Genomic DNA, 57,671 nt, shown 5'->3' with positions numbered 1-57,671 from the left:
CTTCCGCCGCCAGGCAGGGTCAGCCACCACGCGGGCGGGGCTTTTCGCCCAGCCATTGGCATCGGGAATATCGAGGTTGCCGCCGTTCATCGCACCCCAAACCTTGAACAACGCGTCCTTGACCAACGCGCCTTTCATCACGGCGATGGAACGAGCCCTCCTCGTTCCGTCACCGCATTTCCTCGGCCGGCGTCACACCCATGGTCAGGAGGCCCGATGCGATGACGGTTGCCGTCGCCTGCACCAGTGCGAGACGCGCCTTCGTTGCCTCCGGCGCATCGGCCTGGATGAAGCGAAGCTCCGTCTCGTCGCGCCCCCTGTTCCACAACGCGTGGAACGCCGCGGCAACATCATACAGGTGGAATGCGAGTCGGTGCGGTTCACAGGCGAGTGCGGCCTGCTCAATCACGCGCGGCCAGGCGATCAGCGCGCGGACCAGCGTGAGCTCCGCCTCGTCCTCCAGCACATCGAGAGACGCCTTCGCCAATGACGCTGGGTGCACGTCGAACTGTTCGCCTGCATGGCGAAGCACCGAACGGCAGCGCGCATGCGCGTACTGCACGTAGAAGACGGGGTTGTCCTTCGTCTGCTCGCGCACGCGGTCGAGGTCGAACTCCATCTGCGCATCGGAGCGGCGCGTCAGCATGATGAAGCGCACCACGTCGCGCCCAACCTCGTCGATCAGGTCGCGCAGCGTCACGAACGTTCCCGCGCGCTTGGACATGCGCATCGGCTCGCCGCCCTTCAGCAGGTGCACGATCTGGCAGAGCAGCACCTGGAACGAGGCGCCCTCGTCGAGCGCCTTCACGGCCGCGGCCATGCGCTTCACGTAGCCGCCGTGATCGGCCCCCCACACCTGCACGATGCGGCGATAGCCGCGCGCGAGCTTGTCGGCGTGGTTGCCGATGTCGTTGGCAAAATAGGTGAAGCTGCCGTCGCTTTTCCGCAGCGGGCGGTCGATGTCGTCGCCGAAGGCAGTGGAGCGGAACAGCGTCTGCGGCCGGGGTTCCCAGTCGTCCGGCTTCTGGCCCTTCGGCGGCTCGAGCACGCCCGTGTAGATCTGCCCCTTGCCCTCGAGCAGGCGCAGCGTCTCCTGCACGCGCTCGGCGGCGATCAGCGCGGCCTCGGAAACGAACACGTCGTGCCGCACGCCGAGTGCCGCGAGATCCTCGCGGATCGCCTCCATCATCGCCGCCACCGTCTCGGTGCGCACGGCCTCCAGCCAGACGGAAGGATCGGCCGGCATCGCGCCACCGGCGGCGAGCGAGAGGCCGTGCCGGTCGGCCAGCATCTGCCCGACGGGGACGAGATACTCGCCCTTGTACTGCAACCCGCCGGGCACGCGCGCCTCGAACGCCTCATCCATGACCGGCGACCCGATCGCCTGGAGGTAGCGCCAGTAGGCAGCCCAGGCGAGAGCGTGCACCTGCGCGCCCGCATCGTTCACATAGTATTCGCGCGTCACCGCGAAGCCTGCCTTGGCGAGAAGGCCCGCGAGCGCATCGCCCACCACCGCACCGCGGCAATGGCCGATATGCATCGGCCCCGTCGGGTTGGCCGAGACGTATTCGACATTCACCGGCTCGTTCGCGCCGACCGTGCTGGTGCCATAGTCGGTGCCCGCGTGCAGGATGTCGGCGAGCCTGGCGCGCAGGAAGGCGGGCTTGAGCGCGATGTTGACGAAGCCCGGCCCCGCCACGGCTGCGCGCGCCACGTCGGGGTGTTCGGCGAGTGCGGCGGCAAGCTGTTCGCCGAAGGCCCGCGGGTTAAGCTTGAGCGGCTTGGCGAGCACCATAGCGGCATTGGTGGCGATGTCCCCATGGCTCGCGTCGCGCGGCGGCTCGACGCCGAGGGCGGCGATCAGAGCGGGCGGGGCATCGGGAACCAGGCGGCCGACGGCCTCGCGCACGACATCGCGGAACTGGGAGAAGATGTTCATCGGAACTCCGGTGATGCGGCGCTCTGTATCGCCGGCGCAGTCAGAGCGGGCTCTCAGGCTGTTGTCGTCGCGCTGAGGTCGAACAGCCGCCGGTGCTCGTCAAGCGCGAATCGGTCCGTCATGCCGGCGATGTAGTCGCACACCAGGGACGCGGTGCGCGCATCGCCGGGCGCGCCGGCCTCCTCCTGCCACTCCGTCGGCAGGCAGTTCGGCTCGGCGAGCAGGCCCGCGAACAGCTCCCGCACCACCCGCTTGGCCTTCGATGTCATCCGGTTGACGCGGAAATGCCGGTACATGCGCGCGAACAGGAAGGCCTTGATCGTGGCATTGGCGGCGGCCCCGGCGGCCGAGAAGGCGACCACGGGGGCGCCGAGCCGGCGGATCGCCTCCGCACTCGCCGGGGCCGCCGCATCGAGGCGCCGGGCGCTCTCGGCGACAAGATCGGCCACCATGCGGTTGATGAGACGGCGGATCGTCTCATGGTGCAGGCGGTCGGCGCCAAGGCCCGGATAGGCCCTCTCCGCCTCGCCAATCGCCTCGCCCACCAGCGGCAGGTGGCGGAGATCGGCCAGCGTGAACAGGCCGGCGCGAAGCCCGTCATCGAGGTCGTGGTTGGTGTAGGCGACGTCGTCGGCGAGTGCGGCGACCTGCGCCTCGGCGGAGGCATGGCCCGCGAGGTCGAGGTCGAACCGCGCCGCGAACGCTGCCACATAGGGCGGCGGGTCGGTCACCGGCCCGTTGTGCTTGGCGAGCCCCTCGAGCGTCTCCCACGCCAGGTTCAGCCCGTCGAACGCGCCGTAGCGGCGTTCGAGCAGGGTGACGACCTTCAGCGCTTGGGCATTGTGGTCGAACCCGCCGAACCCGGCCATGGCGGCATTCAGCGCCTCCTCGCCCGCATGGCCGAAGGGCGGGTGGCCGAGATCGTGGGCGAGTGCCAAGGCCTCCGCGAGGTCCTCGTTCAGACTGAGGCGCCGTGCGACGGAGCGTGCGATCTGCGCCACTTCGAGCGAATGCGTCAGCCGCGTGCGGTAATGGTCGCCCTCATGAACGACAAAGACCTGCGTCTTGTGCTTCAGCCGCCGGAAGGCGGTGGAATGCACGATGCGGTCACGATCACGCTGGAACGGGCCCCTGCCCTCGCTTTCCGGTTCGGGCACGAGGCGGCCGCGCGTGCGGCCAGGCGGCACGGCATAGGGGGCGAGCGGGTGCGGATATGGGGCCGAGTCGGGCATTCCGGCGAGCCTGCGCCCGGCACAGCCCGGCCCGCAACCGGTCTCGTTTGACATCGACCATCCGGATCACGATGTTTCGGGGGAAGAGAGGTCGCCCCATGGACGCTGCCACCATCCCGGATGTGAGCCTGTCGCCCCAGGCCGCGAGGCGTATAGCCGAGATCGTCGCGCATGAGGGCAACCCTGCGCTGATGCTCAGGCTCACCGTCTCGGGTGGCGGGTGCTCGGGCTTCCAGTACGCCTTCTCACTCGACGCCGCGGTGAACGAGGATGATCGCGTGTTCGATGGCGGCCCCGCGAAGCTGGTGGTCGACGAGACGTCGCTCGGCCTGCTCGCCGGGGCCGAGATCCACTATGACGATGGGCTGATGGCGGCGCATTTCACCGTGCGCAACCCGAACGCCACGGCAAGCTGCGGATGTGGGACGTCGTTCGCGGTCGGATGACGGCCGCCATCTTCCAGGACTACGCCCCTCGTTCATGGTTCCAGAGGACGACCCTCCGATCGGTTGATCACCGTCGTCTGGCATGTGCCATGGGGATCGTCCTGCCTTCATGGTGTCACGACTGGAACGTTTTGCGCTAACCTGCACGCGGGCGCACCACGTGGAAGTGCAGAGATGCGTTACCCAGCCAGTTCAGTCAGTGTCATCATGCCGGTTCACAACGCCATTCCTCAATATTTTGAACAAGCCGTTGAATCTGTTCTCAATCAAGGTGAAAAAGTCGTCGAGATTATTATTGTAAATGACCATACGACGTCAGCAGAAACAATATCTGCCATGAATTCCATCGCGTCACTGCCCAAGGTGAGGATCCTGGATCTGCTGCAGGGGAGCGGTGTTTCGGCCGGGCGGAATTTCGGCATCGAAGCCGCGCGCGGTGACCTGATCGGATTCTGCGACTCCGATGATCTGTGGCTGCCGGGTTGGGTCGAGAGTGCCACCGCGGCACTCGATGATGACAGGACTGCGCACTGGGTTCTCGGACGTCATTTTCACCTGCTTCCAGATGGCACGCGCACCGAAGCGCCGTCTCTCGCGGCGGCATCCGGCCTGTCATTTTCCTCGCAAGGCCGCGTGCTTCACACCGCGCCGCGACTGACCCGCACGCTGATCTCGCAATTCACGTGTCACATCAGCGCAACCATCGTGCGCCGTGACCTCATTCAGAAGGTCGGCAGTTTTCCGACCAACCTCCTGTACCTCGAGGATGTGCTGGCATGGGTCAGGATGTCGCAACTCTCTCCGCTCATCGAGATCGACCGCTTCGTGTCGGTCTATCGCCGCGGCATTCCAAGCGCGTCGACCTCGTGGCGCGCGCTCACGGCCCAGGCGATCAGCGGCTGGGATGTCGCACGCCATGACCCGACGCTCCGCGATTTTCGGAAGGAACTGCGCTGGACCAGCTACAGCGCGCGCAAGACGCTTGCGTTGAAGAACCTCTACTATGGCAACCGGATGCAGGCACTCCGCTTCGCGGCAGCGGCGCTGGTGCTCGATCCCCGGGAAATCGGCGAGTTCATGCTGTTCCTGACGCTCATGCGTTCTGACAAGGCAATGCTGCGCCGGCGCGGAGGACGCTACAGCCAATCGATCGATGATACCGCAACGATCGCGGCACAACTCGGCATCCGGTGACAGGGCGTCGGGGAAGCAGTGCTGCGGGCCGGCGCCACGCCGAAGCTTCGCGCAATTCCAAGCGCCTTTGGATCGCCTCGCTAGGACAGGTGAGCGGAGATTGCCCTAACGCCTGTTCGTCATGAAGCTGCCGGAACAACCGGCGCTCTCCCACTCACCCCAGCCGACACGCCAGCGAAGCTGGCCGGTGAGAACGATGCCGTCGGCCCCGCCGATGCGCATTTCGAAACTCCCCTCTGGCGAGACGCTGCCCGTCACCTCGCGCACGCCGCTGCCGCCCGTGAACCGGCCGGCGATCCGCCCCTCCGTGATGCTGTACTCGCCGGCGAAGCCCGTTCCGCATGGACCGGAGGCCGTGCGAACATCGATCGCCCAGCCGCCATCGAACGGGCCGCGCGCGTGGAAGCCCCCTTGCGCGAGCGCTTCGCCGCCCCCCACAACAGCCGTGGCAAGCATCGCCACTCCGGCAAGAATCCAACGCTTCACGACCATGTTCCGATAACGTCTCCGCCAACGCCACCGTAAGGGAGCCCCATGCGCATCGCCACCTGGAACGTGAACTCCGTGCGCGCGCGGCAGGCCCACCTGCTCACCTGGCTTGGGAACGCCGGCGCGCCCGATGTCGTCATGCTGCAGGAGCTCAAGACCGAGGCGCCGGGCTTTCCCGCTCTCGAGGTTCGCGCCGCCGGCTACCACGCGCTGGTGGCGGGGCAGAAGAGCTACAACGGTGTCGCCATCCTCTCGCGGCACGAGCCGGTTGAGCGGCTGCGCGCGCTCCCGGGCGAGGCGGAGGATACGCAGGCCCGCTACCTGGAGGCCGAGATCGGCGATGTCATCGTCGCCTGCGTCTACTGCCCGAACGGCAACCCGATCGGCACCGAGAAATTCGCCTACAAGCTGCGCTGGATGGAGCGGCTCGCCGCCCGCGCCGAGGCGCTGCTGGCGACGGAGCGGCCCGTCGTGATCGCCGGTGACTGGAACATCTGCCCCACGGCTGCGGATGTGTGGGACGAGCGCGCGATGGCAGCCGATGCCCTCTGCCAGCCCGAGAGCCGGGCTGCCTGGCGGCGGATGCTCTGGCAGGGCTGGTCGGATGCCTGGCGCACCCTCAATCCCCTGCCCGCCCGCGGATATACGTACTGGGACTATCAGGCAGGCGCCTGGCCGCGCGACAACGGCCTGCGCATCGATGCGCTGCTGCTGAGCCCCGCCGCCGCCGAACGCCTGGCGGATGCGGGCGTGGACCGCATCCCGCGCGGGTGGGACAGCCCGTCAGACCACACGCCCGCCTGGTGCCGGTTGGAGAACGCTGCATGAACGAGATGATCTTCCACATGATCGCGGGCGGGCCGAAGCCTGTCGCGCCGTTCAGCCACGCGGTCGAGGCTGGCGGCTTCGTGTTCGTCACCGGCCAGATGCCTGACAGCCCAGAAGCGCCGGGCGTGCTGCCCGAAGGCGTGGAGGCACAGACGCGCGCGGTGATGCGCAACCTCTCCCTCGTTCTCGGCGGCATCGGGCTCGATCTTTCGCGCACGGTGATGGCGCGCATCTACCTGACGGAGTTCGACCGCGACTATGCCGCGCTGAACGCGATCTGGCCCTCGTTCTTCGCGCCCGGCCGCCTTCCCGCCCGCACCACCGTGGGCGTGACGGGGCTTGCCTACGGCGCGCTCGTGGAAGTCGATCTGGTCGCAAAACGCGGGTAGGCACCCACACACGAACGGGTCGAGTACGGTGATCGTCAGCCGCGCCGTGTCGGGGTTGGGCACACCGTCGAACGCGACATCGACGAACGTCTCGACCTCGCCCGTGAAGCCCGGCTGCGGCGTGAAGGCGATCGCGCCATCGGCGAAGATGTCGAGCACGCCCTTGCCCGCGATCTCATGGCGGCCGACGTCGTTCTCCGTCACGCTCTGGTCGCGGCCGCCGAGATCATTGGCGAACAGGCCATCGGCGGCATCGCGCACAAGCGTCTGGCCGGCACTGACGGTGAAAGCATCGTCGATCGCGTCAGGCGCAGGGATGAACAGCCCGAGATTGAGCGGCGTGATCTCCACGTCAGCAAGGGCGAGGACCGGAAGGTCATCCAGCACCAGGCCGGGAGGGACGTTCCGTACGGCGATCGTCAGCGTCGTCGTCGAGAAGCCGCCGAACCCGTCGCTGATGGTGTAGGTGAACGTGTCGGTGCCGGTGAAGCCGGACTTCGGCGTGTAGGTGAAGGTGTCGAAGGCGGTGTTGTCCACCCGGCCGCCCTGGGCAGTGTCAGCGAAGAACTGCGTGACGATGATGTCATCGCCGTCAGCGTCCGTGTCATTCGCAGTCAGGCCCGCGCCGGTGAACACGGCCTGCTGCCCGGGGCGGATCGTGATGGCCGGATCGGCCACCGCCACGGGGTCGGTGTTCACCACGTTGATCGTCAGCGTCGTCGTCGAGAAGCCGCCGAACCCGTCGCTGATGGTATAGGTGAACGTGTCGGTGCCGGTGAAGTTGGCCGGCGGGGTGTAGGTGAAGGTATCGAACGCGGTGTTCGAGACGCTGCCGTCCTGGGCGGTGTCGGCGAAGAACTGCGTGACGATGATGTCATCGCCGTCAGCGTCCGTGTCATTCGCAGTCAGGCCCGCGCCGGTGAACACGGCCTGCTGGCCGGGGCGCATCGTGATGGCCGGATCGGCCACAGCGACCGGGTCGCTGTTCACGACGCTGATCGTGAGCGTCGCATTGGCCAAACCGCCGCGCCCATCGGTCACGACATAGCTGAACGTATCGTTGCCGAGGAAGTTCGAGCGTGGCGTGTAGGTGAAGGTGTCGAAGGCGGTGTTGTCCACCCGGCCGCCCTGGGCGGTATCGGCGAAGAACTGCGTGACCTGGAGCGCATCGCCATTTGGATCGGTGTCGTTGGCGATGAGGCCTGCACCGGTGAACGCCGCCTGCTGGCCGGGGCGGATCACGATCGGCGCATCGGCCACGAACACGGGATTGCCGTTGGTGACCTCGATGAACACCGTCGCGGTCGCGAAGCCGCCGAACCCGTCGCGGATGCTGTAGAGGAAGCTGTCGGTCCTGACGAAGCCGGTGTTCGGCGTGTAGACGAATGACCCGTCTGGCCGCCCGACGGTCAGCGTCCCATTGTCAGGCCTGTCGATGATCGCAGCGACGGACAGGCGGTCGCCATCCGCGTCGGTATCGTTCGCGAGGAAGCCTTGCGCGACCGGGACGGTGAGGGTCTGCCCGGGCCCTGTTTCATAGCGGTCATCGACCGCCACCGGTGCAGCGTTGGTCACCGTGATGAACACCGTCGCGGTCGCGAAGCCGCCGAACCCGTCACGGATGCTGTAGAGGAAGCTGTCGGTCCCGACGAAGCCGGTGTTCGGCGTGTAGACGAATGACCCGTCTGGCCGCCCGACGGTCAGCGTCCCATTGTCAGGCCTGTCGATGATCGCAGCGACGGACAGGCGGTCGCCATCCGCGTCGGTGTCGTTCGCAAGGAAACCCTGGCCCACGGGCACGGTGAGCGTTTGGCCAGGGCGCATCGCGTAGGAATCGTTCACCGCCACCGGTGCGGTGTTGACGACCGTGATCGTCACCGTCGCTGTGTCGGTGCCGCCGAACCCGTCCGACACCCGGTAGGTGAACCGGTCGGTGCCGGTGAAGCCGGCATTCGGTGTGTAGTTGAACGAGCCGTCGACGAAGGCCTGGAGCACGCCGTTGTTCACGGTGTCGGTGACCGTGATCACCGTGAGCGGATCGCCATCCGCATCCGTGTCGTTGCGGAGGACGCCAAGCGCAGTGGAGACCTCGAGCGTCTGGCCCGGGCGCGCCGTGTAGAGATCGGCCACCGCATCGGGTGCTGCGTTGACGACCGTGATCGTCACCGTCGCTGTGTCGGTGCCGCCGAACCCGTCCGACACCCGGTAGGTGAACCGGTCGGTGCCGGTGAAGCCGGCATTCGGTGTGTAGTTGAACGAGCCGTCGACGAAGGCCTGGAGCACGCCGTTGTCGACCTGGTCGTTGATCGTGATCACCGTGAGCGGATCGCCATCGGCATCCGTGTCATTGGCCAGCAGGCCATGCGCAACGGAGACCTCGAGCGTCTTGCCCGGGCGCACCGTGTAGAGATCGGCCACCGCATCGGGCGCGGCGTTGACGACCGTGATCGTCACCGTCGCTGTGTCGGTGCCGCCGAACCCGTCCGACACCCGGTAGGTGAACTGGTCGGTGCCCGTGAACCCGGCATTCGGCGTGTAGGAGAAGGCGCCCGTTGTCAGCAGCGAGAGCGTGCCGTTGTTCACGGTGTCGGTGATCCGCGCGACGCTGAGCGCATCGCCATCCGCATCCGTGTCGTTGGCCAGCACGCCAAGCCCGGCAGAGACCGTCAGCACCTGGCCCGGCCGCGTCGCGTAGGCGTCGTCCGCCGCCAGGGGGGCCGCATTGGCAACCGTGATCGTGACCGTCGCCTCGTCGAAGCCGCCCAACCCGTCGCGGATGCGATAGGTGAACTGGTCAGTGCCCGTGAACCCGGCATTCGGCGTGTAGGAGAAGGCGCCCGTTGTCAGCAGCGAGAGCGTGCCGTTGTTCACGGTGTCGGTGATCCGCGCGACGCTGAGCGCATCGCCATCCGCATCCGTGTCGTTGGCCAGCACGCCAAGCCCGGCAGAGACCGTCAGCACCTGGCCGGCCCGCACGACATAGGCATCGTCCGCCGCGATGGGGTCACGATTGAGCGGGATGAGAATGAGATCCGCCCCAACGGCGAACTTGATCACCTCGACGTTGCGGATACGGTCCGTTCCATCGTTGCCGTCGCGGGCATCGATGTCGACGATCGTCGTCCACTCGCCGTCCGTCGTGATGCGATAGCCGGCCTGGATGCCGCGGAGCACGAACACGTCGCGCCCCTCCCCGCCATCGATCGCATCGTTCGAGCCCCAGCCGAACACCTGGTCATTGCCCGCGCCCGTGGCGATGTCGGTGTCGGTGAACTGGCCGAGATAGCGGCCGGAGACGGCGTTGATCGCGCTCTCGCGGATGCGCACAACATCGTCGCCGCTATCGGTGCGGATGCGGAACGCGTTCGTCCAGTCCTTCGAGTTGCTGTCGATGCCGATCTCGACGGTGAAGTCGCCGTCACCGGTCAGCAGGACCTCGCCACGCTTGGCGGCCTCGAGCACGACCGTGAGCGGCCCGGCGGATTGCAGCGCGACGAACACGTCGACCCAGTTGCGGATCTCGAGCCGCTCACCGACGAACTCGGTGACGGACACGTTCTTGATCGTGTTCCAGACGAGAGCCATCGACAGCAGGGCGCGGAGCCCCGTCGGGTCCCAGTCCACCGAGACGGCGCTGCCGCCTGGCCTGCCCACCTTGGGGCCGCCGGCGAACGTCACCTCGCTCAGCGTCAGGTCGCCGGTAGAGGTGAAGCTGCCGCCCGGCCCCGCCGCGAGCGGGCCCGTTGCCGTTGTTGCCGCCACCGCAGCGTCGCGCCAGAGATTGGTGTGCGCCGCTGACGAGGCAGGCGCCCAGCCCGGCGATTCGGAGGTGCGGGTGAGCGAGAATGTCAGCTTCGACATGACATGCCCTCTGGAGTTCGGCCGGCCGGCACGAGCATGCCCAACGCGTGACCTTCGTCTCAAATTTCGATGAAGGCGCCTATCATGTCTACCACGCAATGGTTGTGCTTCTAGGGCGAACTACCCGTCACTCATACAACTGTAACGATTGTTCGTCCGGCCCCGGAACACCCCGCCATCGCAACGATCATGTCGTTGCGATGGCGTTGCCCAGTCGCCCGGAACCAGCTGGCTCAGAGATCGACGTAGACGTGCCCCTCTGCCGCAGCTCCCTTGTGCGTCACCGCCCCCTCATGCGCGGGGCCGACGAGCTGGGCGTATTTCCAGAGCGCGCCCGAGCCGTAGATCGTCTCGCGCGGCTTCCACGCGGCACGGCGTGCGGCAAGCTCGGCATCCGGCACCAGCACGTCGAGCGTGCCGGCCCCGGCATCGATCACGATGCGGTCGCCGTTCTGCAGCAGCCCGATCGTCCCGCCCACCGCCGCCTCGGGCGTCACGTGGCCGATGCAGAAGCCGCGCGTCGCGCCTGAGAACCTGCCATCGGTGATCAGCGCGACCTTGTCGCCCATCCCCTGGCCGTAGATGGCCGAGGTGGTCGAGAGCATCTCGCGCATGCCGGGCCCGCCCTTCGGCCCCTCGTAGCGGATGATGATCACGTCGCCCTCCTGGTACGCGCGCTCGCGCACCGCGGCGAAGGCATCCTCCTCGCAGTCGAAGCAAAGCGCCCGGCCCTCGAAGCGGAGGTTCTTCATCCCCGCGATCTTCACGATCGCGCCGTCGGTCGCGAGATTGCCCTTGAGGCCGACGACGCCGCCCGTCTTGGAGATCGGGTTGGAGACCGGGCGCACCACGTCCTGGTCGGTCGGGAACACGATGTCGGCGTGGTTCTCGGCGAGCGTCTTGCCCGTCACGGTCAGGCAATCGCCGTGCAGCAGGCCGGCATCGAGCAGCGCCTTGATGATCACCGGCACGCCGCCGATGCGGTGCACGTCATAGGCGATGTAGCGGCCGCCGGGCTTCAGGTCGGCGATATGCGGGGTGTCGCGCATGATCTTCGCCACGTCCTCGAGCGTGAAGCGGATGCCCACCTCGTTGGCCATCGCCGGCAGGTGCAGCACCGCGTTGGTCGAGCCGCCCGTCGCCCCCACCACCATCGCGGCGTTCTCGAGCGCCTTGCGCGTCACGATGTCGCGCGGGCGGATGTTGCGGCGGATCAGGTCCACCACCGCCTGGCCGGACTTCACGGCCCAGGCATCACGCTCCTCGAACGGCGCCGGCGAGCCGGCAGAGCCTGGCAGCGCGAGGCCGATCACCTCGGATACGCACGCCATGGTGTTGGCGGTGAACTGACCGCCGCAGGCCCCAGCGCCGGGGCAGGCCACGCGCTCGAGCTCATCGAGCTCCTCATCCGTCATGTTGCCCGCTGCGTGCTGGCCGACCGCCTCGAACACGTCGAGCACCGTCACGTCACGGCCCTTGTAGTTGCCGGGCATGATCGAGCCGCCATACATGAACACCGACGGCACGTTGAGCCGCAGCATCGCCATCATCACGCCGGGCAGCGACTTGTCGCAGCCGGCGAGGCCGACCAGCGCGTCATAGCCGTGCCCGCGGACGGTGAGCTCGATCGAATCGGCGATCACCTCGCGCGAGGCGAGCGAGGACTTCATCCCCTGGTGGCCCATGGCGATGCCGTCGGTCACGGTGATGGTGCAGAACTCGCGCGGCGTCGCACCCGCTTCCGACACGCCGCGCTTGACGCTCTGCGCCTGGCGCGACAGCGCGATGTTGCAGGGGGCCGCCTCGTTCCAGCAGGTGGCGACGCCGACGAAGGGTGCGGCGATCTCCTCCTGGGTCAGCCCCATGGCGTAGTAGTAGCTGCGATGCGGCGCACGGCCGGGCCCCACCGTGGAATGACGGCTGGGCAGGCGCGACTTGTCGAACGTGCGCGACGGGTTCTGTTCGGACACCTTGGCGATCCCCCTCGGAATGGACTGGCCGCGCAGCCTAGAGCACGTTCCGATCGATTGAAATCAATCGATCGGAAGGTCGTGCTCCAGAATCATGAAGGGACAGAGCAGCCTAGCCCGTCCTGATGGAACCGGAACCGGTTCCATCAGGTCGGACGCTGCTCTCGCGGTGCCGCGGCTTAGTCCACCCCGAAGTAAGGGGTCGTCTGTTTCAGGCGGCGCGGCGGCGCCGGCTGCGCGCAATGCCGAGGCCGAACAGACCGGCGCCGAGCAGCGCGAGGCTCGCGGGTTCCGGAACGCCCGTCACCGGCGGCTGGATCACGGGCAGGTTGTCGACGATCTGGAACCCGGACCAGTTGACTTCCTGCTGGGTGATGCGGCCGCCGGGGTCCACCTCGTTGGGTTGCGGGATCAGCGACCCGCTGATCCTGCCGTTGGCATCCGCGACCACGTCATCGAAATAGGCGGTGCCGCTGGTGCCCGCGACGACCTGGCTCGACGCGCCATCGACCTGCATCGTGAAGGTGCGGTTTCTCACATCGCTGCCATAGACGAAGAAGTCATAGGCAGCGCCGGCCATCAGCCCGGTGATCGAGAACGACAGCGTCGTCGCCGGGTTATTGCCGAGGATCGTGTCACCGGAGTTGAAGAACAGATAGTCCTTCCGCAGCGCATCCGGGCTTGGGCTGTTGACGCCGCTGAACCCCTTCACGGTGCCCGTCAGCGACAGGCCAACGCCGGTGGTCGCGCCGGTGCTGTCGCGCAGGCTCGAGAAGGTCGGGTTGACCACCGCGGGCGTGTTGAACTCGGGCAGCCCGATCGCGTTCCACACATTGGCCGCGCCGAAGCGGGCATTGGCCGCTGTCGCTGATGCTTCCGCGCCGGAAAAGGCCGGGCTTGGCCCCTCCGGAACGTTGAACAGCGTAGCGAGGGCCGTTGTCGTCGTCCCGAAATCGACGCTGACGAGTGCCGCGCTGGCCGGTCCGGCCGAGAGGCCGAGCGTTCCTGCGATCACGAAGGTGCAGAGCGCGCGTGCCCGCGGGCGCCGCGAGGCGGTCATGCTGATGTCCACGAAAGCTCCCCCTGTCCTATTGCGTGAGGATCGCGTGATCGTGAGACTGCATGCAATAACAAAAATGAGAGTCGCGGATCTGTCGCAATCGCGCGACATCGCCCGCACGGCTCAGCCGGCAATGCGCGCGAGCGCTGCCTCCAGCCGTGCCGCCGTCGCTGCCGCCGCGGCGCGCTTCTCGCGCGTCTCCTCCACCACCTCCTCGGCGGCGCGCGAGACGAAGCCCGGGTTGCCGAGCTTGGCGTCGAGACGCTTGATCTCGTCCTGCTGCTTGGCGATCTCGCGGCCAAGGCGCGCACGTTCCGCCGCGAGGTCGATCACGCCCTCGAGCGGCAGGACGATCGTCGCCTCGTCCACCACGCCCTGGGCGGCGCCCTTCGGCACCTCGCCTGCCAGCGGCGTCACGTCCGACAGGCGCGCAAGCCGCAGTACCGCGTCCTTCCACCGCTCGAGCCGCGCAACCGTGGCGGCATGCGCGTCCTTCAGGTGGAGCAGGACCTCCTTGCCCGGCGGAACGCCCATCTCGGCGCGGATCACCCGCACCTCCGACACCAGCCGCAGCACCCAGCCGACCTCTGCCTCTGCCTCCGGGTCGCGCGGCAGGGCGGCGGCGTCGGGCCACGCCTCGGTCATCAGCGTGCGCGCGCCCTCGCAGGACCCGGGACCGCGATCGGCCAGCGCATGCCAGATCTCCTCCGTCAGGAAAGGCTGGATGGGGTGCAGAAGGGCAAGCACCGTGTCGAGAACGAACGCTGCGGTGGCGCGCGTCTCGTCCTTCTCCGCCCCATCAGGGCCGGAGAGAGAGGCCTTGGAGAGCTCGAGATACCAGTCGCAGAAATTTCCCCAGACGAATTGGTAGAGCCCAGCCGTGTAGACGTCGAAGCGATACTCCTCGAGCGCGCGGGTGGCCGCCGCCGCGGCTTCCGCCAGCGCGCCGATGATCCAGCGGTTCAGCGTCCCCTTCGCAGCACCTGGCTCCCAGCCGGCGACGGGAACGCAGCCGTTCATCTGGCAGAACCGCGCGGCGTTCCAGAGCTTGGTGCCGAAATTGCGATAGCCCTCGATGCGGTCATCCGACAGCTTGATGTCGCGACCCTGGCTTTCCATCGCCGCCAGCGTGAAGCGCAGCGCATCGGCCCCGAACCGCTCGACGAGGTCGAGCGGGTCGATCACGTTCCCTTTCGACTTCGACATCTTCTGCCCCGCCTTGTCGCGCACGAGCCCGTGCACGTAGACGGTGCGGAACGGCACCTCGCCCATGAAGTGCAGCCCCATCATCATCATCCGCGCGACCCAGAAGAAGATGATGTCGAAGCCGGTGACGAGCACGTCGCCCGGATAGTAGCGCGCGACCTCTTGCGTCTTCTCCGGCCAGCCGAGCGTCGAGAACGGCCAGAGGGCGGAGGAGAACCAGGTGTCGAGCACGTCGGCGTCGCGAACGAGCTCGACCTCGTGGCCGTACTTCGCCGCCGCGGCCTGCTTGGCCTCGGCCTCGCTCTCGGCCACGAAGATCTCGCCGTCGGGCGCGTACCAGGCGGGGATCTGGTGGCCCCACCAGAGCTGGCGCGAGACGCACCACGGCTCGATGTCGCGCATCCAGGCGAAGAACGTGTTCTCCCACTGCCGCGGCACGAACACCGTCTGCCCGCTCTCCACCGCCCTGATCGCGGGTTCGGCGAGTGTCTTGGCGTCGACGAACCACTGGTCGGTCAGGTACGGCTCGATCACCACGCCGGAACGATCGCCGTGCGGAACCATGTGGGTGTGCGGCTCCGCCTTCTCGAGCGCGCCCGCCGCCTCAAGATCGGCGACGATCGCCTTCCGCGCGGCGAAGCGGTCGAGCCCGCGATAGGCCGCCGGGACCTCGGCGATGTCGAGAAGTTTCGCGTCCGCATCGAAGATGTTGAGCACGGCGAGCGCATGCCGGCGGCCCACCTCGAAATCGTTGAAGTCGTGCGCAGGCGTGATCTTCACCGCGCCCGTCCCCTTCTCCGGGTCGGAATACGCGTCCGCAACGATCGGGATGCGTCGGCCCGAGAGCGGCAGGATCGCCTCGCGCCCGACGAGGTGCTTGTAGCGATCGTCATCGGGGTGAACCGCAACACCGGTGTCGCCCAGCATCGTCTCCGGCCGCGTCGTCGCCACCGTGATGGTGGCCCCGTCATCACCCGTGATGGCGTAGCGGATGTGCCAGAGAGAGCCCTTCACCTCGCGGTTCTCGACCTCGAGGTCGGAGATCGCGGAGTGGAACTTCGGGTCCCAGTTCACCAGGCGCTTGGCGCGGTAGAGCAGACCTTGGGCGTGCAGCGTGACGAAAACCTTCGTCACCGCCGCGGAAAGGCCCTCATCCATCGTGAAGCGCTCGCGCGGCCAATCGAGGCTCGCTCCCATGCGCCGCAACTGCCGCGTGATCGTCCCGCCCGACTGGCCCTTCCAGTCCCACACCCGCTTGATGAAGGCGTCGCGGCCAAGTTCCTGCGTGCGGATGCCTTCGGCGGCGAGCATGCGGTCGACCACCATCTGGGTCGCGATGCCGGCATGGTCGGTGCCCGGCATCCAGAGCGCATCGTCGCCCTTCATCCGCCGCCAGCGGATCAGCACGTCCTGCAGCGTGTTGTTGAGGGCGTGGCCCATGTGGAGGCTGCCGGTGACGTTGGGCGGCGGGATGACGATCGTATAGGGCCGCGCGTTGCTCTCGGGCTTCGCGCCGAACAGGCCCGAGCGTTCCCAGCGCGCATAGAGCCGCGCCTCGACATCGGCATGGGGGAAGTTCTTGTCCAGCATCGACGTGGCCAATGATCCTAGGGGTTCGGGTCTGTTCTGGATTGGGCGAGGCGTGGGGGTGCGTCAAGCACCGATGCCGCACGGCGTCTGACAGGTCAGCGCAGATCAGCCCCGCACCAGTCGATCGGCGGCGTTCAGCCGCGGGCCACGCGCTCGAGCTCCGCCTTCACCAGGCGCTCGACCAGCGGCGGCAGGTTGGCATCGAGCCAGCCCTTGAGCAGGGAGCGAAGCTCCTCCCGCACGATCGCCTCGAGCGTCACGGCACCGTTGCCCAGCAGGACGTCGGGCATCAGCGCGCGCGCATCCGCATCGGTGCCGCGGGAGGCGGCGCGGAGGGCCGCGAAGGATGCAGCAGCCGCGGCAGCAACCGCACCACCGACGAGCCCATCGCCCTCCGGAGATGGCGCCGCGGCCATCGGCATCGGCGGCGCCAAGGGAGCGGGCGCAGGGGTTGGTTGCGGGGCCGGCGCATCGAACAGCGCATCGATGTCAGCCGTGCTCATCGGCCCTGGCAAACCAGGCGACGGGGGGGCCATGGGGGGCTCCTGCTGCGGTGCGGCCGACGGGGCCGAACCGGGCGCGTCGAACAGCGCATCGATGTCGGCGGTGCTCATCTGCGGAGTGGGCGCCGGGGCACTCGCCGTCGGCGCCAGCATCTGTTCGGTCAGGTCAAGGACCTCCTCGGCCTGCGGTGCCGCGCCCGGCGGGGGCGGCCCACCCGCGCCACCATCCTCCGCCAGGATCCGCCGGATCGAGGCGAGGATGTCCTCCATCGACCCGTCGGAAGCGGGGTTTTCGCCGTCGCCGGTGTTCGGCGTGTCAGGAGGAGGTGTCATCGCGCAGAAAGAGGCTGTGTCCTTTGCGGGGGAACATCGGTGCCGACCCAGCGGTCGCGCACGGCGTTGTAGTAGTCAAGCGGATCGTAGATCTGGACCGGCAGCGCGAGGTCGCGCGCCGTGAGGCGGCCCGCGGCTGCGGTGAGCCCGTAGGAGGCGACAAGGAAGTCGCGCGTCGTGCGCACCAGCGCCACGCGGCTGTCGAGCAGTTCCTGCTCGGCGTTCAGCACGTCGAGCGTGGTGCGGCTGCCGACCAGCGCCTCGCGCTGCACGCCATCGAGCGCGATCTCGTTCGCGCGGATCTGTGCGCTGCGCGCATTCACCTCGGCACGCGCGGATTCGAGCGTTTCCCAGGCCCGGCGGGCATTCTCGACCACCTGGCGGCGCACTTCGTCGAAGGCATCGCGCGCCTGCTGTGCCTGCTGCTTGGCCTGGCGCACCCGCGCATGCTCCTGCCCGCCCTGGTAGAGCGGCACGGAGAGGGTTGCCAGCAGCTGGCTGCCGGTCGAGCGCGTGTCGCGCAACGAGCTGTCATCGTTGCGGAAGGTGCTGCCCTGCAGCGCCGCCGAGGGAAGCAGCTCGCCGAACAGCAGGTCGACGTTGGCAAGCGCCGCCTGCTCATCGAACCGGGCGCGGATCAGGTTCGGGTTGTTGTTCTCGGCCAGCCGCGCTGCCTCATCGGCGTTGTTCACGACGGCTCGGATGCCGGGCGGCGGCGTCAGCGAGCGCGGCGCCTCGCCGATCAGGCGCTGGAACACGGCGCGCGCGACCTGGAGGTCGCCATCGGCGCGCGCACGCTCCGACCGCGCCCGCTCGAGCCGTGCCTCCGCCTGGGCAACGTCGGTGCGCGTGATCTCGCCGACGCGGAACCTGTCGCGGGCGGCCTGCAACTGCCGCTCGAGCACGCGGACGTTGTTGATCGTCAGCCGCAGCACTTCCTGGTCGCGGATGACATTGGCATACGCCGTGCCAGCCTCGAGCAGCACGGTCTGTTCCGTGGCGAGCAGGTTGGCCCGTTCCGCCAGCACCTGACTCTCCGACCGGCGCGTCGCAGCGACCGTGCGGCCACCGCGGTAGAGCGGCTGACTGATCGTCGCACTGCCCGACAGCGGGTTGCGCTCGGCGTCATTGCGGGCGCGGATACCGTTGTTGCTCGCCCCGGTCTGGGTGCCGTCGGCATAGCCCGCCTGGCCCTGCAGCGTCACCGTCGGCCGCCAGCCGGACAGCGCCTGGGGAACGTTCTCGTCCGTCGCCCGCAGCCTCGCGCGGGCGGCCTGCAGCGTCGGGTTGTTGGCGTAGGCGAGCGCGAGCGCCTCGCGGATCGTCTGCGCCCCCGCCGGCATGGCAGGCAGCAGCATCGCACCGGCCAGCAGCATCGCCCTCAGCGTCGGGCCGAGGCGGCATGACACCCCCAGCCGTCCCCGTGCCGCTGGGGCCGCCGTCACGTGATCGACCTCTGTCGCGCCCATCGTGTGTTCCTGCTCCGGCACTCGGTTCAATGGCATTGCAGCAGCTTCGGCGATGGACCTGATTCTGCGGGCCATCGCGTGGTTCCGCAAGGTTCTAGTAGGTCGGGACGGAGGGATCGACCTCGCGCGACCATGCGTCGATCCCGCCGGCGAGATTCACCGCGTTCGCCATCCCCCGCCCCCGCAGCCACGACATCACGCGGAAGCTGCGCGCGCCATGATGGCAGAGGATCACGAGCGGCACGTCGCGCGGGAATTCCTCCAGCCGCGCCGGAACCTCGCCCATCGGCACCGTGATCGCGCCCGCCAGCGCGGCAACGTCGACCTCCCACGGCTCGCGCACGTCAAGCACCGCATGCGCCTTGCCGTCCGCACGCCACGCGGCGAGCGTTTCCGCCGCGATCTCGGGCGGGAGTGCTGCCGTGGCTTCGCTGTCGGGTGTCATGCGCGCCTAGAACACGAACGCCGGCGCGCGCCGGAACTCGGGCAGCGCAGGCGTGCCGGCATCGAACAGCGGAACCTCCGTCACCGTGCCGCCAAGCCGCACGCGCCGCACCGCAAGGCCGAGCACGAAGCGGCGCGCCGCCGCCATCACCGTCACGAGCCGCCCACCCTCGGCCAACTGCGCCTCGATCGCGGCCGGCACATGCTCGACCGCGCCCTCGATCAGGATCACGTCATAGGGCGCGGCCGCCGCCCACCCCTCGGTGACCGGGCCTGACACGACCGTCACGCCCGGAAGCCGCGGCGCGAGCGAGCCCGCCATCACCCCCGGCGCCTCGAGCGCGACCACGCTCGCACCGCTGCGGGCGAGCACCAGCGCGCCATAGCCAGCCCCGGCAGCGACGACGAGCACGCGCGTGCCCTCCCCCACCTCGGCGGCCTGCACCAGGCGGGCGAACACCATCGGCTCCATAAGCCACCGCCCGGGCCCAACCGGAACATCCTCGTCGGCATAGGCAAGGGCAACCCGCTCCGGCGGCAGGAACGCCTCGCGCGGCACCTCGCCCATCGCGGCCAGCAGGGCAGCGTCGGTCACCTTGTTCGGCCTGAGTTGGCCGTCCAACATGTTCAGGCGGGCCTGGGCGAAGTCCATGAAACGATTGCGATCCTTGGGCGGGGCTCGCGCCCCTTATAGGCCCTCTTGTCGCGGCGCAACAAGCGCGACCATGGCAGCCCGCGCCTGACCACGGCCGCGTGTGGCCGCGCGGCGACAGGGCGCGGCGCACCGGAGCGACTCACCCGTTACGCGAAGCGAATAAGTGTTTACAGGATTCTCAACCATGCATAGCGTTTCCATGGTCAAAAAAGCGGGGGGAGGGATCGGTGAAAACACGGACGTTGGCAGGTGCTGTGCTCGCACTCGGGCTCTCGGGCTCCATTGCAAACGCAGCGCCGATCATTCAGGACCTCCAGAACGCCAGGGTGCAGATATTCGGTTTCTTCGCCCCGGTCGGACAAACGTTCACCGCTGAAGATCCTCGCGTGTCGGTCGGCTTCTTTGTCAGCGATCTGAACGCCTTCGCTGCTCCCACCGACCTCGACCTCGTGATCACGCTGTACGAGGGTGCCGGGACAGGAGGCACCCAACTCGGATCCGGGAGCATCACGGGCCTCTCCGCGGATTTCCGTGGGTTCGTCGATGTCGCCTTCCCGTCGACGGTGCTGTCGGTTGGCGCGGTCTACACGGCGATCATCAGCAACGACACGATCCGCTGGGCGCTGTCGTATAGCCGGGACAACCCCTACGCAGGCGGCACATCGATCTTTGCCGGCTCTCCCGTGGCGGTAAGCGACGCGACGTTCCGAGTGCTGCCACTCGAGGTTGCCGTCCCCGAGCCCGCCTCCCTCGCCTTGCTCGGCTTCGGCCTCGCGGGCCTCCTTGCCGCCAGGAAACGGCGCCGAACCCCGGCTTGACCCGCACCGGGCGCGGCCCTAACAGACGCGTGCCGCGCTGCTGCGGCCCGGTGGCAGAGTGGCCATGCAGGGGACTGCAAATCCCCGTACGTCGGTTCGATTCCGGCCCGGGCCTCCAGCGGCTCCGCCGCTTCCGTCCCAGGCCGCGCGGTTCGATTCCGGCCCGGGCCTCCAGCGGCCGCGGGGCGACAGCCATGAGATCGGCGGGCTGCGGCGCCTCCACCTGATCTCGAGAGGCAGCAAAGCTGCATCGCAAACACAGTCGCTTGATCCCACCGGGCGGGTGCGGTAGACCGCGCCGTCGTCCGATCCCCGATAGCTCAGTTGGTAGAGCAGCGGACTGTTAATCCGCGTGTCGCTGGTTCGAGTCCAGCTCGGGGAGCCAGTTTCGAGAGGGCCGCTGCGGCACACCGTGCCGCGCGGCCCTCTTCGTTTCCGGTTCCGTCATGCGCCCACGCCGTGTTTCATCGGCACGCAACTTGATCGCGGGCCGCATTGGGCGCATGCTGCGATGCAGCAAACATGACAGTATCTCTGACCTACAGGCCATCGCCTCTCGGGCGCATGCTGGCACCCACCTCCATCGCCGTGATCGGCGATCCAGGCTCCGATGCCCCCGCCAGGCAGATCCTGCAAAATCTGCTCTCTGGCGGCTTCAGCGGACCAATCCTGCCGGTCTCGGCCGGGATTGCCGCCGCCGGCGGCGTCCTCGCCTACCCCGACATCGCCGCGCTGCCGCTCGCACCCGACCTGGCCGTCGTCGCCGGCGACGCAGGCTTCACGGCAACGTCCCTTGCCGCGCTGGCCGCCCGTGGCGCCGGTGGGGCCATCGTGACAGGCGCTCTCCCGCCGGGGCCACCACCGCTGCGCTGCATCGGCGCGGCATCGTATGGGCTGATCGTTCCAGCCCTCGGCCTCAACGCCTCATTCTGTCCCCGCATGCCGGCCCAGGGCGGCATCGCCCTCGTCTGCCAGACCGCCGGCTTCGCCCGCGCCGTGCTCGACCATGCCGCCAGCGAAGGGCTCGGGTTCAGCCACGTCGTGGCGCTCGGGCAGAACGACGATCTCGGCTTCACCGCCATCCTCGACGCCCTCTCGCGCGACGGCGCGACGCGCACCGTGCTGCTTGAGGTCGGGCGCATCAAGGACCGCCGCGGCTTCCTCTCCGCCGCGCGCGCCGTCGCGCGCAACCGCGCCGTCATCGCCGTCCGCACCATGGCGGACCCGGAGGTGGACGATGAGGCGGAGGTCTCGGTCGGCGCCGACCTGGTGTTCGCCGCGGCCCTCAGGCGTGCCGGCATCGTCGATGTCTCGGGCCTCGAGGAGATGCTCGAGGCAGCCGCCACGCTGTCACGACCGCGGCGGATGCAGGGCGATCGCGTTCTCGTCGTGTCCGCCGCAGGGTCCCTCGGCACGCTCGCCGCCCGCGCCGTGCAGGCGGCCGGCGCGCGGCTGGCCACCCCCGACGCGGCGGAGGCGACGTCCCTCTCCCTTCTCCTGCCGGGTCCCTGCGAAGGCCCCGCTCTGGTGGTGCCTGAAAGCATGCCGCCGAACCGGCTGGCGGAGCTCGTCGCGGCGGCCCAGGGCATGACGGGACTTGCCGATGCCATCCTCGCCGTGCACGCACCAGGCCCGACGGCAGAACAACTCGATCTCACCGCCGAGGCCCTGGCGGCAGCCGGCTCGACGACCGCGACCCTTCCCATCATCGCCGCGTGGGCGGGTGGCGCGTCGGCAGAAGCCGGCAGGGCGCGGCTGCTCGCCGCCGGGCTTCCCGCCTTCCCGTCGATCGAGGCGGCCGCGCGCGCGATCGGCATCCTCGTGCGTGAACGCCGCACCCGCGAGGCGGCGCGCGAGTTGCCGCCCCGCACCGTGCTCGCCATCGCGCCGGATCGCGAGACGGTGCGCCGCATCCTCGCCCGCGCCCGCCGCACCGGCCGGGCGACGTTGACGGAGGACGAGGCCGCCTCGGTGCTCAACGCCTACGGCATCCCGACCGCGCCCACGCGCGTCGCGGCCGACCCGGAGAGTGCGGCGCTCGCGGCCGAGACGCTCGGCTTTCCCGCGGTGCTGAAGATCCGCTCGGCCGACCTGGCGCACAAGACATCGGTCGGCGGTGTCGTGCTCGACCTCGACAGTGCCGATGCCGTGCGCCGCGCCGCTTTCGCGATGGAGGGCCGCGTCGCACGCCGCGCGCCCACCGCGCGCCGAGAGGGGTTCCTGGTGCAGCGGCAGATCACCCGCGGGGCAGGCCATGAGCTGGCGCTGCGCGTCGTGCGCGATCCCCTGTTCGGGCCCGCGATCGGCTTCGGCCAGGGCGGCACGGCGGCCGCGCTCGCCGGCGACATCGCCGCCGACCTGCCACCCTTGAACCGCACGCTGGCCGAGGCGCTGGTCGCGCGCACGCGCATCGGCCGGCTGCTCGCCGGCTGGCGCGACACGCCGGAGGCTGATCGCGAGGCGGTGTACGAGACGCTGGTGCGCCTGTCTCAGCTCGCGGTCGATTTCCCCGACATCGCGGCGATCGACGTGAACCCGCTCATCGCCGGATTTGCCGGGGTGATGGCGCTCGATGCCTGGATCAGGATCGACCCCGCACCCGGAAGCGGGACGGGCCATCTCGCGATCGCCCCATACCCGGCCGAGCGTGTGCGGACCGTGTCGTTGCGTGACGGCTCCACGGTCACGCTGCGGCCGATCAGGCCCGAGGATGCCGACGCGCATGAAGCGTTCTTCGCGCGCCTGACGCCCGAGGACGTGCGGCTTCGCTTCTTCGCGCCGATCAAGGCGCTGACGCCGGAGCAGGTCGCGCGGATGACGCAGCTCGACTACGACCGCGAGATGGCGATCATCGCCACGCGCGGCGATGGGCCGGCGGCCCAGACCATGGGCGTGGTGCGGCTCATCCGGATCGGCGATGGAACCGAAGCCGAGTTCGCCATCGTCGTCGAGGGCAGTGCCAAGGGAACCGGGCTTGCGGGCCAGCTCATGCAGGCGGGGCTGGCCTGGGCGCGCGAGGGCGGCATCAGAACCGTCGCCGGCGACGTGCTGGCCGAGAATGCGGCGATGCTCGCCTTCGTCCGCCGCCAGGGCTTCACCGTGACGCGAAGCGCTGATGATCCGGAGCTGATGGTCGCGCGGATCGACCTGGCAGGTTGAGGCGAGAGGGCGTCGGCCGCGCCCGGGCCTCCCTCACCCTGCCCCCCTCCCCCAAGGGGCGAGAGGACGCGCTTCAGCCGGCGCGGGCGGCGGCGACGAGTTCGCGCACCTTGGCGGCGGCCGCGCCGCCCTTCAGCGCATCGCGCCACAGCGTCTCGGCCACCTTCTGGTGCATCGCCAGCGCCTCGTCGGCCCCGGTGATCATCGCGACCCCGATCTGCGCCGTCGGGTGAGCCTCAAGCCGGAATGGGTTGATCGCGAGATAGGCACGCTCGCGGTTGCGGAGGATCTTGAAGTTGCCGTTGGGCTCGCCGCCGGTCATCAGGCCGAGTTGCACGCCCATCGGCTCGGTTTCCATCAGGCTGGCGATGTTCTCGCACTCCAAGGCCGCGACCGCACGGGCCTGCGCGCGCATGCGCTCTGACATCGGCACGGCACCGCCGACGCCGAGATCAAGGAAGCGGCGCACCGAGGCGATGGTCATGATCGCGATGATCGAGGGGCGGCGCTGCTGGTACACGCGCTTGCGTGCGCCGAGCACGGCCAGGACCTGCTCGCTCTGCGCGCGCCAGGCGGAACGGTCGCTGCCGGCGGCGTCGGCTGCCTCGGCATAGACCTCGGCCAGCGTCTGGTCGAACGGGTCGGACGTGATCAGGTAGCTGTAGGGGCCATAGGCCTGGAGGATCTGGTCGGTCGTCTCCTCGATGACGCGGACGCGATCGAGATAGCCGGCAGCCCGCGAGAGATACTCGACGCCGATGCCGAGCAGGCTCAGCGGCGAGATCTTGAGAAGCTCGGCGAGCCGCTTGATGGTATCGAGCTTGATGACCTCGCCCTTCTCGTAGCGATAGAGCGCGGCACGCGAGACACCCAACCGGGCGGCGATTTCCTCCGCACGCAATCCGCTCTCAAGGCGATACTGCCGCAACTGCTGGCCGATTTCGGTGAACCGCATTTCAACCCTCCCACGATGCTGGCCGAGGGCGCTCTCCCTGGCAGGCCTAGCCTCGTCTCACCCCTCGACGACCCCGCGCCGTCTCATAACCTGTGACAGATCATGATAGGGCTAGACCTACGCTCCAGGCTTTCCGAATTCAAGCGTCATGTTCCATGGCATGGGCAGAAACCAGATTCTGGCGAGTCGCGACCCGACGTGGAACAAAAAAGCCGCCATGCAATGGCATGGCGGCCTTTCGGTTCTACACAGACAAAAATCTGCGGAGGCGCGATTCGGGGGCCTGCTGCGCGCAGACCGACGTCGCCCGTATCAGCCTTCTGCGACGGGGTGGGACGCGAGCCCCTCGAGGGCCTTCACGAGGGCCGAGTGATCAAGATCGGCCCCGCCGGCGGCGGAGACGGCGCTGAACATCTGCTGGGCGAGCGCCGTGCTCGGCAGCGCGACGCCCAGGTCCTTCGCGGCACCGAGGGCAAGGGCAAGGTCCTTCTGGTGCAGGCGGATGCGGAAGCCGGGCGCGAAGGTGCGCTTGATCATCCGCTCGGCATGCACCTCGAGAATGCGCGAGTTCGCGAAGCCGCCCATCAACGCCTGCCGCACCTTCGCAGGATCGGCACCCGCTTTTGCCGCAAAGACAAGCGCTTCGGCGACGGCCTGGATGTTGAGCGCAACGATGATCTGGTTGGCGACCTTGGTCGTCTGCCCCGCCCCGTTCTCGGTGCCGACGAGGGTGATGTTCTTGCCCATCGCCTCGAACAGCGGCTTGGCGCGCTCGAACGCCGCTTCCGGACCGCCGATCATGATCGTCAGCGCCGCGTTCTTGGCGCCGACCTCGCCGCCGGACACTGGCGCGTCGAGATAGTCGCAGCCAAGGTCGTTGATGCGCTTGGCGAAGGCCTTGGTCGCTGTCGGGCTGATCGAGGACATGTCGATCACGAGCTTGCCCTTGGACAGGCCCTCGGCGACGCCCCCGGCACCGAACAGCACGCCCTCGACATCAGGCGTGTCGGGAACGATGAGGATCACGACGTCGGCCGCCGTGGCCACCGCCTTCGCATCCGCCAGCACGGTCGCGGCCGCGCGGATCTCGGCGGTGAGGCTGCCGCGCTCGGGCACGAACAGCTCGTTGCCCGCGTTCTTCAGGTTGAGCGCCATCGGGCGCCCCATGATCCCCAGTCCGATGAACCCGACCTTCATGACCCTCTCGTTCTCCCTGTTTTTCAGCGTGTCAGCTCAGCCCTTGAACGGCGCGTACCAGCCAAGCCCGGCCTCGGTGTCGCCCTTCGGCTTGTACTCGCAGCCGATCCAGCCGTCGAAGCCGAGGCGGTCGATCTCGGCGAACAGGAACGACCAGTTGATCTCCCCCGTCCCCGGCTCGTTGCGGCCCGGGTTGTCGGCCAGCTGCATGTGCCCGATCAGCGGCAGGTGCTCGGCGATGGCGCGCGCGAGGTCACCCTGCATGATCTGGCGGTGGTAGATGTCGAACTGGATCTTGAGGTTTGGCACGCCGACATCGGCGATCACCGCGGCGGCTTCCTCGGTTCGGTTGAGGTAGAAGCCGGGGATGTCGCGGGTGTTGATCGGCTCGATCACGATGTCGACCTTGCCCTTCGCGGCCATCGCGGTCGCTGCCGCCAGGTTCTCGCGATAGGTCACGGCCATCGCCGACCGGTCAGCCCCCTCGGGAACGAGGCCGGCCATGGCATGCACGCGCGGGCAGCCGAGTGCCGCCGCGTAGTCGAGCGCCTTGGCGACACCGTCGCGGAACTCCTGCTCGCGGCCAGGCAGGGCGGCCATGCCGCGCTCGCCCTTCGCCCAGTCTCCCGGCACGGTGTTGAACAGCACCACCGAGACGCCGGCGGCGCGCGCGGCGGCGGTCACCTCGGCGGGGGTGTAGTCGTACGGGAAGAGGAACTCGACCGCGCGGAACCCGGCAGCCGCGGCACGCCCGAACCGGTCGAGGAACGGGGCGTCGGTGAACATCATGGAGAGGTTGGCGGCGAATTTTGGCATCGTAACCCCCGGACGTGAGCGGTGTTGGTTTGGCTGGCGAGCGACGGTCAGGCCCGCTCGGCGCCGTAATACAGCATCGTGGTGTGTCGCGCTTCGGCGAAGAAGAGCCAACGTTCGACCAGCGCGCCCACCAGCGCGGCGGCCGCGGCGGCCGTGCCGAGCACCACGGTCATGCCCCCTGCCGATCCTTGACTCGAGAGGCCGATCCCGAGCGCAACGGCCCAGGCAGGCCCGACGAAGCCGGCGACCAGCACGATGCGCCTCAACGCCTCGGCATGCTTGCGCGCGACGCTGAACCCCATCTCGCGCATCAGGTAGTTCCGCCCGGTGTGGGGCGGCTCGAACAGCCGCACGCGCCCGATCGCGCCGAGGCCGGTGGCCGTCTCGGGCGTACTCGCAGCCGAGGTCTCGTCGATCAGCCGCCAATAGGCGCGCTTCTGGATGAACGCAGCCGCGAGTGCCGCGATCGCCCCCGCCCCCGCAACCGCGCTTGCCGGCGAGCCGAACGCAGCGAGGATGGCATGCGCGAGCGCGAGGCCCGTCGCAGCGCCCAGCAGCAGATAGCCCGGCACCGTGAGCCGGTTATGCCAGGCGCTGATGGGCTTGAGCGAACGGTAGATCATCGCAGTGCAGATGATCGTCGCCACCGCGCCGGCCGCCGCGAGAAGGCCAAGCACGGCGATCAGCCAGCCCGGCGCGTCGAACAGCACGAAAACCGCCGCGAGCAGGATGGCAGGGACGTAGGTGGCCACAGCCGCCACCGCCTCGCGCGACAGCCAGGATGAGCGCCATTGGCTGAACGCCCGCCAGGCACGCTCCGGATGCCCGAGATGCAGCGTGGACGACAACAGCCCGGCCGTGATGAGCGCGAGCGCGAGCCCGAAGCCGACGAGGCCGAGCCCAGCATTGGGCACGATCAGCCCGAAAGCGGCCAGCAGCGCCAGCGCGGCGAGCAGGCCGTAGCCCGCGCCGGAGGCAACGGTGAAGACGATGACGGAGGCGGAAGGGTGCATCGTTGCCTCAGCGCGACAGCACGCGATCGACCCAGCCGAGGAAGCCGGGCAGCCCGCCCTCCTCCACCCGGGCCACAGGGGCCGGTGCCGGGGCCTCGCGCGGCCGCGGCGGCAGGTACTTGTTCACCGGGCGATAGCCGAGCTCCGGCATCAGGTCGAACCCCCCGCGCGCGGCAACGAGCTGCGAGACGGCACTCGCAGGGTCACCAAGGTCGCCATAGTGCCGGGCATGCGACGGGCAGGTGCTGACACAGGCGGGAACACGGTCGATCTCCGGGATGTTCTGGTTCTCGATGCGGTCGACGCAGAGCGTGCATTTCTTCATCACGCCCTCGTCCTCGTCATACTCCCGCGCACCGTAGGGGCAGGCCCAGGAGCAGAGCTTGCAGCCGATGCAGGTGTCGGGGTTCACGAGGACGATCCCGTCCTCCGCCCGCTTGTAGGACGCCCCGGTCGGGCAGACCGTGACGCAGGCCGGCTCGTCGCAGTGCAGGCAGGATTTCGGGAAATGCACGGTGCGGCCCGCAGGCCCATCGCCGGCCTCGAAGCTGTGGATGCGGTTGAACCACACCCCCGTCGGGTCGGCGCCGTAGGGATCGGTGTCGGTCAGCGGCGCGGAATGGCCGCCGGCGTTCCACTCCTTGCAGGCGACGGCGCAGGCATGGCAGCCGACGCAGGTGTCGAGGTCGATCACGAGGCCGAGGCGCTTGCCCGAGGGGCTTGAGGGAAGGCACGTCATCGCCGCTTCTCCCGATTCTCGGGGCTTCGCCCGAATGCGGCGCCGAACCGCAGCGGACCCTTCGGCGCGGCAACGCCCGGCGGCGATGGCAGGGTCGCGAAGGCAGGCTCCGTCGCGTCCGGCGCGATCGTTGCCTTCTCGAGCCGAACCCTCAGGTCGTACCACGCTGCCTGGCCCGTTACCGGGTCGGCGTTCAGGTGGCCGCCGCCGCCATCGGCCTCTGGCAGATGCTCGCTGATCAGGTGGTTGAGCAGGAACCCCCGCATGGCTTCCGGCGCGCGCGGGTCGAGCGCCCAGGCCCCTGCCCGCTTGCCGATGGCGTTCCACGTCCAGACCGTGTTCGCCTCCACGCCCTCCATCAGCCGCACCTGCACCGTGATTCGCCCATGATGGCTCGTCACGTGCACCCAATCGTCATCGGCGATGCCGAGAGCGAGGCCGGTGCCACGGTTCACGTAGAGCCTGTTCTCGCCATGGATCTGCCTGAGCCAGGCGTTCTGGCTGCCCCAGGAGTGGTACATCGCCGCCGGCCGCTGCGTGACGGCGTTCAACGGGAACGCCGCATCGGGCACCGCCGTCCCCTCGAAGGGCAGGTACCAGACCGGCAGCGGATCGAGGCAGGCGATGATGCGGGCGCGGAGATGGTCCGGCGGCTGCTTCTGCCCATGGCCCATCGCCGCTAGCCTGAATCGCTGCAATGGCTCGACATAGAGTTGCAGCACGATCGGCTCGGGCTTGGCCATGAACCCCATCGCGACCGCATGGTCGAGATAGGCCTTGTTGGCGAATTTCATGAACAGCGCATCCTCGGGCAGATGCATCTTCCAGAAGCCGCCATTGGAGATGTAGCGCGCAAGCTGGCCCTGGTTCGGCTCTCCCTTGCCCGCCTTCGACCCATCCGCCCCGCGCCAGCCGGCGAGCGGCCCGACGCCGGGCGCACGCTCATGGTTGGTGATGTAGTCGGCATAGCCGCCGGGGAATTTCGGCGAGCCATCCTCCTTCACGAGGCCCGGCAGGCCGAGCCGCGCGCCGAGGTCGAGCAGCACGTCCTGGAACGGCCGGACGTCACGGTCCGGCTTGACGACCGGGTGGCGCATTGCATCGCCCGGCCCCTCGGCGTTGCCGATGGGACGGTCGAGCAACGAGATGGCGTCGTATCGTTCCAGGTACGTCGTATCCGGCAGTACGAGGTCGGCGTAGGAGACGGTCTCGGACGCATAGGCATCGGCGTAGATGATGCGCGGGATCTTGTAGCTGCCGTCGGGGTGCGTGTCGGTCAGCATCCGGATCGTGCCGGCGCTGTTCATGGCCGAGTTCCAGGCCATGTTGGCCATGTACATGAACAGCAGCTCGACCGGGTACGGATCGCCCGCCCAGGCGTTGCGGATGACGAGATGCATCAGCCCGTGCGCGGCAACGGGCGCATCCCACGAATAGGCCTTGTCAAGGCGAAGCGCGCGGCCCGCCTCGTCGATCAGCAGGTCGTCTGGCCCCATGGGGAAGCCCAACGGCGGGCGCGGCAGCGGCGTGTTCGGCCCCGTCTCGCCGAGCTTGCCGCCGGGCCGGATCGGCGGCGGGGTGGGGCGCGGATACGGCGACTTGTAGCGCCAGGTTCCCGGCCCATCGATCGCGCCGACCAGCATCTGGAGCAGGTGCAGCGCGCGGCAGGTCTGGAACCCGTTGGCGTGCGCGCTGATGCCCCGCATCGCGTGGAAGGAGACGGGCCGGCCCGTGAAGCGCTCATGCCGCACGCCGCGCCAATCCGTCCACGGCGTCTCGACCGTGATCGTCTCCTCGAACGCGACCCTGGCGATGCGAGCGGCGATTGCGCGGATACGCTCCGCCGGGATGCCGGTGACAGTGGCCGCCGCATCGGCGCTGTACTTCTCGTCGAGATAGGTCTCGGCCAGCAGCACGAACACCGGCTTGGCGCGGCGGCCATCAGCGAGCGCCACGCTGGCGGTGAGCGAGGGCGCGACGCCTGGCGCATCCCATGGGTGAAGCGTGCCCGTGGCATCGGCGACCAACGGCTTGCCCGCCGCGTCACGCGCGAACAGGCCATGGTCGGCCTCGCCCGGCGCGTCGACCAGCAGCCAGGGCGCGTTGGTGTAGGCGGCGAGAAAGTCGAGGTCGATGTGCCGCCCGCGCAGCATCTCGTGCACGAGTGCCAGGACGAAGGCGCCATCGGTTCCGGGCCGCACCGGCACCCACTCGTTCGCCACCGCCGAGTAGCCGGTGCGCACGGGGTTGACGCTGATGAAATGCCCGCCGTTCTCCTTCAGCGTCGAGAGCCCGATCTTGATCGGGTTGCTGTCATGGTCCTCGGCCACGCCGAACATCAGGAACAGCTTCGCACGGGCGAAATCCGCCTCGCCGAATTCCCAGAAACTGCCGCCCAGCGTGTAGAGGCCGGCCGCCGCCATGTTCACCGAGCAGAACCCGCCATGGGCCGCGTAGTTCGGCGTGCCATAGGCCTGCGCCCACCAGCCGGTGAGCGCCTGGCTCTGGTCACGCCCGGTGAAGAAGGCGAGCTTCCGCGGATCGTTCGCGCGCACCTCGGCGAGCCAGCCGCCGGCGATGGCCAGCGCCTCGTCCCACTCGATCTCCTCGAACTGGCCAGAGCCGCGGGGGCCGACGCGCTTGAGCGGCTTCCGCAGCCGTGCCGGCGAGAGGTGCTGCATGATCCCTGCGCTGCCCTTGGCGCACAGAACGCCGCGGTTCACCGGGTGGTCGCGGTTGCCCTCGATGTAGCGGACCTGGCCGTCCTTCAGGTGAACGCGGATGCCGCAGCGGCAGGCGCACATGTAGCAGGTGGTGCACTTCACCTCGTCCGACACGGCGGGCGAGGGGTCGAGTGTTTCCATGTGACATTCCGCTCCAACGTTGCGCGGACGCTAAGCGGCGCGCCCCTCGACGTCAAACCGCACCCATCTGGCCAGACAGCGGGGCGGGGATTAGGGTCGCTCGCCCACGGAGGAGCATGCATGACCTGGAACCCGACCTTCAGCACACGGCCCGAGATCCTCGGCACGTTCGGCGTCGTCGCCTCGACGCACTGGCTCGCCTCGGCCACCGGCATGGGCGTGCTGGAGCGTGACGGCAACGCGTTCGACGCAGCCGTCGCCGCCGCCTTCGTGCTCCAGGTCGCCGAGCCTCACCTGAACGGCCCCTTGGGCGACGTACCGCTGATCCTGCACAGCGCGAAGGAGGGGCGCCAGCGCGTGATCTGCGGCCAGGGCCCCGCCCCTGCCGCTGCGACGATCGCCAAGATCCGCGACGACCTCGGCCATGAGCTCGTCCCCGGCACCGGCCTGCTGCCCGCCGTCGTTCCTGGCGCCTTCGATGCCTGGATGCTTATGCTGCGCAATCATGGCACGATAAGCCTGCGCGAGGCGCTCAGCCCTGCCATCGGCTACGCGCAGAACGGCGTGCCGCTCGTTCCCCGCATCTCCGCCACGATCGGCACGATGCAGCCGCTGTTCGCCACCGAGTGGACATCCTCCGCCGCGGTGTTCCTGCCGGGGGGCAACGTGCCCGAGCCGGGAACGCTGTTCCGCAATGCGGCCCTTGCCGCGACCTACCAGCGCATCATCGTCGAGGGGGAGGCGGCGGGCTCGAACCGCGAGGTGCAGATCGATGCCGCGCGGCGCGCCTGGTACCGCGGCTTCGTCGCCGAGGCGATCGATCGGTTCTGCCGCACGACCGTGGTGCTCGACGTCTCCGGCCGCCGCCACCGCGGGCTGCTGACGGGCGAGGACATGGCGCGCTGGCAGGCCTCCTACGAGGAGCCGCTGGCGTACGACTATCACGGCGTCACCGTGCTCAAGTGCGGCGTGTGGAGCCAGGGCCCTGCCTACCTGCAGACGCTCGCGCTGCTGAAGGGCTTCGACCTCGACGCAACGACGCCAACCGACCCGCAGTTCCTCCACCGCATCATCGAGGCACAGAAGCTCGCCTTCGCCGATCGCGAGGCCTGGTACGGCGACCCTGATTTCGTCGACGTTCCGATCGCGCATCTGTTGTCGGACGCGTACAACGACGCGCGTCGCGCGCTGATCGGCGACACCGCCTCGCTCGCGCTCCGCCCCGGCGACGTGCCGGGCCGCAACACGCCCTGGATCGACCATGGGGCGAAGGACCGCAACGCAGCGAGCTACGGCTCCAACACCGGCGCTGGCGAGCCCACCGTCGCGCGGTTGGGCGCCGTCGGCGGCGATACTTGCCATGTCGACGTGATCGACCGTCACGGCAACATGGTCTCGGCGACGCCCTCCGGCGGGTGGCTGCAGTCGAGCCCCGTGATCCCCGCGCTGGGCTTCCCGCTTGGCACGCGCGGGCAGATGTTCTGGCTGCGCGAGGACGTGCCGAACGGGCTCGCGCCGGGCAAGCGGCCGCGTACCACCCTCTCCCCCTCCTTCGCGTTGAAGGACGGTCGCCCCTGGATGGCCTATGGCACGCCCGGCGGCGAGCAGCAGGACCAGTGGTCGCTCGCCTTCCTGCTGCGCATGATCCACCACAAGCTCGACATCCAGCAGGCGATCGACGCGCCAGGCTTCCACACCGAGCATTGGCCCTCGAGCTTCTGGCCGCGCCCCGCGCGCCCCGGCCGCGTCGTGATCGAGGAGCGGTTCGGCGAGGAGGTGGCCGGCGCGCTGTCGGCCCGCGGCCATCTCGTCGAGGTCGGCGGGCCGTGGAGCGAGGGCAGGCTTTCGGGCGCGCGCAGCGAGAATGGGCTGATGAAGGCAGGGGCGAACCCGCGCGGCATGCAGGGCTACGCTGTCGGGCGCTAGTGTGAGCACGCCGGGAGATCGCGCAGCGCTGACGCCGCGCGATCTATTCCTGCTGTTCCTCACCATCTCGGTGCAGAGCTTCGGCGGCACGCTGCCGTTTACGCGGCGCGAGCTGATCGAGCGCAGGCGCATCCTCACCGAAGCCGAGTTCGCCGAGATGCTGGCCCTCGGCCAGATCCTGCCGGGGCCGAACGTGATCAACATGTCGGCAGCCCTCGGTGACCGCAACGCGGGTCCCCGCGGTGCCGCGGCGGCGGTGGCCGGCATGGTGGTCGTGCCCGTGCTGATCGTGATGGCGCTCGCCACCGCCGTCGGCACCGTCACGCACCTTGCCGCCGTGCAGGGCGCGCTGCTTGGCATGGCTTCTGCAGCTGCCGGCCTGCTGCTCGGCACGGCCTGGCGGATGGGAACGCCGATGCGTCGCAGCCTGCCCGCGCTCGCGGTGTTTGCCGCCGTGTTCGGCGCGGTGGCGTTGCTGCGCCTGCCGCTCGCCCTCGTGCTCGCGCTGGCCATCCCCGCCTCGCTCGCGCTCCACGGCGTGTTCCGGAGGCGCTGAGCCATGCTGTCGCTCATCCTCCAGCTGATGGCCGTCTCGCTCGGCCTCTCGTTGCTCTCGGTCGGCGGCGCGATCGCGGTCATTCCCGAGGTGTATCGGCTCGCCGTCGAGGTGAACGGCTGGATGTCCCCTGCCCGCTTCGCCGAGCTCTACGCGATCAGCCAGTTCGCCCCGGGCCCCAACGCGATGGTCCTTGCCCTGATGGGGTGGGAGGCGGTTGGCGGCGGCTTCGGCGGCTGGGTGGCGGGGCTTGCCGCGATGGGCGCCTTCGTCGGCCCGACCAGCGTGATCTCGGTGCTCGCCTTCCGCTCATGGGCGGCACGCATCTCGCCTGCGAAACAGATCCTGATCCGCGCGGCGCTTCTGCCACTCTCGGTCGCGCTGGTGGCATCATCCGGCGTGCTGATCACGGCAAGCCTCGGCGTCAGCCCGCTGGTGCTCGTCGTGGTCGCGGCCGTCGCGGTGGCATCCGCCGTGACGAAGGCGCACCCGCTGCTGCTGATGGCAGGCGGTGCGGCGGCCGGCGCCCTTACCAGCCTCGTGGCGTGAGCCTCACCGCTTCTTCGCCTTCGTCGCTTTGCCGGCACGGCCACGCGCGGTCGCTGCCGGCTTGGCCTTCGGCTTCTCGCCCTTCGCGGGCTTGGCCTGGTAGCCGGCGGCCTTGCGCATCGCGGTGATCGTCGTGCGCGTGGTGATCTGGTCTGGATTCATGCGGAGCTCGACCAGTGCAGGCTTGCCGGAGCCGAGCGCGCGGCGCACCGCGGGGCCGAACTCGGCGGTGTCCTGCACCACCTCGCCATGCCCGCCATAGGCCTCGATGAACTTGGCGAAATCGGGGTTCGTCAGCGCGGTGCCCGAGACGCGGCCAGGATAGTCACGCTCCTGGTGCATGCGGATCGTGCCGTACATCTGGTTGTTGAACACCATGATCAGCGGATTGACGCCGTGGTGGAAGGCTGTGGCGATCTCCTGCCCGTTCATCAGGAATCCGCCATCACCCACCATGCCGATGACGGTCCGTTCCGGAAACATGACCTTTGCCGCGATCGCCGCAGGCACCGAGTAGCCCATCGCGCCGCAGCAGGGCCCGATCAGCCGCTGCCCAGCGCCGTAGTTGATGAAGCGAACGCCCCAGGCGCTGAAATTGCCGGCATCGGTCGTGACGATCGCATCGTCCGGCAGCATGCCGGCGAGTTCCTTCATCGCAGCGGCGAGGTTGAGCCGCCCTTCGTAGGCCGGCACCTCGCCTGACCATTTCATGCGGTTGGCGCGAAGCTCGGCTGCCCAGTCGCGCCAGCGCGGCTCAAGCGTGACGGTCGCGCGCGCGGCTGCCGCGAAGGCGTTGAGGTCGGACTGGATCGGCAGATCGGCCTGGTACACGCGGCCGACCTCGCCGCCATCCGGCATCACGTGCACCAGCGGCACATCGAGTTTCGGGGCTGCAAACAGCGAGTAGCCCTGCGTCACCGGCTCGCCCATGCGCGAGCCGATGGCGATCACGAGGTCGGCCTCCTTGGCCTTGGCGAACAACGCGGGATCGCCACCATTGCCGAGATCGCCCACGAAGTTCGGCAGCGTGTTGTCGAGGAGCCCCTGGCGGCGGAACCCCACCGCCGCGGGAAGGCCGTTCTCCACGAGCCACGCGGCGAGGTCGGAGCGCCCCTCCGCCGTCCAGTGCGCGCCCTGGCCGAGGATGACGAGCGGCCGGCGCGCACGGCCAAGCATGCGCTTGAGCTCGGTCATCGCAGCAGGGTCGGGCAGGATGCGCGGCACGGTGTGGCGGCGGCCGTCCACCACATCCGCCATGTCGGTCTGCATGTCCTCGGGGATCGCCACGACGACGGGGCCTGGGCGTCCCGACACGGCCACCTGGAATGCATGGTGGATGAGCTCGGGAATGCGCGCGGCATCCTCGATCTGCGTCACCCACTTCGCCATGCCGCCGAAGAAGTTGCGGTAGTCGACCTCCTGGAACGCATCGCGATCCGTGTCGCCGCGTGGGATCTGGCCGACGATGAGCACGAGCGGCGTGCTGTCCTGCTGCGCAATGTGGATGCCGATCGAGCCATGGCACGCACCAGGGCCGCGCGTGACGATCGCGACCCCGGGCCGGCCGGTCAGCTTGCCGTGCGCCTCGGCCATGTTCACCGCAGCACCCTCGAAGCGGCAGGTGATCGTTCTGATCTGCGAGCGGTTCTCGTAGAGCCCGTCGAGCAGGCCGAGGAAACTCTCGCCCGCGACCTGGAACACGTGTGTCACGCCCTGCGTCTTCAGCGCGTCGGCGAGGATGCGGCCGCCGGTGCGCGCCCCGGTCTTCCCCGCAGCACCGCGGCCCCCCTCGGCAGGCTTGGCTTCGAGATGCGCCATCGTGTCGTGTTCCCTGGCTTATGGACGTGACCCGAAACTCTTATAGTGCGGGCCGGCGCAGTGGAACAGGTGGGGGACCTTGGGATGGACGGTGCGGCGATCATGGGGCTTGGCATCGCTGAGCTGGCCTCTGCCATCGCGCGGCGTGAGGTGACGGCACTCGCGGCGACCGAGGCGTCGCTCACAGCGCTCGCCGCCTGGCAGCCGGCCACGAACGCGATGGCGCGGCCGCGCGCCGAGGCCGCGCGCGAGGCGGCGTCCGCCGTCGATGCGGCGATCGCCGCGGGACGAAAGCTGGGGCCGCTCGCCGGCGTGCCGATGGCGCACAAGGACATGTACTACCGCGCTGGCGAAGTTGCGGAGTGTGGGGCCAAGGTCAGGCGCGGCTTCGTTCCGGATGTGACGTCCACCGCCCTTGCCCGCCTCGATGAAGCGGGTTCGGTGCAGACGGCCGCTCTCAACATGGCCGAGTTCGCCTTCAACCCGACCGGCCACAACGACCATACCGGCCATGTGCGCAACCCCTGGAACGGCGCGCACATCACGGGAGGCTCCTCCTCCGGCTCCGGCGCTGCGGTCGCCGCGCGCGCGACCTTCGCGGCCCTCGGCTCCGACACGGGCGGGTCGATCAGGCTGCCGGCGGCGATTTGCGGCGTCACCGGCCTCAAGCCCACCTGGGGGCTCGCGTCGCGCCACGGCGCGATGCCGCTCTCGGCCAGCCTCGATACGGTCGGGCCGCTCACCCGCTCGGTGCATGATTGCGCTCTCGTGACGCAGGCGATCGCGGGTGCCGACCCCAACGACCCTGACGCAGCCGACCGCCCCGTACCCGACTATCTCGCGACGATCGATGCGGGCGCGAAGGGCCTCGTCATCGGCATCGAGAAGCGGTTCCTGTGGGACGGGATCGAACCCGAGGTCGAGGCGATCCTCGAGGAGGCGCTCTCTGCATGGCGCGCGGCGGGCGCGACGATCGTCGAGGTCGAGGCGCCGGGGCTTGCGGAGCTTCGCGCACTCGTCGGCACCATCATGTTCGCAGAAGCCGGCACGCTGCACGGTACCTGGCTGCGCGAGCGGGCGGATGACTACACGCCCGTGGTGCGCGCCAGGCTCGAGAGCGGGCTTGCCATTCCGGCCGCGACCTATCTCGATGCGCTGCGCGCGCGCGCGCCGGTGACGCAGGCCTTCTGCGACGCCGTGTTCAGCCGCTGCGATGCGCTCTTCGCGCCCGTTCTGCTGTTCCCGGTGCCGACGATTGCCGAGAGCGACGTGCGCGCAGAGGGTGGCGCGCGCTGGTCATCGGCCATTCCGCGCAACACGCGCATCTTCAACTATCTCGGCCTGCCCGGCCTGTCGCTGCCCTCGGGCTTCACGCGGAACGGGCTTCCCTGCGGCCACCAGCTAATCGGCCGGCCGTTCGACGAGGCGACGCTGTTCCGCGCCGGCCACGCGTTCCAGCGCGTGACCGATCATCACCTCAAGGCGCCCCGTCTCTCAGTGCAGGCGCTGCCCTCGCCTCACGCCTGAGCGCGAGCCACGCGAGCCCGATGACCTGGAACGCAGCCGAGATGATCAGCGCCGCCGCATAGCCGCGCTTGTCCCACCCGCCCACCGCGGTGCGCGGCCAGAGATCGAGGATGATCCCGATCCCCTGCTGCTCGGCGAACACCACCGCCAGCATCACGGCGTTGATCGCCGTCGAGACGCGCCCCGTCTCCGAGCCCGGGAAGCGTGCCGAGACGAGCGTGTAGCCGACCGGGCCGACGGAGGCGAGGAACGGCCAGAGCGACCAGCCGAGCCAGAGCGGCAGGCCGACATCGAACGCGAAGCCGAGCGAGAGCGCGATCGTGCCGAATGTGCAGGCGACGATCATCGCGAGCGGATGCGCACCGGCAGCGACCAGCCGCGCCTGGACGATGCCGGACAGGAACGATCCGGCCGTGAAGCCGAGCGCGTAGACCAGCAGCACCTGCGCCCGCCCCGGCCCGTCGAGCCCCGCGACATCGCGCAGCCAGGGTCCGAGCCAGAGCCCCTGCCAGGTGAAGTTCAGCACCGAGAGCAGGATCACGGTGGGCACCATCCGGATGAACACCGGGTGGCGGAGGATGCGCCCGACCGTCGCGAGTTCGGCCGCGAGCCCGCCTGTCGAGCGCGAGGCCTTCGGCACATCCGGCACCTGCGCCCAGATCCACGCCGCCGCGAGCAGGGCGAGCACCGCCACGGCGAGGAACACCCCGCGCCAGCCGAGCGTGCTGGCCGCCCACTCCGCCGGCACGGTGGCGAGGATGCCGCCCAGCGAGGAGAGAGCGACGGTCCACCCCGCGACTGTGGCGATCCGCCCCGGCGGGAACCATTGCCGCGTCGCCTTGAGCTGCGCCATCAACGCGGCCGAGATGCCGATGCCGAGCAGCACGCGGCCGGCGAGCAGCTGTGCGAGGCCAGGTGACGTTGCGAACACGGCGGCACCGGCGGCGATCACCAGCATCAGCGCTGCCTGCACGCGCCGCGGCCCGTAGCGATCCAGCGCCGCGCCCACGGGAAGCTGCGCGAGCGCATAGGCAGCGAACAGCACCGCGCCCATCAGCCCGAGATCGGAGGCCGAGAGCGCGAAGGCATCGGCGAGCACCGGCGCGATCACGGCCGTGACGGCGCGGTTGAGCTGGTTCAGCGCAGCTCCCGCTGCGAGCGGCAGCGAGATGGTGACGAAAAGGCGCCCGATCGAGGGCGCCGGGTCGGGTGCAGCGGTGCTCACGCCTCCTGCACGAAGCTTCGCCACGCCGTGCTGCACTCGCGCACCGCTGCCTCGTAGAGGGCCTTGCCGTGTTCAGGTGTCGCGAGCGACGGCTCGGAGCCGATGCGGCCATCGGGGTGGAGCGCGCGAAGGTCGAGCGCATCGGTGAAGCGGCGGCGCGTCGGCGTCACGGCGGGCATCTCGACGCGCTTGATGGCGTCGGGGTGGAGGAACTGCGTCAGCGCCACCTCCGATGCGGTCGCGTGGCTGCCATCCTTGTCGCCGTAGAACTGCCGCGAGAGCCGGCCGATCTCGGGCCCGTCGAACCAGTTGCGCAACGTGCACCTGAGCCGCGGCACGCTACCCGACGGGTCGAGGGATGCGGTGGCGTAGAGCTCGCTGAACGCCGCCGACAGGGGGGCGATGTTGCCGCCATGGCCGTTGATGAACATGAAGCGGCGGAAGCCGTGGCGGGCGAGGCTGAACACATAGTCCGACACGAAGGCGATCAACGTCGACGGGCGCAGCGTGATCGAGCCCGGGAAGGCGAGATGATGCTGCGCCATGCCGATCGACATCACGGGGCCGACGAGAGCGCCCGTCTCCGCCCCCACCCCACGCGCCACGGCCTCGGCGCAAATCGCATCGGTGCCGATCAGCCCGTTCGGCCCGTGCTGTTCGGTGGAGCCGATCGGCACGATGATCGCATCCGCACGCGCGAGATAGGCCTCGACCTCGGCCCAGGTGCACAACGACAGCTGCATGGCGTTTCCTCTTGAGGCGGGATCGCGAGTGTCGCGCCGCCGGCGCCGCCAAGCAACCCGTGCGTCCTATTCGGCGGGCACGGGCTCCGCCTCCGCAGGCTCGTCGCGGTGCCGGCGGGCGAGCAGCGTGTAGGCGGCCGGCACGACGAAGAGCGTGAACACGGTGCCGATCGTCATGCCGCCGACGATCACCCACCCGATTGCCTGGCGGCTCTCCGCCCCGGCGCCGACCGCGGCGGCAAGCGGAACGGCGCCGAGAACGGTCGCGGCCGATGTCATGAGCACGGGCCGAAGCCGCATGGTGGCGGCCTCGATCACGGCCTCCACCATCTCCCGCCCCTGCTCGCGCAACTGGTTGGCGAACTCGACGATGAGGATGCCGTTCTTGGTGATCAGCCCGATCAGCGTGATCAACCCGATCTGCGAGTAGACGTTGAGCGTGATGCCGTTGAGCCAGAGCGCGAGCAGCGCACCACCCACCGCAAGCGGCACGGACAGCATGATGACGAAGGGATCGACGAAGCTTTCGAACTGCGCGGCGAGTACGAGATAGATGAACGCCAGGGCGAGAACGAAGGTCAGCCCGAGCGAGGCGGAGGTCGTGCGGAACTCGCGCGATTCACCATTGTAGTCGATCTGCACCGTCGGCGGCAGGACGCGCGCGGCCGCCGCTTCGAGCGCGGCGAGCGCCTCGCCGAGCGTGGCGCCCGGCGCCAGCGTCGCGCTGATCGTCGCCGAGCGCAGCTTGTTGAAGTGGTTCAGCTCGCGCGGTGCGACCGTCTCCTCGAGCTTGATGAGGTTCGAGAGCTGCACCTCGGTGCCCGACGGCGTGCGCAGGAAGATGTCGAGAACGTCCTGCGGCCTGGTGCGGTCGCCCCGCTCGACCTGGACGATGACGTCATACTGCTTTCCGTTCAGCTTGAAGGTCGTGACCTTGCGGCCGCCCAGCAGCGTCTCGAGGGTGCGCGCCACGCGCTCCTCCGTCAGGCCGAGCGATGCTGCCTTGTCACGGTCGATCGTCAACCGCATCTGCGGCATGTTCAGGCGCAGGTCGCTGTCAAGCCCGGTGAGGATCGGGATCTTCCGCGCCTCGGCCATGAGCGCATCCGATGCACGCTGCAGCTCCTCGTAGGGGCCGGAGGTCTGCAGCACCATCTGCACCGGCTTGTCGGTCGCGCGCTGGCCGAGCGAGGGCGGCAGCACGGGGAAGGCGAGAACGCCCGGCGTGGCGAAGAAGCGCGGGAACAGCTGCTGTGCCACGCCCTGCGCCGATGTCGTGCGGACCGACCAGTCCGTCAGGCCGGCGAACATGATGCCCTGGCTCACGACGGGGAAACCCGCGACCGAGAAGTAGCGCGAGATCTCCTCGCGGCTCGCGAAGGCCTCCTCGAGCGGGCGCATCCAGCGCTGGGTGTAGTCGATCGTGGCACCATCGGGGGCAATGACGACGCCGATGACGATGCCGCGATCCTCCGTCGGCGAGAGTTCCGACTTGATGACGGTCAGCATCACCCAGGAGAAGGCGCCGACGAGCAATGCCCCCGCGATCACGATGGGGCGGATGGTCAGCGAGAGGGTGAGCGCCCGGCGATAGCCTTCCGTCAGCCCATCGAGCACGCGCCCGCCGAAGCGGTAGAGGGCGCCGCGCTTCTCCTCGCGCTTGAGCAGCTTCGAGCACATCATCGGCGTCAGCGTGAGTGCCACGAACCCCGAGACGATCACGGCGGCCGCGAGGGTGAGCGCGAACTCGACGAAGAGGCGGCCGGTTCGGCCGGTCTGGAACGCCATCGGAACGTAGACGGCCGCCAGCGTGATCGTCATCGCAACCACCGCGAAGCCGATCTCGCGCGCGCCCCGGATCGCGGCGGCCTTCGGCTCCATCCCCTCCTCGACGTAGCGGGCGATGTTCTCGAGCATCACGATCGCATCGTCGACCACGAGGCCGACGGCGAGCACGAAGGCCAGCAGCGTGAGCGTGTTGATGGTGAAGCCGAGCGCCAGCATGAAGGCGAAGGCGCCGATCAGGCTGACGGGGATGGTCACGAGCGGGATCAGCGTCGCGCGGAACGAGCGCAGGAACAGGAAGATGACGAGGAGCACGAACAGCACCGCCTCGCCGATCACCTTGAACACGTTCCCGATCGCGCGGTCGATGAAGATCGAGCTGTCATAGCCGACATCGACGCGCATGCCCTCGGGCAGCAGTGCGCGCAACGTCGGGAACGCCTCCTGCACGGCGCGGCTGACGTCGAGCGGGTTGGCCGTTGCCTGCTTGATCACGCCAAGCGCCACGGCCGACTGGCCGTTGTATCGCGCGACGACGCGCTCATCCGCCGCCCCGATCTCGGCCCGCCCGACATCGGACAGGCGGACGATGTAGCCCCGCACCTCTCGGATCCGCAGGTTGTCGAACTCCGCCGGGGTGCGGAGATCAGTCTCGGCGACGACGTTGAACTCACGGTTCGTGCTCTCGAGCCGCCCCGTCGGGATCTCGACGTTCTGGCGCCGCAATGCGTCCTCGACATCAGCCGGCGCCAGCCCGTAGGCCGCGAGCCTGACGGGATCGAGCCAGAGGCGCATGGCGAAGCGGCGCTCGCCGAAGATGCGCACGTTGGCGACACCGGGTAGGTTCTGCAGCCGCGATTTCACCAGCCTGTCGGCGATGTCGGTCACCTCGATCGGCGAGTGCCTGTCGGACGAGAAGGCGAGGTAGATGATCGGCTGCGCATCGGCCTCGACCTTCTGCACCACCGGCTCGTCGATCTCGTCCGGCAATTGCGAGCGCACGCGGGCAACACGGTCGCGCACGTCGTTCGCGGCACCATCGGGGTCGCGCGAGATGCGGAAGCGCAGCGTGATCTGGCTTCGCTCCTGCCGGCTGATCGAGCTCATCACCTCGATGCCCTCGATGCCGGAGAGGCTCTCCTCGAGCGGTGTGGTGATGCGGCTTTCCACAATCTCGGCAGACGCGCCGCGGTAGTTCGTCTCGACCGTGACGACGGGCTCGTCGATGTTCGGGTACTCGCGCACCGTGAGCCGATCGTAGGAGACGAGGCCGACGAGGACGACCATGAGGCTCATCACCGTCGCCAGCACGGGCCGGCGGATGCAGAGTTCCGAGAGCGTCATCGCGCTCAGCCCCCAGCCGGCCGTGGCGGCGCGCCCGGCTGCGCCGCCGGGGGAACGACGGCGACGGCGGCACCCGGCTGCGCCTTCATCTGCCCGGCCGTGATCACCACGTCGCCCTCGGCGAGGCCCTCGGTGATCTGCACCATCCCGTCACGGCGGAGGCCGAGCGTGACAGGCTGCGGCGTCGACTTCCCGTCGACCACCTTCATCACCAGGATGCGCCCGCCGAAGGGCACCACCGCGGCTTCGGGCACAAGCACCGCACGCGGTTCCTCGCGCACCGTCAGCACCACGCGGGCGAACAGGCCTGGGCGAAGCATGCCATCGGGGTTCGGCAGGCGCGCACGGATGGCGATCGAGCGCCCCGCGGCATCGGCAGCCGGATCGATCGCGTAGATCTCCCCTGAAAAGGAACGATCCGGGAATGCATCGACACGCACGCTGAGCTGCTGCCCGACGCGGAGCGACGCAAGCACGCCCTCGGGCACGCGGAAATCCACCTTGATCGGGTCGATGCTCTCGACGTTCACGATCTCCTGCCCGACATTCACGAACTCGCCAGGGCTCACCCGGCGAAGGCCCGCGATGCCGTCGAACGGCGCGGCAAGACGGTATTTCTCGAGCCGCGCACGCGCGAGCTCCACCGAGGCGACGCCGGTCCGCAACGTCGCCGTGGCCTGGTCGCGCACGGCGCCGGAGCCTGCGCCGCGCGTGAACAACTCCTGCGCGCGCGAGGCGTTCGCCTGGGCGAGGGCGAGGTTCGCCTCCGCCTGGGCAAGCTCGGCACGGGGGATCGAATCATCGAGCTGCACCAGCGTCTCGCCCGCCATCACGCGCGTTCCCTCGCCGAACGAGATCGTGGCGATGCGCCCCATGACCTCGGGGCGAAGCAGCACACTCTCGTTCGACCGGATGGAGCCGACGGCGAGCACCTCCTCCGCCACGCGGCCGATGCGCACGGGTTCCGCCTCGACCGGCACGGCGAAGCCACCCGGAGGGCCGCCGCGGGCAGCGCTCGCCCCCGGCCCCGATTTCTCCTGGGCCTTCTGCTGGAATTGCCACAATCCGTAGCCACCGCCGGCGAGAACGCCGAGGGCAAGCACGGCAACGATGATCCGGCGCATCCGATGCCTCGCGAGGAACACTGTCACGGCCAGCGATCAGCCGGCCTGAGCGCAATGATCAGCCTAACTGATCAGCGTTCAGGAGTGTAGCAGCCACGGCGGTCCCGCGAAACGCCGGCGGCCACACGTGCGCGCGAGGCACCCTGACGGCTGCGCCGGTCAGGGTTGCCGATCACAGTTGCGCCGGGGCTCCGACCATGGCCGCCGCCTCGCCGATCTGCGCGACCGTGCGTGGGTCGAGTGCGACGCCTCTCATCCGCGCCCGCCGCGCCGCGGCTTCCGGCTCGCCCGGCAGCATCACTGGCTTCGCAGGGTCGAGCGGGGTGGCGGACGTCACCCACGCCGCATAGGCGGCGATCGCCTCCGGCAGGCTTCCCGCCCCGACGCGGCCCGCCGTCGCGGCGTCCACCGAAACGGCGTGGATCAAAAGGTTGTTGCCGCCCTGCTCATCGGTTCCGGGCGCCGGATACTCTGCCCCGCCACCCGAGAGCAGGCCGGCGAGCAGGTCGGTGAATACGTTGAGCGCATATCCCTTGTGGCCGCCGAATGGGATCATCGCGCCCTCGGGCGGGCCGAAATAGGCGTTGGGGTCATCGGTCGGCGTGCCATCGGCCGTGACGACCGCCTTCTCGGGCAGCGGCTCGCCCTTGTTCCGTGCGACGCGCAGCTTGCCCACGGCGTAGTAGCTCGTGGAGAAGTCGAGCACGAAGGGAGAGGCCGGCGGGCGGGGAAAGCCCATTGCAATCGGCGAGGCGCCGAGCCGGCGCTCACGCCCGCCCCAGGGCGCGATCACGCCGCCGCCTGGCCTCGGCGCATTGCAGAGGATGATCGTGGCGAAGCCACGCGCCGCGGCCCGCTCGGCATAGGCGCCGAGGCGGCCGACATGACCGGTGCGGCGCACCAGAACGGTCGCGGCCCCCATCGTCTCGGCCATGTCGCAGGCGCGGTCCGTCGCTGCGTTCGCGGCCGGCTGGCCGAAGCCGTTGGCGGCATCGAGAACGGCGAGCGCAGGTTCCTGCCGCACGACGGACGGCGTGACGCCTGCCACCACCACGCCGCGCTGCAGCGCCTTCACGTAGGGCAGGATGCGGATCACGCCGTGGCTGTCATGCCCCGCGAGATTGGCATCGACCAGGTGTTCGGCGATCGCCTGCGCCTCGCCCTCCGGGCAGCCGGCGGCGGCAAAGACCGTGCGCGCGACCAGGCGCAGCGTCTCGGGATCGAAACGGGACATCTCGTCAGCCATGGGTCAGCCTTTCGCGGGATACCAGGAGGGGCGGCGCTTCTCGAGGAAGGCGGCAAGGCCCTCCTGCCCTTCCGCCGAAGCGCGCTGCATCCAGCTGTCATGCGCGAGGCCGTGCATCTCGGCCTCCGTCAACGTCCAGCCGGTGGCAGCCAGCATGCTCGCCTTCGAGCGCGCCACCGCACCGGGAGCCGCGAGCAGCACCTCGTCGACGATCGCGCCGACGCGGGCCTCGAGCGCATCGGCCGTGACCACCTCATGAACGAGGCCGATTCGCCTGGCCTCGGCCGCGTCGAAGCGCTCGCCCGTCAACGCGTAGCGGCGGGCGTGGCGAAGGCCGATTGCGTGGACCATGTGCGTCGAGATCGGCGTGGGGGCGACGCCGACGCGCACTTCCGTCAACCCGAAGATCGCGCCCTCCTCGGCGATGGCAACGTCGCAGCAGCAGACGACGCCGGCCCCGCCGCCGAAGCAGGCGCCGCGCACCATGGCGATGGTGGGCTTCGGCAATTCGTTGAGCATCTGCATCGTGCGCGTCGTCGCCATCGAGGCGGCGAAGGCACGCTCGGGGTCGTAGGATGCGGCGCGCTTCAGCCAGGTGAGGTCGGCGCCGGCCTGGAAGTGCTTGCCCTCCCCGGCGATCACGACGACGCGGATGGCGGGGCTGGCGGCGATGTCGCGGAGGCCCGCCTGGAGGGCGGCAAGCATGTCCTCGTCATAGGCGTTGTTCACCTCCGGGCGGTTCAGCGTGACCCGCGCGATGCCACGCGGGTCAACCGCCATCAGGACGCTTGCGGCCGTCGTCTCCGTCGTTCCCATGCCCGTTCCTCACCCTCCGCCGCCGCCATGGTGCGACGGCATCGGCGAGGAGGAAAGAGGGTGGCTGCTATTCCGCCGGCGCAGGCGCGTGCGAACCCGGCTTTCCCTGCTGGTCGTAACTGTTGAGGCGGCGGGCGATCTCGCCCATCGGCTTGGTCAGCGGCGCAAGCAGGAGATAGAGGGCCGGGATGGCGAACAGCGTGATGACGGTCGAGAACGTCATCCCGCCGATGATGACGACGCCGAGCGCCTGGCGGCTTTCAGCGCCCGCCCCGGCCGCATCGGCCAGCGGCCAGGCGCCAAGGATGGTGGCGATCGTCGTCATCAGGATCGGGCGCAGCCGCGCGACGGAGGCTTCGAGCACGGCATCGCGCACGCTTCTCCCCTCCTCGCGCAGCTGGTTGGCGAACTCGACGACGAGGATGCCGTTCTTGGCCATCAGCCCGATCAGCAGCACGAGGCCGATCTGGCTGAAGATGTTGAGCGACAGGCCCATGACGTGCAGCGCCAGCAACCCGCCGGTGATCGCGAGCGGTGTCGAGAGCAGGATGATGAAGGGGTGGATGAAGCTCTCGAACTGCGCGGCAAGCACCAGGAACACGATGAGCAGTGCGAGCGCGAAGGTGACGTAGAGCGCGGTCGAGCTCTCGCGGAACTCCAGGCTTTGGCCGCGATAGGTGGTGCGCGCCTCGGGCGGCAGCACCTCGGCCGCGGCACGGTCCATGAAGTCGAGCGCCTGGCCCAGCGAATACTCGGGCCCGATGCTGGCGGTGATGGTGATGGCGCGGATGCGGTCCTCGCGGCGAAGCTCCTGCGGCCGCGCCCGTTCCGTCACCGTGATGAGGGAGGAGAGCGGCACGAGCTGCCCGCCGGAGGTGCGGACGAGGATGTTCGTCAGGTCATGCGGGGTGATGCGCTCGGCCGCCTCCGCCTGCATGATCACCTTGTATTCCTGGCCGCGCTCGACGTAGTTGCCGACCTCGCGCGAGCCCATCATCGTCTCGATCGTGCGGCCAACGGTGGCGATCGATACGCCGAGATCGGCCGCGCGACGCCGGTCGATGTCGACCTTCATCTCTGGCTTCGTCTCGCGGAAATTGCTGTCGGCGTTGAGCAGGTTCGGGTTCTGCCGCACGCGTTCGAGCAGCGCATCGCGCCAGGTGACGAGCGTCTCGTAGTCAGGCCCCTGGATAACGAACTGCACGGGCGGCTGGAAGCCACGGCTGCCGAGGCTGCCCGGATTCAGCGCGAACGCGCGAACGCCGGGGATTGCCTGCACCTTCGGGAACAGTTCCCGCGTGATCGCCTGCTGCTTCACGCTGCGCTCCTTCCACGGCGCGAGCCGGAGGAAGACGTTCGCCGTGTTCGGCACCGCGGGCCGCTGGAACCCACCCATCGAGGCGAACACCGTCACCGCATCGCCCCGCTCGACATACGGCCAGATGAGGTCCTCGATCTGCCGGACCTGCTCGCGCATGTAGGGGAAGGTCGCCCCCTCCGGCCCCGTCGTCGGGATGATGACGACGCCACGATCCTCGACCGGTGTGAACTCCTTTGGGATCGAGACGAACAGCAGGACTGCCACACCCGACAGCATAGCCGCCGCCGCGAGAACGAGAACGGGCGCGCGCAGGCAGCGATCGAGCAGCCAGCGGAAGCCGACGTTCATGCCGGTGAAGACAGGCTCGGTCCAGCGCACCAGGCGGCTCTCGCCGTCATGTGAGGTGAGCAGCTTCGAGCACATCATCGGCGTAAGCGAGAGTGCCACGAATCCCGAGACGGCGACGGAGGCCGCCAGCGCGAAGCCGAACTCGGTGAAAAGCCGCCCCGTCTGCCCCTCGAGGAACGAGATGGGCAGGAACACGGCGATCAGCACCAGCGTGGTCGCGATCACCGCAAAGGCGATCTGGCGCGAGCCGTGATAGGCGGCGTAGAGAGGGTCCTCCCCCTCCTCGATGCGCCGGTGCACGTTCTCGAGAACAACGATGGCATCGTCGACGACGAGGCCGATCGCGAGAACGAGGCCGAGCAGCGTCAGCACGTTCAGCGAGAAGCCCATCGCCGCCATGATGATGAACGACCCGATGATCGAGACGGGGATCGCCACCGCGGGGATGATCGTCGCGCGTACGCTGCGCAGGAAGATGAAGATGACGCCGACGACGAGGGCCAGCGCGATGAAGAGCGCGTGGAACACCTCGTAGATCGACTGCGAGATGAACAGGCTCTCGTCATACCCGAACGAGATGCTGATGCCCTCCGGCAGGGCGAGCTTGAGCAGCTCGAGCTCAGCCTTCACGCCATCGGCAACCGCCAGCGTGTTGGCCTTCGACTGCCGAACGATGCCGAGGCCCACTGCGTTCTCGCGATTGACGCGCACCTCGCCGCGATCGTCCTCAGGCCCGATCTCGACGCGCGCGACATCCGACAGCAGCACCTGCGTGCTGCCCGCGCGGGTGACGACGATGTTGCGGAACTGCTGCGGCGTCGACAGCCGCGTGTCGGTGCGCACGCTGAACTCGCGCGCCCCGCTCTCGAGCCGCCCGCCGGGAAGCTCGATGTTCTCGCGCCGGATCGCGTTCTCGACATCCTCGACCGTGAGGCCGCGCGCGGCGAGTGCGCGACGGTCGACCCAGACGCGCATGGAGAAGCGACGCTCTCCGTTCACCAGCACGTTCGCCACGCCATCGACGACCGAGAGCCGGTCGATCATGATCGTGCGCGCAATGTCGGTCAGCTCGAGCCCGCTGTGGCGGGTCGACGTGAGCATGATCCAGAGGATGGCGCGGGCATCGCCGTCGACCTTCGCGACGACGGGCGCATCGGCGGTCTCCGGCAGGCGGTTCAACGCGCGGGCCACGCGGTCGCGGACGTCGTTCGCGGCACTGTCGATCGGGCGGTTGATGCGGAACTCGACCGTCACCTGGCTGCGCTCGTCGCGGCTGACGGAGGAGATCGTCTTGATGCCCTCGATGCCCGCGACCGCACTCTCGATGATCTCGGTGATCTGGCTCTCGACCACCGGTGCCGACGCACCCTTGTAGGTGGTGGTGACCGAGACGATCGGTGGGTCGATGTCGGGCAGCTCGCGGATCGGCAGCTTCTGGAAGCTCGCAAGCCCGAGCACGATCAGCATCAGCGAGATCACGGTCGCGAAGACCGGCCGCTTGATCGAGAGATCGGACAAAACCATCTGGCGGTGCCTTCCCCTGCCGATCAGCTGACCGGCCGGCGCATGACCTCGGTCACGATCACCGGCTGGCCGTTGCGCAGGCGTTGCAGGCCGCGCACCACCACCTGGTCATCGTTCGCAAGCCCATCGAGCACCTCGACCTCCCCGGCGATGCGGGTGCCGAGCTTCACTTCCTGGCGCACGGCGCGGCCGTTGCGCACGGCGAACACGAAGGTGCGGTCGGCCACGGGGTCGATCGCGTCCTCGGGCACCATCATCGCCTGGTCGCGGCGCGACAGCGTCAGGTCGATGTTGAGGAACAGGCCGGGCTTCAGGATCTCGTCGCGGTTCTCGAACGCGGCGATCAGCCGCACCGCCCGCGTTGCCGGGTCGATGCGGGTGTCGACCACCTCGACCGTGCCGGCGAAGCGACGCTCGCCGAATGCAGGGCTCGATGCCGTGACCGGCATGCCCCGCTCGAGCCGGGCGACGAACACCTCGGGGATCGCGAATTCGACACGCATGTGGGAGAGGTCGTCGAGCGTCGTGACGGCGGTGCCGGGCGGCACCAGGGCACCGAGGCTGACCTGGCGGATGCCGACGCGCCCGGCGAAGGGGGCGACGATCTTCATCTCCTCGATCCTGGCATCGGTCTGTCGAAGCCGTGCCTCCGCCTGGCGCAGCCCCGCCTCGAGCTGGTCGATCTGCGCCTCTGCCACGGCCTGGGTGGCGCGAAGCTGGCGGGCGCGGTTCAGCCGCGTGCGCGCATCGTCAAGCTGCGCCCGGGCCTGGTCGCGCTCGGCGTCCTGGGTGCCACGATCGAACTCGACCAGCACGTCGCCGGCCTTCACGCGCTGGCCTTCCTCGAACCGGATGACGGAGACGATGCCGGAGACGCGGCTCGTCAATGTTGTCGCATCGCGCGCGCGGGCGGAGCCGACGCTCTCGACACGCTCGATCACCGAGCCGACGCGGACGGGAGCCGCCACCACCTGCTGGCCACCACCCCCACCGCCACGCGGCGCCGCCGGGGCAGCGACCCTCTCGAGCCCGACCAGCGCGAGCGGGCGCGGCAGGCCCACCTGCTCGCCGTAGAAGTGCCAGCCAGCCCCCGCACCAGCGAGGACGAGCAGGATTCCGATCTGCGTGACGACGCGCATGGATGCGCTCAAGCTCCCTGACGCTGTGCGCTTCCCCCCTTGATACCCTGCCATCGGGCAAATGGGAGCGCAACGCGCTGACCCGGAAAGGTCAGCGTGCCGCCGATGATCCTAGCAAGAAGGGGACCAATACCGCGAGCGCAACCAACGTTCACGCGGGCGTGTTGGTGCCGCCCAGGGTGCGCGAGAGCGCGCGCCAGACACGCTCCGGTGTGGCGGGCATGTCGATCGGGCCTGCGCCTGCCGCCGCCAGCGCATCGTTGACGGCGTTCAGCACCGCCGGCATCGCCCCCGCGCAGCCAGCCTCGCCGCAGCCCTTCACCCCGAGCGGGTTGGTGGTTGCCGGGATCTCGATCGTCTCCCAGGCGAACGCCGGCAGGTCATCGGCCCGCGGCAGGCCATAGTCCATCAGGCTCGCGGTCAGGTTCTGGCCGGTCTCGGCGTCATGCACCGTCTCCTCAAGCAGGATCTGGCCTGCCCCCTGCGCGATGCCGCCCACCACCTGGCCCCTGAGCGTCAAGGGGTTCACGACGATGCCGAAATCATTGACCGCGGCATAGGCAACCAGCGCCACCCTGCCCGTTTCGGCATCGATCTCGACCTCGGCGACGTGGCACCCATTCGGGTAGTTCGGCACGCGCTGCACCGGGTGGGCGGCGGCCTCGAGGCCGAGGCTCTCGTCCTCCGGCACCAGCGCCGGCGTCCAGGCCGCCTTGGCGACGGCTTCGAGCGTGACCGCCCGGTCGGTGCCGGCAATGCGGAACACGCCGCGCTCGGCCACCATGTCGGCCTCCGACGCCTCGAGCAGCCGCGCGGCGATGCGCTTGCCCTTCGCCTCGATCACGTCGGCACAGCGTAGAATCCCAACGCCGGACAGGGTCATCGACCGTGACCCGGCACTGCCGGAGGCGTGGCCCGAGACGTCGCTGTCGCCCTGCACCACCCTGATCCTGTCGAACGGGATGCCGAGGCGGTCATGCAGCACCTGGGCGAACACGGTCTCGTGCGGCTGGCCGTTCGTGACCGCGCTCGTCGTCAGCGTCACCCCGCCCGCGCGGTCGAAGGCGAGCATCACGCGGTTGTCGCGAAAGCCCGATGGCTCGATGTAGCAGCCGATCCCCATGCCGCGCAGCGCGCCGCGCGAAGCAGCCTCCGCCCGCCGCGCGGGGAAGCCCGCACGGTCGGCGAGCGCGAGCGCATGGTCGAGCACGCGGGGGAAATCGCCGCTGTCGAACACCTGGCCGGTGACGGAGCGGTAGGGCATGGCGGCGGCAGGCACGAGGTTGCGCCGCCGCAGCGCTGCCGGGTCGAGGCCGAGCTGCCGCGCCGCGGTGTCGAGCGCCACCTCGAGCGCGAAGGCAGCCTCCGGCTTGCCGGCACCGCGATAAGCATCGATCGGGGCGGTGTTGGTGAGGTACCCCTCGCTCGCGACATGGAAGGCGCCGATGTCGTAGGCACCCGCCGCCACGCGCGGGCCGCCGAGGGTGGCGACGAAGGGGCCGGCGCCTGCGCAGTAGGCGCCAAGGTCCGACACCCAGTGCCAGCGCACCGCCGTGATGCGGTGATCGCCGTCGAGCCCGAGCGTGACGGTGATGGCATGGTCGCGCCCCGCGCTGTCGGAGAGGAACGCCTCCGTCCGCTCGGCCGACCATCGCACGGGCCGGCCGAGGCGCTCGGCCGCGTGCAGCAGTGCGACGTGTTCAGGATAGGCATGGTTCTTCATGCCGAACCCGCCGCCGACATCGGGGGTGACGATGCGCAACGCCTGGCGCGGTGCGGGCACGGCGAAGCCGGTCAGCTCGCCATGCGCCTCCGCCGTTCCCTGCGTCGCCGTCGTCAGCGTCCAGCGTTGCGTTCCGGCATCGAACACCGCGAGTGCCGCGCGCGTCTCCAGCGGCGCGACGGCGACGCGGCTGACGGCGACGGTGGTGGCGATCACGTGCGCAGCGGCGGCGAAGGCGCGGTCGACAGCCGCACGATCGCCGCCTTCCCACGCGAACACGCGGTTGGCGGGGATGCCTGCGTGGATCGGCGCCGCACTGGGCGCGGCGGCAAGGCCGATCACTGGCGGCAGCGTCTCCCAGTCGATCGCAACGGCCTCGGCGCCGTCACGCGCAGCCTCAGCCGTCTCGGCCACCACCATCGCCACCGCCTCGCCGACATGGCGCGCGGCATCATGGGGAAGCGCGTAGCGATCGGGGTAGAGCGCCTTCGTGCCGTCGGCATTGGCGAGCGGCACCTGGCACGGGAGAAGGCCACGGCCGGCCGCGCGAAGCTCATCGCCCGTCACGACGGCGACGACGCCGGGGGTGGCAAGCGCGGCGGCCGTGTCGATGCCGGCAATCCGCGCATGCGCGTGGGGGCTGCGCACGAACACGGCGTGCAGAGCGCCAGGCGCCGACAGCACCGACACGTCATCGGTGAACCTGCCCTGGCCGCGCAGCAGCCGCGGGTCCTCCGTCCGCCGCACCGGCTGGCCGATGCCGAAACGCCTCACATCTGCATTCATCCCGTCCTCCTGCGCAGGGACGGTGTCGCGCCCTGCCTCAGCCGTCAACGCGGATGCACCGGGCCATGTGCTCGGGGATGGGATAGCGCTCGGTCGGCAATTCGCTGCGGCACACATCCTCGGCGTAGGCACACCGGGGCGCGAAGGCACAGCCTGTGGGCAGCCGCGCGAGGTTCGGCGGCGCGCCGGGGATTGCGGCAAGCCTGGTCCCGCGAAGCCCGGCATGGACGGTCGAGTTCATCAGCCCCTGGGTATAGGGGTGCAGCGGCCGCAGCATCACCTCGGACACGGGCCCCGACTCGATGAAGCGGCCCGCGTACATCACCGCCACGCGATCGGCGATCTCGCCGGCAACGCCGAGGTCGTGGGTGACGAAGATCACCCCCATGCCGAGCTCCGTCTGAAGCTTGCGCAACAGCAGCAGGATCTGGATCTGCACCGTGGCATCGAGCGCGGTCGTCGGCTCATCGGCGAGCAGCAGCTTGGGCCGGCACGCGAGCGCGATCGAGATCATCGCGCGCTGGCGCAGGCCGCCCGAAAGCTCGTGCGGGTAGTTGCCCAAGCGTCGCTTGGCCGACGGGATCTGCACGAGTTCCAGCAGTTCGAGCGCGCGCGCATCCGCTGCCTGGCGGCTCACGCCCTCGTGGCGGATGATCGTCTCGGCGATCTGCTGGCCGATGGTGAACACGGGGTCGAGCGCGGTCATCGGCTCCTGGAAGATCATCGCCACCTGGCCGCCGCGAAGGTCGGTCAGCGCTGCCTCGTCCATCGCCAGCACGTCCTGGCCGGCCACCTGCACGGTGCCGCCGATCTGCGTCTTCCTCGGCGGCAGAAGCCGCATCAGCGCGCGCAGCGACACCGACTTGCCGGACCCGCTCTCGCCGAGGATCACGAGCACCTCGCCAGGGTCGAGGCTGAAGGTTACGCCGTTGACGGCATGCACCGTCGCATCCTTCGACACGAACTTCACCGTCATGTCGCGCACGGAGACGAGCGGCGCTGTTGCGGTTCCGGGTCGTTCTGTGAGCGTCGCGGTCTGCATGGTCGTCATCCTCACTGCGGCAGGCGTGGGCGGCGCAGATGCCAGTCGGTCGCGCGCTGGTAGGCAGCACCAAGGCGGATCAGCGCGGCCTCGGCGAAGGGTGGCCCGGCGAGTTGGAAGCCGGCCGGCAGCCCGTTGGCGGTGAAGCCACAGGGAACGGAGAGAGCGGGTAGCCCGGTGTAGTTGAAGGGCCGCGTGTTGCGCACCATGCGTGCCTGGATCGGGCCGTAGCGGGCCACGTCACGCTCAGCATCGGTCTCGTCACGCCGCGGCACGGGCTCTGCCAGCGCGGGAACGAGGATGGCATCGGCCCCGGCAAAGGCAGCGTCGCAGAACGCGGCCGTCACGGGCCCGCGCAGCCGCAGCGCCTCCAGATAGGTTGCGGCCGGGATGGCAAGCCCCGTCTGCTGCCGCGCGAACAGGCCCGGTGCGTATGCCTCCGGGTGGTCGCGCATCATCGCGGCGTGGATCGTTGCGGCCTCGGTCATCGTCACCACGCCCTGGAGCGTGAGCAGCCGAGCGACATCGGGCAATGTGACGGGGATGAGGTGCACGCCCAGGCGCGAGAACACTGCCTTCGCATCCTCGATCAGCGCGGCGATGCCGCCGTCCAGGGCCTCGTAGAACCAGCCAGCGGGAATCCCGATCGTCATGCCGGTGACATCGGCCGTGGCAGCGACCAGATAATCCGGAACCGGAACGTCAGCCGCCGTCGGGTCGCGCGGGTCGGGGCCCGCGATCGCCGCCATGATCGCGGCGATGGTGGCGACATCGCGCGCCAGCGGGCCGACGCAATCGAGGCTCCACGCCCGCGGCATCGCGCCCGAGCGGCTGACGCGGCCCCAGGTGGGCTTCAGCCCCGCGATGCCGCAGCACGACGCGGGAACGCGGATCGACCCGCCCGTGTCGGAGCCGAGCGCGGCCACGACGATGCCAGCCGCCACCGCCGCGGCGCTGCCGGAGGACGACCCGCCCGTGACATGGGCAGGGTTCCACGGGTTCGCCGTGTCACCGAAATGGATGTTGTGTCCCGTCGCCCCGCCTGCCCACTCGCTCATCGTCAGCGTGCCGATGTCGATGGCCCCGGCAGCGTCAAGGCGTGCAAGAGCCGTTGCGGTGACGGGCGCGATCCAGTCGCGCCGCAACGTGCTGCCGCAGGCGCTGACGCGGCCCTTGCGGTAGTACATGTCCTTGTGCGCGAGCGGGATGCACGAGAGCGGCCCGGGCCGTGGCGCGCGGGCGGCCTCGCGCGCGGCGTCGGCCTCGATCCGGATGAAGGCATTGATCGCGGGCTGCCACGCCTCGGCTGCGGCCAGCGCCTCCTCGACGCGCGCGGCAGCGTCGTTCATCGGCGAAGGGTCATCGGCGCGCATTCGCGGCAAGAACGCCGCGGAAGGCCTGCGGCTCATCCTCGAAGGAAAGCCGCGCGGCGGCAGCGCGGACGCCTTGCGCGAGCACCGTCACGTCGCGCGCGATCTCGGCCGCCCGCGCATCGGTCACGGCAACGCCGTGGATGCCGTCGAGAACCGCCTTCACCGCGGCCGCGTCGAGTGTCGCCATGGTCACTTCTCCTGAATCAGGTTGGCGCGCGGCTGTGGCCGCTGCCCTTGGCCGCCATGTGGCAGGCGGCGAGATGCGCATCATGCGCGACGAGGCCGGCAAGCGGCGGAGGCCTGGCCGCGCACACCTCCTCTGCGAATGTGCAGCGCGTGCGGAAGCGGCAGCCCGAGGGCGGGTTGATCGGGTTCGGCGGATCGCCCGTCAGCGGCGGTTCCGTCATCCGCTTCGCCGGGTCCATCGAGGGGCGGGAGGCGAGCAGCGCGCGCGTGTAGGGGTGCCGCGGCCCGCCATAGATGCTCGCGACGGGCCCGACTTCAGCCACCTGGCCGAGATACATCACCAGCACGCGGTCGGAGATGAACTGCACCACGTTCAGGTCATGGCTGATGAAGACGTAGGTGAGCGAGAAGTCGCGCTTGAGGTCGACCAGCAGGTTCAGCACCTGCGCCTCGACCGACTTGTCGAGCGCCGACACAGGCTCATCCAGCACGATCACGCGCGGCTCGAGCGCCAGCGCGCGGGCGATGTTCACGCGCTGTCGCTGCCCGCCGGAGAGCTCGTGCGGATAGCGTCGCGCGAACTGCTCTGGTGCTAGGCCCACGGCCGCGAGCAGGTCACGCGCCCTTGCCCGCGCCTTCGCCTTCGGCACGCCATGCACGGCGGGCGCGAAGGCGATGCTGTCCTCGATCGGCAAACGCGGGTTGAGCGAGGCGTAGCTGTCCTGGAACACCATCTGGATCTGCCGACGCATCTCCGAGAGCGCCATGCCGCCGGGACCGACCGGCTCCCCATCAAAGATGACCTCGCCGCCATCGGGCTCGAGCAGCCGCATCAGCAGCCGCGCGGTGGTGGACTTGCCGCAGCCCGATTCGCCGACGATGCCGAGCGTCTCTCCCTTCATCACGCTGAACGAGATGCCATCGACCGCCTGCACGGTGGCCACCGTGCGGTTCAGGAACCCGCCCTTGATCGGGAAATGGCGCTTGAGGTCGTTGACGATGAGCAGCGGCTGCGCGGGGCCACCCCTGTCACGCGGATCCAGCGCCGCTGCCTCTGTTCCGGTCATGGCCACAGTGTCTCCGCTTGCGCCCGCCCCCGCAACCGGGGATCGGCCCGGGCAATGCAATCCCCGCGCCAGCAGCCGCGGTCGACCAACCCGGGCAGGTCGGCTAGCCTCGCGCAAACATCCGGAGGGACGGCACCATGACCACACGCGAGGTGGCAGAAGCGTTCGCGGCGCTCTGCAAGGCGGGGCGCTTCGAGGAGGCGGGCGAGCGCTTCTGGGCCGCCAGCATCGTGAGCATCGAGCCGATGGAAGGCCCGATGGCGCGGCTCGAAGGGATCGACGCGGTGAAGGGCAAGTCGACCTGGTGGTACGCCAACCACGAGGTCCATGCCTTCGAGACGCACGGCCCCTACATCAACCGCAACCAGTTCGCGCTCCGCTTCTGCATCGAGGTGACGGCCAAGGCCACCGGCCAGCGGTTGGCGCAGGAGGAGATCGCCCTCTACACGGTGGCCGACGGCCGCGTGGTGGAGGAGCGGTTCCTTTCCTGAGCCCCCTCAGCTGCACCCAGCGTGGCCTGCCCCCCGCTTGTGCCCTCATAGCGTCACCCATACTGTCGGGCGTGACCCGGAGGGCTTCCGATGCGACCGCTGTTCGTGCTGATCAAATGCGAGATGGGCCGCGCCTACGAGACGGCCCGCGAGGCGGTCGATCGCATCCCCGAGGTGAGCGAGATCTACTCGATCTCCGGCCAGTATGACCTGCTCGGGAAGTTCTACCTCGACCCCGGCCAGGACCCCGGCCTGTTCGTGACCGAGCATGTCCAGCGCCTGCCCGGCGTGAAGGACACGTTCACGCTGATCACGTTCAACGCCTTCTCCGGCAGCGCAGCGGGAGGCGGGGCCTAGCGGGACCGCCGCGTGGCCAGGCCTGACCTGTCGCCGAAGCGGCTCGCGCTCTACGCCGCCACCCTCGCGCTTGCCGCGATCGGAGGCTACGCCGCCCATCTCTTGCGCATTCCGCTCGCCTGGATGATCGGCGCGATGGTCGTCGTCGCAGGGCTCGGGATTGCAGGGGTGAACCTCGCCGCCCCCGCGGCCTTCCGGCCGGCGGCGCTCGTCGTGCTCGGCACCAGCTTCGGCCAGGCCTTCACCCCGCCCGTGCTCGCTGCCCTTGCCACCTCGCTTCCCGCCCTCGTGATCGCGGGATTCGCCTCGGTGCTGGCAGGCGCCGCCGTCTCGCGCGTCACCGCGCGGGTGGGCGGGATGGATACCAAAACGGCATTCTTCATCTCGGTGCCGGGCGGGATCATCGCGATGGTGGTGCTTGCCGCCCGCGCCGGCGCCTCGGTTCCCGCCGTCACGCTCGGGCAGACGCTGCGCATGGTGCTGGTG

At 69.3% G+C, this 57,671-nt stretch carries 44 protein-coding genes, 2 tRNA genes and 1 pseudogene (2 of these 47 cut by a window edge); 15 read left to right on the top strand and 32 right to left on the bottom strand.

The genetic code is table 11. The annotated features are described in order from the left end of the window. The 3 genes in view from Q0C38_RS12895 to Q0C38_RS12885 are tightly spaced (at most 53 nt apart) and all read right to left on the bottom strand, a layout consistent with a single transcriptional unit that may run on beyond the window. Positions 1-138, bottom strand: the 5' portion of a protein-coding gene (locus tag Q0C38_RS12895) for an SPOR domain-containing protein (RefSeq protein WP_291297507.1). 807 nt of this gene lie to the left of the window's left edge; only the first 138 of its 945 coding nucleotides appear in the window; its start codon is at positions 136-138; the stop codon falls past the left edge of the window. Positions 139-169: 31 nt separating this feature from the next. Further along, positions 170-1,939 (bottom strand): arginine--tRNA ligase, encoded by a 1,770-nt coding sequence (gene argS / locus Q0C38_RS12890; RefSeq protein WP_291297506.1) that lies wholly within the window; start codon positions 1,937-1,939, stop codon positions 170-172. A gap of 53 nt (positions 1,940-1,992) precedes the next feature. Continuing rightward, entirely contained in the window at positions 1,993-3,171 is a 1,179-nt protein-coding gene (locus Q0C38_RS12885) for a deoxyguanosinetriphosphate triphosphohydrolase (protein WP_291297505.1), read from the bottom strand. 98 nt (positions 3,172-3,269) lie between these two features. Between Q0C38_RS12885 and erpA the strand changes: the two genes are divergently transcribed. Both erpA and Q0C38_RS12875 read left to right on the top strand, forming a co-directional pair. Next, positions 3,270-3,617, top strand: a complete 348-nt coding sequence (gene erpA / locus Q0C38_RS12880) for an iron-sulfur cluster insertion protein ErpA (protein ID WP_291297504.1) — start codon at positions 3,270-3,272, stop codon at positions 3,615-3,617. Between the two features lie 174 nt (positions 3,618-3,791). Further along, positions 3,792-4,811, top strand: a complete 1,020-nt coding sequence (locus Q0C38_RS12875) for a glycosyltransferase family 2 protein (RefSeq protein ID WP_291297503.1) — start codon at positions 3,792-3,794, stop codon at positions 4,809-4,811. 105 nt (positions 4,812-4,916) lie between these two features. On the opposite strand, the gene Q0C38_RS12870 is transcribed toward Q0C38_RS12875, so the two are convergent. Continuing rightward, positions 4,917-5,297 (bottom strand): hypothetical protein, encoded by a 381-nt coding sequence (locus Q0C38_RS12870; RefSeq protein ID WP_291297502.1) that lies wholly within the window; start codon positions 5,295-5,297, stop codon positions 4,917-4,919. A gap of 48 nt (positions 5,298-5,345) precedes the next feature. On the opposite strand from Q0C38_RS12870, the gene xth reads away from it, so the two are divergent. Together xth and Q0C38_RS23280 are read left to right on the top strand one after the other, a co-directional pair. Further along, a complete protein-coding gene (xth, locus tag Q0C38_RS12865; protein ID WP_291297501.1) occupies positions 5,346-6,128 on the top strand; it encodes an exodeoxyribonuclease III in 783 nt (260 codons plus the stop codon). Then, positions 6,125-6,517, top strand: coding sequence for a RidA family protein (locus Q0C38_RS23280; RefSeq protein ID WP_366937264.1), 393 nt, complete (start codon positions 6,125-6,127; stop codon positions 6,515-6,517). Before xth ends, Q0C38_RS23280 begins: the two co-directional genes overlap by 4 nt. 411 nt (positions 6,518-6,928) lie before the next feature. Here Q0C38_RS23280 and Q0C38_RS12860 read toward each other — a convergent pair. The 8 genes and pseudogenes from Q0C38_RS12860 to Q0C38_RS12825 form a co-directional block, all read right to left on the bottom strand. Continuing rightward, positions 6,929-10,102, bottom strand: a pseudogene (locus Q0C38_RS12860) (Ig-like domain-containing protein); the annotation flags it as partial. A 509-nt stretch (positions 10,103-10,611) separates the two neighbouring features. Next, the gene (gene ilvD / locus Q0C38_RS12855) at positions 10,612-12,348 is read right to left on the bottom strand and encodes a dihydroxy-acid dehydratase (RefSeq protein WP_291297500.1); all 1,737 of its coding nucleotides are present in this window, start codon (positions 12,346-12,348) and stop codon (positions 10,612-10,614) included. Positions 12,349-12,559: 211 nt separating this feature from the next. Further along, on the bottom strand, positions 12,560-13,420 hold the full coding sequence (locus Q0C38_RS12850) for a PEP-CTERM sorting domain-containing protein (protein WP_291297499.1): 861 nt from the start codon (positions 13,418-13,420) through the stop codon (positions 12,560-12,562). Between the two features lie 111 nt (positions 13,421-13,531). Beyond that, positions 13,532-16,204 carry a valine--tRNA ligase gene (locus tag Q0C38_RS12845; protein WP_291297498.1) on the bottom strand — a complete coding sequence of 891 codons (2,673 nt, stop codon included), beginning with the start codon at positions 16,202-16,204 and terminating at the stop codon, positions 13,532-13,534. Between the two features lie 134 nt (positions 16,205-16,338). Continuing rightward, entirely contained in the window at positions 16,339-17,040 is a 702-nt protein-coding gene (locus Q0C38_RS12840) for a DUF2497 domain-containing protein (protein WP_291297497.1), read from the bottom strand. Continuing rightward, on the bottom strand, positions 17,037-18,509 hold the full coding sequence (locus tag Q0C38_RS12835; RefSeq protein ID WP_291297496.1) for a TolC family outer membrane protein: 1,473 nt from the start codon (positions 18,507-18,509) through the stop codon (positions 17,037-17,039). Before Q0C38_RS12835 ends, Q0C38_RS12840 begins: the two co-directional genes overlap by 4 nt. 94 nt (positions 18,510-18,603) lie before the next feature. Then, entirely contained in the window at positions 18,604-18,954 is a 351-nt protein-coding gene (locus Q0C38_RS12830; RefSeq protein WP_291297495.1) for a rhodanese-like domain-containing protein, read from the bottom strand. A gap of 6 nt (positions 18,955-18,960) precedes the next feature. Then, a complete protein-coding gene (locus Q0C38_RS12825; protein ID WP_291297494.1) occupies positions 18,961-19,605 on the bottom strand; it encodes a protein-L-isoaspartate O-methyltransferase in 645 nt (214 codons plus the stop codon). Between the two features lie 257 nt (positions 19,606-19,862). Here Q0C38_RS12825 and Q0C38_RS12820 point away from each other — a divergent pair, with 257 nt between their 5' ends. The 4 genes from Q0C38_RS12820 (at position 19,863) to Q0C38_RS12805 (ending at position 23,585) form a co-directional block, all read left to right on the top strand. After that, complete coding sequence (locus tag Q0C38_RS12820; RefSeq protein ID WP_291297493.1) at positions 19,863-20,426, top strand: PEP-CTERM sorting domain-containing protein; 564 nt, start codon at positions 19,863-19,865, stop codon at positions 20,424-20,426. Positions 20,427-20,470: 44 nt separating this feature from the next. After that, positions 20,471-20,544, top strand: a tRNA-Cys gene (locus Q0C38_RS12815). A gap of 191 nt (positions 20,545-20,735) precedes the next feature. Next, positions 20,736-20,811 (top strand) — tRNA-Asn (locus tag Q0C38_RS12810). Positions 20,812-20,948: 137 nt separating this feature from the next. Next, complete coding sequence (locus Q0C38_RS12805; RefSeq protein ID WP_291297492.1) at positions 20,949-23,585, top strand: GNAT family N-acetyltransferase; 2,637 nt, start codon at positions 20,949-20,951, stop codon at positions 23,583-23,585. A 73-nt stretch (positions 23,586-23,658) separates the two neighbouring features. Here the strand turns inward: Q0C38_RS12805 and Q0C38_RS12800 are convergent, their stop codons facing one another. From Q0C38_RS12800 to Q0C38_RS12775, 6 genes are all read right to left on the bottom strand, one after another. Next, the gene (locus Q0C38_RS12800; RefSeq protein ID WP_291297491.1) at positions 23,659-24,540 is read right to left on the bottom strand and encodes a helix-turn-helix domain-containing protein; all 882 of its coding nucleotides are present in this window, start codon (positions 24,538-24,540) and stop codon (positions 23,659-23,661) included. Positions 24,541-24,852: 312 nt separating this feature from the next. Continuing rightward, positions 24,853-25,737 carry a 2-hydroxy-3-oxopropionate reductase gene (locus Q0C38_RS12795; protein ID WP_291297490.1) on the bottom strand — a complete coding sequence of 295 codons (885 nt, stop codon included), beginning with the start codon at positions 25,735-25,737 and terminating at the stop codon, positions 24,853-24,855. Between the two features lie 36 nt (positions 25,738-25,773). Further along, a complete protein-coding gene (gene otnI / locus Q0C38_RS12790; protein WP_291297489.1) occupies positions 25,774-26,553 on the bottom strand; it encodes a 2-oxo-tetronate isomerase in 780 nt (259 codons plus the stop codon). 47 nt (positions 26,554-26,600) lie between these two features. Further along, positions 26,601-27,566, bottom strand: coding sequence for a DmsC/YnfH family molybdoenzyme membrane anchor subunit (locus Q0C38_RS12785; RefSeq protein ID WP_291297488.1), 966 nt, complete (start codon positions 27,564-27,566; stop codon positions 26,601-26,603). A 7-nt stretch (positions 27,567-27,573) separates the two neighbouring features. Next, the gene (locus Q0C38_RS12780; RefSeq protein ID WP_291297487.1) at positions 27,574-28,305 is read right to left on the bottom strand and encodes a 4Fe-4S dicluster domain-containing protein; all 732 of its coding nucleotides are present in this window, start codon (positions 28,303-28,305) and stop codon (positions 27,574-27,576) included. Further along, positions 28,302-31,169: a molybdopterin oxidoreductase family protein gene (locus Q0C38_RS12775; RefSeq protein ID WP_291297486.1), complete on the bottom strand. Its 2,868-nt coding sequence runs from the start codon at positions 31,167-31,169 to the stop codon at positions 28,302-28,304. Before Q0C38_RS12775 ends, Q0C38_RS12780 begins: the two co-directional genes overlap by 4 nt. Before the next feature lie 120 nt (positions 31,170-31,289). Here Q0C38_RS12775 and Q0C38_RS12770 point away from each other — a divergent pair, with 120 nt between their 5' ends. The 3 genes from Q0C38_RS12770 to Q0C38_RS12760 are packed head-to-tail and all read left to right on the top strand — an operon-like array spanning position 31,290 to position 34,200. Further along, a complete protein-coding gene (locus tag Q0C38_RS12770; RefSeq protein ID WP_291297485.1) occupies positions 31,290-33,095 on the top strand; it encodes a gamma-glutamyltransferase family protein in 1,806 nt (601 codons plus the stop codon). Position 33,096: 1 nt separating this feature from the next. Continuing rightward, positions 33,097-33,651: a chromate transporter gene (locus Q0C38_RS12765; RefSeq protein WP_291297484.1), complete on the top strand. Its 555-nt coding sequence runs from the start codon at positions 33,097-33,099 to the stop codon at positions 33,649-33,651. Between the two features lie 3 nt (positions 33,652-33,654). After that, entirely contained in the window at positions 33,655-34,200 is a 546-nt protein-coding gene (locus tag Q0C38_RS12760; protein ID WP_291297483.1) for a chromate transporter, read from the top strand. A gap of 3 nt (positions 34,201-34,203) precedes the next feature. Here the strand turns inward: Q0C38_RS12760 and Q0C38_RS12755 are convergent, their stop codons facing one another. Then, the gene (locus Q0C38_RS12755) at positions 34,204-36,018 is read right to left on the bottom strand and encodes a thiamine pyrophosphate-dependent enzyme (RefSeq protein ID WP_291297482.1); all 1,815 of its coding nucleotides are present in this window, start codon (positions 36,016-36,018) and stop codon (positions 34,204-34,206) included. 60 nt (positions 36,019-36,078) lie between these two features. Between Q0C38_RS12755 and Q0C38_RS12750 the strand changes: the two genes are divergently transcribed. Beyond that, positions 36,079-37,545: an amidase gene (locus Q0C38_RS12750; protein ID WP_291297481.1), complete on the top strand. Its 1,467-nt coding sequence runs from the start codon at positions 36,079-36,081 to the stop codon at positions 37,543-37,545. On the opposite strand, the gene Q0C38_RS12745 is transcribed toward Q0C38_RS12750, so the two are convergent. The 13 genes from Q0C38_RS12745 to Q0C38_RS12685 all read right to left on the bottom strand — a co-directional run bounded on the left by Q0C38_RS12745 (position 37,496) and on the right by Q0C38_RS12685 (position 56,337). After that, positions 37,496-38,770, bottom strand: coding sequence for an MFS transporter (locus Q0C38_RS12745; RefSeq protein WP_291297480.1), 1,275 nt, complete (start codon positions 38,768-38,770; stop codon positions 37,496-37,498). The two genes, Q0C38_RS12750 and Q0C38_RS12745, sit on opposite strands and share 50 nt — an antisense overlap. Further along, a complete protein-coding gene (locus tag Q0C38_RS12740; RefSeq protein WP_291297479.1) occupies positions 38,767-39,513 on the bottom strand; it encodes a creatininase family protein in 747 nt (248 codons plus the stop codon). The genes Q0C38_RS12745 and Q0C38_RS12740 overlap by 4 nt, the downstream gene beginning before the upstream one ends. A 66-nt stretch (positions 39,514-39,579) precedes the next feature. Beyond that, the gene (locus Q0C38_RS12735; RefSeq protein WP_291297478.1) at positions 39,580-42,642 is read right to left on the bottom strand and encodes an efflux RND transporter permease subunit; all 3,063 of its coding nucleotides are present in this window, start codon (positions 42,640-42,642) and stop codon (positions 39,580-39,582) included. Positions 42,643-42,647: 5 nt separating this feature from the next. Further along, a complete protein-coding gene (locus tag Q0C38_RS12730; RefSeq protein WP_291297477.1) occupies positions 42,648-43,766 on the bottom strand; it encodes an efflux RND transporter periplasmic adaptor subunit in 1,119 nt (372 codons plus the stop codon). A 172-nt stretch (positions 43,767-43,938) separates the two neighbouring features. Further along, positions 43,939-45,012, bottom strand: a complete 1,074-nt coding sequence (locus Q0C38_RS12725; protein ID WP_291297476.1) for an Ldh family oxidoreductase — start codon at positions 45,010-45,012, stop codon at positions 43,939-43,941. A gap of 3 nt (positions 45,013-45,015) precedes the next feature. Continuing rightward, positions 45,016-45,828, bottom strand: a complete 813-nt coding sequence (locus Q0C38_RS12720; RefSeq protein WP_291297475.1) for an enoyl-CoA hydratase-related protein — start codon at positions 45,826-45,828, stop codon at positions 45,016-45,018. Between the two features lie 67 nt (positions 45,829-45,895). Next, positions 45,896-49,021 carry an efflux RND transporter permease subunit gene (locus tag Q0C38_RS12715; protein ID WP_291297474.1) on the bottom strand — a complete coding sequence of 1,042 codons (3,126 nt, stop codon included), beginning with the start codon at positions 49,019-49,021 and terminating at the stop codon, positions 45,896-45,898. Between the two features lie 23 nt (positions 49,022-49,044). Beyond that, positions 49,045-50,160, bottom strand: a complete 1,116-nt coding sequence (locus Q0C38_RS12710) for an efflux RND transporter periplasmic adaptor subunit (RefSeq protein WP_291297473.1) — start codon at positions 50,158-50,160, stop codon at positions 49,045-49,047. A 151-nt stretch (positions 50,161-50,311) separates the two neighbouring features. Next, positions 50,312-52,669, bottom strand: a complete 2,358-nt coding sequence (locus Q0C38_RS12705) for a xanthine dehydrogenase family protein molybdopterin-binding subunit (RefSeq protein ID WP_291297472.1) — start codon at positions 52,667-52,669, stop codon at positions 50,312-50,314. 37 nt (positions 52,670-52,706) lie between these two features. After that, positions 52,707-53,711 carry an ABC transporter ATP-binding protein gene (locus Q0C38_RS12700; protein ID WP_291297471.1) on the bottom strand — a complete coding sequence of 335 codons (1,005 nt, stop codon included), beginning with the start codon at positions 53,709-53,711 and terminating at the stop codon, positions 52,707-52,709. An 11-nt stretch (positions 53,712-53,722) separates the two neighbouring features. Next, positions 53,723-55,060: an amidase gene (locus Q0C38_RS12695; protein WP_291297470.1), complete on the bottom strand. Its 1,338-nt coding sequence runs from the start codon at positions 55,058-55,060 to the stop codon at positions 53,723-53,725. Between the two features lie 10 nt (positions 55,061-55,070). Beyond that, entirely contained in the window at positions 55,071-55,271 is a 201-nt protein-coding gene (locus Q0C38_RS12690; protein WP_291297469.1) for a hypothetical protein, read from the bottom strand. A gap of 16 nt (positions 55,272-55,287) precedes the next feature. Continuing rightward, positions 55,288-56,337, bottom strand: coding sequence for an ABC transporter ATP-binding protein (locus Q0C38_RS12685; protein WP_291297468.1), 1,050 nt, complete (start codon positions 56,335-56,337; stop codon positions 55,288-55,290). A gap of 137 nt (positions 56,338-56,474) precedes the next feature. Here Q0C38_RS12685 and Q0C38_RS12680 point away from each other — a divergent pair, with 137 nt between their 5' ends. The 3 genes from Q0C38_RS12680 to Q0C38_RS12670 all read left to right on the top strand — a co-directional run. Further along, positions 56,475-56,828 (top strand): nuclear transport factor 2 family protein, encoded by a 354-nt coding sequence (locus Q0C38_RS12680; protein ID WP_291297467.1) that lies wholly within the window; start codon positions 56,475-56,477, stop codon positions 56,826-56,828. A gap of 90 nt (positions 56,829-56,918) precedes the next feature. Then, positions 56,919-57,185 (top strand): Lrp/AsnC ligand binding domain-containing protein, encoded by a 267-nt coding sequence (locus Q0C38_RS12675; protein ID WP_291297466.1) that lies wholly within the window; start codon positions 56,919-56,921, stop codon positions 57,183-57,185. A 12-nt stretch (positions 57,186-57,197) separates the two neighbouring features. Then, on the top strand, positions 57,198-57,671 hold the start of the coding sequence (locus tag Q0C38_RS12670; RefSeq protein ID WP_291297465.1) for an AbrB family transcriptional regulator. Its footprint extends 606 nt past the window's final position; the window shows 474 of its 1,080 coding nt (coding positions 1-474); its start codon is at positions 57,198-57,200; its stop codon lies off the right edge, out of view.

This window comes from Elioraea sp., assembly GCF_022842375.1.
In the GTDB taxonomy this organism is placed as follows: domain Bacteria; phylum Pseudomonadota; class Alphaproteobacteria; order Acetobacterales; family Acetobacteraceae; genus Elioraea_A.
Note: the sequence above shows the minus strand (reverse complement) of the source record. Positions and strands in the feature narration are given on the sequence as shown.

Bases quoted from the DNA above. Each gene is read 5' to 3' on its own strand.
- argS (WP_291297506.1), bottom strand. From the start codon at position 1,939: ATGAACATCTTCTCCCAGTTCCGCGATGTCGTGCGCGAGGCCGTCGGC.
- Q0C38_RS12885 (WP_291297505.1), bottom strand. From the start codon at position 3,171: ATGCCCGACTCGGCCCCATATCCGCACCCGCTCGCCCCCTATGCCGTG.
- erpA (WP_291297504.1), top strand. From the start codon at position 3,270: ATGGACGCTGCCACCATCCCGGATGTGAGCCTGTCGCCCCAGGCCGCG.
- Q0C38_RS12875 (WP_291297503.1), top strand. From the start codon at position 3,792: ATGCGTTACCCAGCCAGTTCAGTCAGTGTCATCATGCCGGTTCACAAC.
- xth (WP_291297501.1), top strand. From the start codon at position 5,346: ATGCGCATCGCCACCTGGAACGTGAACTCCGTGCGCGCGCGGCAGGCC.
- Q0C38_RS23280 (WP_366937264.1), top strand. From the start codon at position 6,125: ATGAACGAGATGATCTTCCACATGATCGCGGGCGGGCCGAAGCCTGTC.
- Q0C38_RS12845 (WP_291297498.1), bottom strand. From the start codon at position 16,204: ATGCTGGACAAGAACTTCCCCCATGCCGATGTCGAGGCGCGGCTCTAT.
- Q0C38_RS12840 (WP_291297497.1), bottom strand. From the start codon at position 17,040: ATGACACCTCCTCCTGACACGCCGAACACCGGCGACGGCGAAAACCCC.
- Q0C38_RS12835 (WP_291297496.1), bottom strand. From the start codon at position 18,509: ATGGGCGCGACAGAGGTCGATCACGTGACGGCGGCCCCAGCGGCACGG.
- Q0C38_RS12830 (WP_291297495.1), bottom strand. From the start codon at position 18,954: ATGACACCCGACAGCGAAGCCACGGCAGCACTCCCGCCCGAGATCGCG.
- Q0C38_RS12825 (WP_291297494.1), bottom strand. From the start codon at position 19,605: ATGGACTTCGCCCAGGCCCGCCTGAACATGTTGGACGGCCAACTCAGG.
- Q0C38_RS12805 (WP_291297492.1), top strand. From the start codon at position 20,949: ATGACAGTATCTCTGACCTACAGGCCATCGCCTCTCGGGCGCATGCTG.
- Q0C38_RS12800 (WP_291297491.1), bottom strand. From the start codon at position 24,540: ATGCGGTTCACCGAAATCGGCCAGCAGTTGCGGCAGTATCGCCTTGAG.
- Q0C38_RS12795 (WP_291297490.1), bottom strand. From the start codon at position 25,737: ATGAAGGTCGGGTTCATCGGACTGGGGATCATGGGGCGCCCGATGGCG.
- otnI (WP_291297489.1), bottom strand. From the start codon at position 26,553: ATGCCAAAATTCGCCGCCAACCTCTCCATGATGTTCACCGACGCCCCG.
- Q0C38_RS12785 (WP_291297488.1), bottom strand. From the start codon at position 27,566: ATGCACCCTTCCGCCTCCGTCATCGTCTTCACCGTTGCCTCCGGCGCG.
- Q0C38_RS12780 (WP_291297487.1), bottom strand. From the start codon at position 28,305: ATGACGTGCCTTCCCTCAAGCCCCTCGGGCAAGCGCCTCGGCCTCGTG.
- Q0C38_RS12775 (WP_291297486.1), bottom strand. From the start codon at position 31,169: ATGGAAACACTCGACCCCTCGCCCGCCGTGTCGGACGAGGTGAAGTGC.
- Q0C38_RS12770 (WP_291297485.1), top strand. From the start codon at position 31,290: ATGACCTGGAACCCGACCTTCAGCACACGGCCCGAGATCCTCGGCACG.
- Q0C38_RS12760 (WP_291297483.1), top strand. From the start codon at position 33,655: ATGCTGTCGCTCATCCTCCAGCTGATGGCCGTCTCGCTCGGCCTCTCG.
- Q0C38_RS12755 (WP_291297482.1), bottom strand. From the start codon at position 36,018: ATGGCGCATCTCGAAGCCAAGCCTGCCGAGGGGGGCCGCGGTGCTGCG.
- Q0C38_RS12740 (WP_291297479.1), bottom strand. From the start codon at position 39,513: ATGCAGCTGTCGTTGTGCACCTGGGCCGAGGTCGAGGCCTATCTCGCG.
- Q0C38_RS12735 (WP_291297478.1), bottom strand. From the start codon at position 42,642: ATGACGCTCTCGGAACTCTGCATCCGCCGGCCCGTGCTGGCGACGGTG.
- Q0C38_RS12730 (WP_291297477.1), bottom strand. From the start codon at position 43,766: ATGCGCCGGATCATCGTTGCCGTGCTTGCCCTCGGCGTTCTCGCCGGC.
- Q0C38_RS12725 (WP_291297476.1), bottom strand. From the start codon at position 45,012: ATGGCTGACGAGATGTCCCGTTTCGATCCCGAGACGCTGCGCCTGGTC.
- Q0C38_RS12720 (WP_291297475.1), bottom strand. From the start codon at position 45,828: ATGGGAACGACGGAGACGACGGCCGCAAGCGTCCTGATGGCGGTTGAC.
- Q0C38_RS12715 (WP_291297474.1), bottom strand. From the start codon at position 49,021: ATGGTTTTGTCCGATCTCTCGATCAAGCGGCCGGTCTTCGCGACCGTG.
- Q0C38_RS12710 (WP_291297473.1), bottom strand. From the start codon at position 50,160: ATGCGCGTCGTCACGCAGATCGGAATCCTGCTCGTCCTCGCTGGTGCG.
- Q0C38_RS12705 (WP_291297472.1), bottom strand. From the start codon at position 52,669: ATGAATGCAGATGTGAGGCGTTTCGGCATCGGCCAGCCGGTGCGGCGG.
- Q0C38_RS12700 (WP_291297471.1), bottom strand. From the start codon at position 53,711: ATGCAGACCGCGACGCTCACAGAACGACCCGGAACCGCAACAGCGCCG.
- Q0C38_RS12695 (WP_291297470.1), bottom strand. From the start codon at position 55,060: ATGAACGACGCTGCCGCGCGCGTCGAGGAGGCGCTGGCCGCAGCCGAG.
- Q0C38_RS12690 (WP_291297469.1), bottom strand. From the start codon at position 55,271: ATGGCGACACTCGACGCGGCCGCGGTGAAGGCGGTTCTCGACGGCATC.
- Q0C38_RS12685 (WP_291297468.1), bottom strand. From the start codon at position 56,337: ATGACCGGAACAGAGGCAGCGGCGCTGGATCCGCGTGACAGGGGTGGC.
- Q0C38_RS12680 (WP_291297467.1), top strand. From the start codon at position 56,475: ATGACCACACGCGAGGTGGCAGAAGCGTTCGCGGCGCTCTGCAAGGCG.
- Q0C38_RS12675 (WP_291297466.1), top strand. From the start codon at position 56,919: ATGCGACCGCTGTTCGTGCTGATCAAATGCGAGATGGGCCGCGCCTAC.